51 protein-coding genes, 1 pseudogene and 1 riboswitch (1 of these 53 running past the window's edge) are annotated in these 57,671 nt (G+C 39.5%); of the genes and pseudogenes, 25 read left to right on the top strand and 27 right to left on the bottom strand.

The window, feature by feature from the left end:
• Positions 1-483 carry the 5' portion of a single-stranded-DNA-specific exonuclease RecJ gene (gene recJ / locus ACSLUH_RS17375; protein WP_448569347.1) on the bottom strand. Its footprint begins 1,242 nt before the window's first position, so the window shows 483 of its 1,725 coding nt (coding positions 1-483); its start codon is at positions 481-483; the stop codon falls past the left edge of the window.
• A gap of 5 nt (positions 484-488) precedes the next feature.
• Positions 489-1,277 carry a bifunctional protein-disulfide isomerase/oxidoreductase DsbC gene (gene dsbC, locus ACSLUH_RS17370; RefSeq protein WP_448569345.1) on the bottom strand — a complete coding sequence of 263 codons (789 nt, stop codon included), beginning with the start codon at positions 1,275-1,277 and terminating at the stop codon, positions 489-491.
• Between the two features lie 179 nt (positions 1,278-1,456).
• On the opposite strand from dsbC, the gene fldB reads away from it, so the two are divergent.
• Both fldB and srmB read left to right on the top strand, forming a co-directional pair.
• On the top strand, positions 1,457-1,999 hold the full coding sequence (gene fldB, locus ACSLUH_RS17365) for a flavodoxin FldB (protein ID WP_448569343.1): 543 nt from the start codon (positions 1,457-1,459) through the stop codon (positions 1,997-1,999).
• A gap of 91 nt (positions 2,000-2,090) precedes the next feature.
• Positions 2,091-3,326 carry an ATP-dependent RNA helicase SrmB gene (gene srmB / locus ACSLUH_RS17360; protein ID WP_448569341.1) on the top strand — a complete coding sequence of 412 codons (1,236 nt, stop codon included), beginning with the start codon at positions 2,091-2,093 and terminating at the stop codon, positions 3,324-3,326.
• Between the two features lie 49 nt (positions 3,327-3,375).
• Here the strand turns inward: srmB and yaaA (ACSLUH_RS17355) are convergent.
• The 3 genes and pseudogenes from yaaA (ACSLUH_RS17355) to yaaA (ACSLUH_RS17345) form a co-directional block, all read right to left on the bottom strand.
• A pseudogene (gene yaaA / locus ACSLUH_RS17355) lies at positions 3,376-3,630 on the bottom strand (peroxide stress protein YaaA); the annotation flags it as partial.
• A 162-nt stretch (positions 3,631-3,792) separates the two neighbouring features.
• Entirely contained in the window at positions 3,793-10,020 is a 6,228-nt protein-coding gene (locus ACSLUH_RS17350) for a tandem-95 repeat protein (protein WP_448569339.1), read from the bottom strand.
• 600 nt (positions 10,021-10,620) lie between these two features.
• Positions 10,621-11,397 carry a peroxide stress protein YaaA gene (gene yaaA / locus ACSLUH_RS17345; protein ID WP_448569337.1) on the bottom strand — a complete coding sequence of 259 codons (777 nt, stop codon included), beginning with the start codon at positions 11,395-11,397 and terminating at the stop codon, positions 10,621-10,623.
• Positions 11,398-11,630: 233 nt separating this feature from the next.
• Here yaaA (ACSLUH_RS17345) and tal point away from each other — a divergent pair, with 233 nt between their 5' ends.
• From tal to ACSLUH_RS17330, 3 genes are all read left to right on the top strand, one after another.
• Entirely contained in the window at positions 11,631-12,584 is a 954-nt protein-coding gene (gene tal, locus ACSLUH_RS17340) for a transaldolase (protein ID WP_448569335.1), read from the top strand.
• Positions 12,585-12,788: 204 nt separating this feature from the next.
• Complete coding sequence (locus ACSLUH_RS17335) at positions 12,789-12,959, top strand: DUF3545 family protein (protein ID WP_448569333.1); 171 nt, start codon at positions 12,789-12,791, stop codon at positions 12,957-12,959.
• Positions 12,960-13,073: 114 nt separating this feature from the next.
• Entirely contained in the window at positions 13,074-13,565 is a 492-nt protein-coding gene (locus ACSLUH_RS17330) for a DUF6942 family protein (RefSeq protein ID WP_448569331.1), read from the top strand.
• 102 nt (positions 13,566-13,667) lie between these two features.
• Here the strand turns inward: ACSLUH_RS17330 and ACSLUH_RS17325 are convergent, their stop codons facing one another.
• The 6 genes from ACSLUH_RS17325 to ACSLUH_RS17300 all read right to left on the bottom strand — a co-directional run bounded on the left by ACSLUH_RS17325 (position 13,668) and on the right by ACSLUH_RS17300 (position 21,918).
• Positions 13,668-14,441 (bottom strand): EAL domain-containing protein, encoded by a 774-nt coding sequence (locus tag ACSLUH_RS17325; protein WP_448569329.1) that lies wholly within the window; start codon positions 14,439-14,441, stop codon positions 13,668-13,670.
• 172 nt (positions 14,442-14,613) lie between these two features.
• A complete protein-coding gene (parC, locus tag ACSLUH_RS17320) occupies positions 14,614-16,926 on the bottom strand; it encodes a DNA topoisomerase IV subunit A (RefSeq protein ID WP_448569327.1) in 2,313 nt (770 codons plus the stop codon).
• A 203-nt stretch (positions 16,927-17,129) separates the two neighbouring features.
• A complete protein-coding gene (locus tag ACSLUH_RS17315; protein ID WP_448569325.1) occupies positions 17,130-18,473 on the bottom strand; it encodes a GGDEF domain-containing protein in 1,344 nt (447 codons plus the stop codon).
• Positions 18,464-20,281 carry a GGDEF domain-containing protein gene (locus ACSLUH_RS17310; protein WP_448569323.1) on the bottom strand — a complete coding sequence of 606 codons (1,818 nt, stop codon included), beginning with the start codon at positions 20,279-20,281 and terminating at the stop codon, positions 18,464-18,466. The genes ACSLUH_RS17315 and ACSLUH_RS17310 overlap by 10 nt, the downstream gene beginning before the upstream one ends.
• A gap of 209 nt (positions 20,282-20,490) precedes the next feature.
• On the bottom strand, positions 20,491-20,898 hold the full coding sequence (locus tag ACSLUH_RS17305) for a VOC family protein (protein ID WP_448569321.1): 408 nt from the start codon (positions 20,896-20,898) through the stop codon (positions 20,491-20,493).
• A gap of 15 nt (positions 20,899-20,913) precedes the next feature.
• Complete coding sequence (locus ACSLUH_RS17300) at positions 20,914-21,918, bottom strand: ArsJ-associated glyceraldehyde-3-phosphate dehydrogenase (RefSeq protein WP_448569319.1); 1,005 nt, start codon at positions 21,916-21,918, stop codon at positions 20,914-20,916.
• A gap of 95 nt (positions 21,919-22,013) precedes the next feature.
• Between ACSLUH_RS17300 and ACSLUH_RS17295 the strand changes: the two genes are divergently transcribed.
• Positions 22,014-22,454 (top strand): cupin domain-containing protein, encoded by a 441-nt coding sequence (locus ACSLUH_RS17295; RefSeq protein ID WP_448569317.1) that lies wholly within the window; start codon positions 22,014-22,016, stop codon positions 22,452-22,454.
• Between the two features lie 69 nt (positions 22,455-22,523).
• On the opposite strand, the gene ACSLUH_RS17290 is transcribed toward ACSLUH_RS17295, so the two are convergent.
• The 8 genes from ACSLUH_RS17290 to ACSLUH_RS17255 all read right to left on the bottom strand — a co-directional run bounded on the left by ACSLUH_RS17290 (position 22,524) and on the right by ACSLUH_RS17255 (position 30,659).
• A complete protein-coding gene (locus tag ACSLUH_RS17290; protein WP_448569315.1) occupies positions 22,524-23,105 on the bottom strand; it encodes a PEP-CTERM sorting domain-containing protein in 582 nt (193 codons plus the stop codon).
• Positions 23,106-23,154: 49 nt separating this feature from the next.
• On the bottom strand, positions 23,155-25,557 hold the full coding sequence (locus ACSLUH_RS17285; protein ID WP_448569312.1) for a collagenase: 2,403 nt from the start codon (positions 25,555-25,557) through the stop codon (positions 23,155-23,157).
• Positions 25,558-25,906: 349 nt separating this feature from the next.
• A complete protein-coding gene (locus ACSLUH_RS17280) occupies positions 25,907-26,095 on the bottom strand; it encodes a YgaP family membrane protein (protein WP_448569310.1) in 189 nt (62 codons plus the stop codon).
• A 178-nt stretch (positions 26,096-26,273) separates the two neighbouring features.
• Positions 26,274-28,160, bottom strand: coding sequence for a DNA topoisomerase IV subunit B (gene parE / locus ACSLUH_RS17275; RefSeq protein ID WP_448569309.1), 1,887 nt, complete (start codon positions 28,158-28,160; stop codon positions 26,274-26,276).
• A 34-nt stretch (positions 28,161-28,194) separates the two neighbouring features.
• Positions 28,195-28,764: a YqiA/YcfP family alpha/beta fold hydrolase gene (locus ACSLUH_RS17270; RefSeq protein WP_448569307.1), complete on the bottom strand. Its 570-nt coding sequence runs from the start codon at positions 28,762-28,764 to the stop codon at positions 28,195-28,197.
• Positions 28,765-29,529: a metallophosphoesterase gene (locus ACSLUH_RS17265; RefSeq protein WP_448569305.1), complete on the bottom strand. Its 765-nt coding sequence runs from the start codon at positions 29,527-29,529 to the stop codon at positions 28,765-28,767.
• Positions 29,530-29,554: 25 nt separating this feature from the next.
• Positions 29,555-30,007: a DUF1249 domain-containing protein gene (locus ACSLUH_RS17260; RefSeq protein ID WP_448569303.1), complete on the bottom strand. Its 453-nt coding sequence runs from the start codon at positions 30,005-30,007 to the stop codon at positions 29,555-29,557.
• Between the two features lie 25 nt (positions 30,008-30,032).
• On the bottom strand, positions 30,033-30,659 hold the full coding sequence (locus ACSLUH_RS17255; RefSeq protein ID WP_448569301.1) for an NUDIX domain-containing protein: 627 nt from the start codon (positions 30,657-30,659) through the stop codon (positions 30,033-30,035).
• Between the two features lie 367 nt (positions 30,660-31,026).
• On the opposite strand from ACSLUH_RS17255, the gene tolC reads away from it, so the two are divergent.
• From tolC to ACSLUH_RS17235, 4 genes are all read left to right on the top strand, one after another.
• On the top strand, positions 31,027-32,361 hold the full coding sequence (gene tolC, locus ACSLUH_RS17250) for an outer membrane channel protein TolC (RefSeq protein WP_448569299.1): 1,335 nt from the start codon (positions 31,027-31,029) through the stop codon (positions 32,359-32,361).
• 391 nt (positions 32,362-32,752) lie between these two features.
• Positions 32,753-33,025 (top strand): hypothetical protein, encoded by a 273-nt coding sequence (locus ACSLUH_RS17245; protein WP_448569298.1) that lies wholly within the window; start codon positions 32,753-32,755, stop codon positions 33,023-33,025.
• 128 nt (positions 33,026-33,153) lie between these two features.
• The gene (locus tag ACSLUH_RS17240; protein WP_448569296.1) at positions 33,154-33,708 is read left to right on the top strand and encodes a DUF7010 family protein; all 555 of its coding nucleotides are present in this window, start codon (positions 33,154-33,156) and stop codon (positions 33,706-33,708) included.
• 96 nt (positions 33,709-33,804) lie between these two features.
• The gene (locus ACSLUH_RS17235) at positions 33,805-34,005 is read left to right on the top strand and encodes a tautomerase family protein (protein ID WP_448569294.1); all 201 of its coding nucleotides are present in this window, start codon (positions 33,805-33,807) and stop codon (positions 34,003-34,005) included.
• A 76-nt stretch (positions 34,006-34,081) separates the two neighbouring features.
• On the opposite strand, the gene ACSLUH_RS17230 is transcribed toward ACSLUH_RS17235, so the two are convergent.
• Positions 34,082-35,071: a glycosyltransferase family 4 protein gene (locus ACSLUH_RS17230; protein WP_448569379.1), complete on the bottom strand. Its 990-nt coding sequence runs from the start codon at positions 35,069-35,071 to the stop codon at positions 34,082-34,084.
• Positions 35,072-35,403: 332 nt separating this feature from the next.
• Between ACSLUH_RS17230 and lpxL the strand changes: the two genes are divergently transcribed.
• The 4 genes from lpxL (at position 35,404) to ACSLUH_RS17210 (ending at position 40,546) form a co-directional block, all read left to right on the top strand.
• Positions 35,404-36,342: an LpxL/LpxP family Kdo(2)-lipid IV(A) lauroyl/palmitoleoyl acyltransferase gene (lpxL, locus tag ACSLUH_RS17225; protein WP_448569292.1), complete on the top strand. Its 939-nt coding sequence runs from the start codon at positions 35,404-35,406 to the stop codon at positions 36,340-36,342.
• A 39-nt stretch (positions 36,343-36,381) separates the two neighbouring features.
• Entirely contained in the window at positions 36,382-37,089 is a 708-nt protein-coding gene (locus tag ACSLUH_RS17220; RefSeq protein WP_448569290.1) for a TcpQ domain-containing protein, read from the top strand.
• Between the two features lie 162 nt (positions 37,090-37,251).
• The gene (locus ACSLUH_RS17215; protein ID WP_448569377.1) at positions 37,252-39,378 is read left to right on the top strand and encodes a TonB-dependent receptor; all 2,127 of its coding nucleotides are present in this window, start codon (positions 37,252-37,254) and stop codon (positions 39,376-39,378) included.
• 88 nt (positions 39,379-39,466) lie between these two features.
• Positions 39,467-40,546, top strand: coding sequence for a PepSY-associated TM helix domain-containing protein (locus ACSLUH_RS17210; protein WP_448569288.1), 1,080 nt, complete (start codon positions 39,467-39,469; stop codon positions 40,544-40,546).
• Between the two features lie 7 nt (positions 40,547-40,553).
• Here the strand turns inward: ACSLUH_RS17210 and ACSLUH_RS17205 are convergent, their stop codons facing one another.
• Together ACSLUH_RS17205 and ACSLUH_RS17200 are read right to left on the bottom strand one after the other, a co-directional pair.
• Entirely contained in the window at positions 40,554-41,939 is a 1,386-nt protein-coding gene (locus tag ACSLUH_RS17205) for a cobyrinic acid a,c-diamide synthase CobB (protein WP_448569286.1), read from the bottom strand.
• A gap of 38 nt (positions 41,940-41,977) precedes the next feature.
• Positions 41,978-42,598, bottom strand: a complete 621-nt coding sequence (locus ACSLUH_RS17200) for a hypothetical protein (protein WP_448569284.1) — start codon at positions 42,596-42,598, stop codon at positions 41,978-41,980.
• Positions 42,599-42,758: 160 nt separating this feature from the next.
• Positions 42,759-42,950: riboswitch (cobalamin riboswitch) on the bottom strand.
• Between the two features lie 119 nt (positions 42,951-43,069).
• Here ACSLUH_RS17200 and ACSLUH_RS17195 point away from each other — a divergent pair.
• The 3 genes from ACSLUH_RS17195 to cobD are packed head-to-tail and all read left to right on the top strand — an operon-like array spanning position 43,070 to position 45,744.
• The gene (locus tag ACSLUH_RS17195) at positions 43,070-43,660 is read left to right on the top strand and encodes a histidine phosphatase family protein (RefSeq protein ID WP_448569282.1); all 591 of its coding nucleotides are present in this window, start codon (positions 43,070-43,072) and stop codon (positions 43,658-43,660) included.
• Between the two features lie 32 nt (positions 43,661-43,692).
• Positions 43,693-44,682, top strand: a complete 990-nt coding sequence (gene cbiB / locus ACSLUH_RS17190) for an adenosylcobinamide-phosphate synthase CbiB (RefSeq protein WP_448569280.1) — start codon at positions 43,693-43,695, stop codon at positions 44,680-44,682.
• Between the two features lie 18 nt (positions 44,683-44,700).
• Positions 44,701-45,744 carry a threonine-phosphate decarboxylase CobD gene (gene cobD, locus ACSLUH_RS17185; RefSeq protein ID WP_448569278.1) on the top strand — a complete coding sequence of 348 codons (1,044 nt, stop codon included), beginning with the start codon at positions 44,701-44,703 and terminating at the stop codon, positions 45,742-45,744.
• A gap of 91 nt (positions 45,745-45,835) precedes the next feature.
• Here the strand turns inward: cobD and bluB are convergent, their stop codons facing one another.
• The 5 genes from bluB to glnE are packed head-to-tail and all read right to left on the bottom strand — an operon-like array spanning position 45,836 to position 50,948.
• Positions 45,836-46,483 (bottom strand): 5,6-dimethylbenzimidazole synthase, encoded by a 648-nt coding sequence (gene bluB / locus ACSLUH_RS17180; protein WP_448569276.1) that lies wholly within the window; start codon positions 46,481-46,483, stop codon positions 45,836-45,838.
• 39 nt (positions 46,484-46,522) lie between these two features.
• On the bottom strand, positions 46,523-47,089 hold the full coding sequence (locus tag ACSLUH_RS17175) for a GNAT family N-acetyltransferase (protein WP_448569274.1): 567 nt from the start codon (positions 47,087-47,089) through the stop codon (positions 46,523-46,525).
• A 34-nt stretch (positions 47,090-47,123) separates the two neighbouring features.
• Positions 47,124-47,534 carry a GNAT family N-acetyltransferase gene (locus tag ACSLUH_RS17170; RefSeq protein ID WP_448569272.1) on the bottom strand — a complete coding sequence of 137 codons (411 nt, stop codon included), beginning with the start codon at positions 47,532-47,534 and terminating at the stop codon, positions 47,124-47,126.
• 60 nt (positions 47,535-47,594) lie between these two features.
• Positions 47,595-48,023, bottom strand: a complete 429-nt coding sequence (locus tag ACSLUH_RS17165) for a hypothetical protein (protein ID WP_448569270.1) — start codon at positions 48,021-48,023, stop codon at positions 47,595-47,597.
• Positions 48,024-48,083: 60 nt separating this feature from the next.
• A complete protein-coding gene (gene glnE, locus ACSLUH_RS17160) occupies positions 48,084-50,948 on the bottom strand; it encodes a bifunctional [glutamate--ammonia ligase]-adenylyl-L-tyrosine phosphorylase/[glutamate--ammonia-ligase] adenylyltransferase (protein ID WP_448569268.1) in 2,865 nt (954 codons plus the stop codon).
• A 127-nt stretch (positions 50,949-51,075) separates the two neighbouring features.
• Between glnE and ACSLUH_RS17155 the strand changes: the two genes are divergently transcribed.
• From ACSLUH_RS17155 to ACSLUH_RS17120, 8 genes are all read left to right on the top strand, one after another.
• Positions 51,076-52,065 carry a hypothetical protein gene (locus ACSLUH_RS17155; protein ID WP_448569266.1) on the top strand — a complete coding sequence of 330 codons (990 nt, stop codon included), beginning with the start codon at positions 51,076-51,078 and terminating at the stop codon, positions 52,063-52,065.
• A gap of 23 nt (positions 52,066-52,088) precedes the next feature.
• Entirely contained in the window at positions 52,089-52,991 is a 903-nt protein-coding gene (locus ACSLUH_RS17150; protein ID WP_448569264.1) for a DUF350 domain-containing protein, read from the top strand.
• A gap of 12 nt (positions 52,992-53,003) precedes the next feature.
• Entirely contained in the window at positions 53,004-54,728 is a 1,725-nt protein-coding gene (locus ACSLUH_RS17145) for a polyamine aminopropyltransferase (protein ID WP_448569262.1), read from the top strand.
• A gap of 134 nt (positions 54,729-54,862) precedes the next feature.
• Complete coding sequence (locus tag ACSLUH_RS17140) at positions 54,863-55,276, top strand: YjfI family protein (RefSeq protein WP_448569260.1); 414 nt, start codon at positions 54,863-54,865, stop codon at positions 55,274-55,276.
• 21 nt (positions 55,277-55,297) lie between these two features.
• Positions 55,298-55,987 (top strand): PspA/IM30 family protein, encoded by a 690-nt coding sequence (locus ACSLUH_RS17135; RefSeq protein WP_448569258.1) that lies wholly within the window; start codon positions 55,298-55,300, stop codon positions 55,985-55,987.
• Positions 55,988-56,078: 91 nt separating this feature from the next.
• A complete protein-coding gene (locus tag ACSLUH_RS17130; RefSeq protein WP_448569256.1) occupies positions 56,079-56,717 on the top strand; it encodes a hypothetical protein in 639 nt (212 codons plus the stop codon).
• A gap of 2 nt (positions 56,718-56,719) precedes the next feature.
• Positions 56,720-57,046 carry a hypothetical protein gene (locus ACSLUH_RS17125; protein WP_448569254.1) on the top strand — a complete coding sequence of 109 codons (327 nt, stop codon included), beginning with the start codon at positions 56,720-56,722 and terminating at the stop codon, positions 57,044-57,046.
• Between the two features lie 9 nt (positions 57,047-57,055).
• Positions 57,056-57,523 carry an ion channel gene (locus ACSLUH_RS17120; RefSeq protein WP_448569252.1) on the top strand — a complete coding sequence of 156 codons (468 nt, stop codon included), beginning with the start codon at positions 57,056-57,058 and terminating at the stop codon, positions 57,521-57,523.
• The last annotated feature ends 148 nt before the right edge of the window (positions 57,524-57,671 follow it).

Raw genomic sequence — 57,671 nt, 5'->3', positions numbered from 1 at the left:
CAAATGGTGATCGGTGATAATCACTTTTAGTCCGAGGGATTTTGCTTTTTCAACACCTTTGTGACAGCTGATACCACTATCAACAGTAATTAACAGCTTAGCCCCTTTTTGGTATGCGATTTCAACAATTTCGGGAGTGAGACCATAACCATACTCAAAGCGATTTGGCACCAAAAATTGATGGTTGGATGACCCTAGCATTGATAAGGCCGACATCATTAATGCCGTACTGGTGGCACCATCGGCGTCAAAATCGCCGATGATAAAAATAGACGCTTTTTCTTGTAAGGCAGAAAAGAGCACTTCACAAGCGCTGTTTAGCCCTGTCATCGATTCTACAGGCAAAAGCTGCTTAACGACCAAGTCAAGTTCTTGCCGAGATTTTACGCCTCGACGAGCATAAATTTGTTTGATAACCGGGTGAAGCGTATCAGGCAGAAAGCTATCATCTACCTGATCTAAGCGAACGATTTGTTTATCCACTGCTGTTAGCCCGCGGCGTTAACACTCTCGATAATTTTTAATAGTGATTCAGGATCTTTGTAACCTGGTAACATAAATCCATTTTCAAATATCATTGCTGGCGTACCACTGACACCAATTTGACGACCAAAATTAAACTCTTGCTCAACCGGACTCTCGCAGATTCGTTGTGCAACTGATGATCCTAATTTAGCTTTTGTTAGTGCTTCTTGTGGATCTTCATGACACCAAATAGAACGCAGGTCTTTAAATCCTTTTGAATACTCACCGGTTTGATCTTTAATGCCGTAACGGGGATACGCTAAGTATTGAATAGTAATCCCTCGGTCATTGTAATCCGCCATTTGCTCATGCAATTTTCGACAATAACCACAGGTAATATCGGTAAAAACAGTAACAACGTGTTTTTCATCTTTTGCTTTGAAAACAATCATATCATCTTTAAAGCTTTCAATACCGGCAACGCGAATGTCACTTTTGGTTTTCTCAGTTAGGTTTGCCCTTGCATTTAAATCGTAAAGTGTCCCTTCGATCAAAAAGTTGCCATCAAGACTTGAATAAAAAACGCGATTTTCAGAAATCACCTCAACTAAGCCGACCATCGGTGATAATTCAAGTGAGCTTACCTCACCAACCAACGGAGCTAATTTAGTTTTTAATTGCGCCAACTGAGCAGAGACCTCTGCACTTTGTGTCGTTGCATTACTACCTTGATTAGCATGGGCAACGAAAGCTGATGTCGAAATAAGTAGTGAAAGCGATAGTGTTACACCAGTGATAAATGTCTTTAACATGAAAATTCCAAAAAAATGAGCCTTTGAGACAATGACCGTTTAATTGCCGCTAAAATTACCGTGTTATTGATAAGAAATCAAACCCTAACAAATAACTGTGGATTGCTGGGTGTAGTAAATAGATGAATTTATCTGTTAAAATCACGCCTCTTTTATCGTGACGGAAGTAAATAAAGGTTATGTTATCAATCGGTTTGTTTTATGGCTCAACTACCTGCTACACCGAAATTGCGGCTGAAAAAATTCAGCAGCAATTTGCCAACAACCATAATCAATACTCTGTCACCTTAGCGAATATAAAAGAAACTCCTCTCAGTGATTGTTTGCAATATGATGTGATAATTTTTGGTATCTCAACGTGGGACTACGGTGAGCTACAAGAAGACTGGGAAAGTCATTGGTCGGACATTGCTTTGTTAGATCTGTCTGAAAAAATTGTCGCTTTATATGGTATGGGTGATCAGATTGGCTATACCGATTGGTTTCAAGACGCGCTTGGCATGTTGCACGAGCAAGTCGTTGCTCAAGGGGCATATGTTATTGGTTACTGGCCAAATCAAGGATACGAATTCGCGGCTTCGAAAGCGTTAACTGAAGACAAAGCACATTTTGTTGGCTTGGCGCTTGATGAAGATAATCAATACAATTTATCTGACCAGCGCATTACCACTTGGTGCCAACAACTGGTTAACGAGCTTGAACAATTATTAAATCAGGCCTAACCGTAAGCTCACTCTGTAATTAGGTTAGCTAATCGATACAATTGCCCGTATAATACGCAACAATTTTGTTTTTAAATGATTTAGATTTTATATGTTTGAGCAGTTTGACCTCGATTCTGAGCTTTTAGCGGGAATAAAAAGTGCAGGTTATAAAAAACCAACGTCTATCCAATCGCTTGTTTTACCTGAAGCAATGGCTGCGAAAGATGTCATGGCTTCAGCACCGACAGGTACTGGAAAAACCGCCGCGTTTTTATTACCGGCGTTGCAGCACTTACTTGATTACCCAAGAAGAAAGCCAGGATTTGCTCGCGTATTGATCTTGTCTCCAACTCGTGAACTTGCTTTACAAATTCATGAGCAATGTGAAATTTTGTCTGCACATACCAAGATCACCACAGGTGTCATCACCGGTGGGGTAAACTATGGTAGTCACAAAGAGATTTTAACCGGTGGTGTCGATGTCGTTATTGCCACCCCAGGACGCTTGTTAGAATACATTGACAATGAACAATTTGATCTTCGTGATATCGAAATTTTAGTACTAGATGAAGCAGATCGTATGCTTGATATGGGTTTTGCAGAGACCATTAACCGAATTGTTGGCGAAGCTCGTTGGCGCAAACAAACGCTGCTATTTTCAGCAACTCTTGAAGGAGCTGGCGTACTAAGATTTGCCAAAGACATTCTTAATGAGCCTGTTTATCTAGAAGCCAACCCATCACGAAAAGAAAAGGCAAAAATCCATCAATGGATCCATTTGGCAGACGATAAAACCCATAAGTTTAATTTATTGGTCAATATTCTTAAGCAAGAAGACGTTAAACGAGCTGTAGTCTTTGCCAACAAAAGAGAAACCGTACAGTTTCTATCCGGCAAACTCTATGCTGAAGAAATTCCCTGTGCGTGGCTAGAAGGCAACATGCCACAAGATAAGCGTAACAGCGCTGTCGATCGTCTAAAGAAAGCTGATGTCAATGTGCTTGTTGCAACCGATGTAGCAGCTCGCGGCTTGGATATTGACGATATTACCCACGTCATTAATTTTGATATGCCAAGAAAGGCCGATATTTACCTGCATCGTATTGGCCGTACCGGACGCGCTGGAAACAAAGGCATCGCTATTTCTTTAGTAGAAGCTCATGACATGGCGGTTATCGGTAAAATAGAACGCTACATGGGTGAGAAGCTGGCGCGAAGAGTGATTGAAGGTTTACGTCCGCAGCACAAAGAAGCACGTGTTGCCTTGAAAAAACCCAAGGTCAAGAAAACCGCAGCTCAGAAAAAAGCAAAAGCTAAAAAAGTTGCCAAACGCAAAAAGAAATAATACCTTTACGTTAGCAGGTCATATCTAAATGCATGACCTGTTAACCTTGCTACGCTGATTCTGCCTCTTTTCGGGTGAACACCCACTCATTGCCTTTACTGAGTGCTTCATTGAAGACATACCCTGCACTATCAAACGCTTTAAGCTGCTTAACATCGTTTATTCGGTTTTCAATAATATAACGAGCCATCAAGCCTTGCGCTTTATTGGCAAAAAAGCTGATCATTTTTTATTGACCATTTTTCCAATCTTTAAACGCCGGAGTAATAATGTCGGCGCCAAGCTCTTTCTTCTTGACGGATTTGATGGACGCATTTTAAGCCAAGTTTATATAGTTAAACTACCTTGTCTTCCTTAGCCATCATGCGCCTGTTTAGGACGGGGCAGAGTAATAAAAAAGGAAGCTTGAATTCGCTTCCTTTTTTATTCGTTAAACTAGCTCAAAGTTCTTATTTAAAATAACAAACTAGCGCATTTTACTCGCCTTCGTAAAACGCCTTTTTGCAAACAGATTTAGGAAACCAAGTAATACAAGTAGCTGCACAAAAGCGCCACCACTTGACGTTTTATTGATCTTAGCCATTACATCAATTGAATGCGCATTGTCAGTTTCGTCTTGCTCATCATTGTCTGACGCCACACTGACAGACAATGATTGCCAGTCGCTATCAGCCAATGCTATGACACTAGCTGTTACTGTAATCGATTGATTGATATCTAGACTACCCAATGAGCAGACAGTTTCATTGTTGTCATTGGCACACGTGCCATTACTAATTGAAACTTCAACAAACTCTGGAACCTTCATTGTCAGCATCAGATTTTCTGCCATTAACGGCCCCGCATTACGTATAACAAAGTCAATCGTTTGACTATCCCCCTGAACATCCAGTGTTAAGCGGGACTGCTCTGACGCAATACTTAATTCAGAAGTAGTCGCAAAGCTTCCGTTTTTGGACGGATAGGTACGCACTTCACCAGTGTTTTGATCAAGCGCCATTATTTCAAGGTTACCATCACCATCTAGATCTTGAATATTGATATTTCTGGATGACTCGATAATCGTCTGGTCTTGGCGGATGAAGTCAACTGCATTACCTTCGCCTAAATACGTTTCATATACTCCACTTTCCAAACCGATTAGCAAGTCAACATAGCCATCGCCATTTAAATCTTCAACATAGACACTATGAGCAGCTGAATTACCTATCGTTGTTAGCGTTTCAAATTCTCCAGAGTCGTCATTAATCGCTAAAATGGTGACCGACCTATCAATACTAGTATCGCCAGTAGTGGCTGCTTCTTCTGGAGTTAGACCTTCTTCAGTATCCTGAATCTCTTCACTAGCGAATTCTGGTTCCTCTAGCGTACCGGAGATAACAATAAGCTCTTCAACGCCATCATTGTTTAAATCAGCACTGATTGTATTTATTGCATTATCAACAGGAAGTTCTAATTCTTGCATATCACCTGAAGCAACTAATTCGTCAACGTTCAACTCAAATTCTGGTATCAGATCCTCTGCTTGTGCAGTGGTTAAAGCAACTGGCGGTGTACTAAACAATGCTCTAGAAGAAATACTTTTAGATGCACTAGACGCATTACTTGCATAGTAGTTAAAGTAAGATCTTAATAGAGCACTTCTGTAACTAATGAGTATTCTGTTGCCGTAGACTCCTGAAACCATGAAATAGTAACGATCTCGTCTGCGATGATAAGTAGTACTCACAGTAGCAATGGGCTCTCCTAACATTTTTCCAAAGTTAAATGATAAGGTCGCGATTAATTTATTGTTTTCATGTCTAAATAACACCAGTCGATTTCGGCCAAATATAGAGATGTCAATTTGGCCATCACCGTTGAAATCAAAGCGAGCACTTCCACCAATTGGATACCCTAAGTCCCCCCCCTTTTGAAACCGATTATTCGCTTTATTTAGATAATAAGCAGAAGCTTGACCGCCTCGTTCATTAATGAGCACCGCATCTTTCAGTCCGTCTCCATTAATGTCTGTTGCAAGTATATATTTTGTTTCTCCATTATTATCCAAATTACCAACTAAAAGTCCCTCTTGGTCCGTCACCGACTCTAAATATACCTGATGGGTATATATACCTGCTTTCGTTCCGACAATATAATCATAACCTGAACGTCCTACTCTGCTGTCTAGCATTCGCATTACGGTTGCGTTTTCAATATTGAATGAGCCCCTATGTTTAATCGGCGCTAAGGAAACGTAAATTGAGTCTGTTTGACTCTTGGATTTATTGACTCTCGTATCTACGATTTGAGCGCGGACACTGACATCACCATCAATTATGGGTTGTAACGTTAAAGGGTATTGTTGAGACTCTTCTATCGCTAATGTAAAACGACAGTAAGCGTATTTTACACTATACCTGACGCACCCAGAGTCAACCGCTGTAATTTCTGCATTTTCAACAGTAAAACCAACCCAGCCAGTGAAGCCCTCTGATATGCCCCCGACATTCTCAATGTTAGCACGATATTCGAGTGGCTGATTAGATAACGGAGCTTCCTTATCCCACCCCGCAGTGATGTTTATAATTGGTGAGTCGATATCATCTACATTAATATAATAAGTATTTTCTACTGTATCTTTGCCATCAGTGAGCTCCAGAACAACTGGATAACTGTCTTTTAATACAGAATAAGGGACTTGCTGCGAAAACAGATAATTATCTTGACTTAAACTTAACCACTCTGGCGCCGATTTGATGCTAAGTGACAAGTTGTCACGGTCATCGTCTCTGACATCAATATATTTGCCAAATTTATACCCTTGCTTGGTCCTAAACCTACCTGACGTATAAAAATAAGGTGCCGAATTAATTTGATTAAGGTTTAGCACAACCCTTGCACGATCGGACGTACCATCACGATCAGTAACGATATACTCAAAAGAGTCTCTAAGCACCTTAGTGCCGTTATGTTGATAACTAAAACTTCCATCTGGATTCAAACTAAACGCTTTCGCATAAGCAGGCCGCGTTCGAACTTGAACATTCAGCTGATCGTATTGATCTGGGTCACTGTCATTCGCTAACACACCATTGTCTGCATCGACGTTTAACACAGCGTTTTGATCAAGTGTATATTCATCTCGGAAGGCTACAGGAGCATCATTTACAGGTCTTATGTAAACAATAAAACCCAAATCTAGACTGTACCCGCCACTGTCTTTTAGGCTCAGGGTAAACTCTACATACTCGCGGCTAACATCTTTCTCAGGGGTGTAAATCACTTCCGAGTCAGTAATTTCAAGCGTTCCACCAAAAGTAGGCTCCGACGTTACTTCAAGGTAAGCTGGCCCTGCAACTCCATCTTCTATTGTATAAGGAATCGTTAAAACTTCGTCTTCGAACACCCTCAAACTTCGCGTTATAGTTATTTGCGGGTCTTTAATAATAGCATTGACGGTTACATTGATTTGTTTATCAACCGCTGCACCTTGACTATCAGTAAAAGTAAGCGTAAAGCTGTCTTGACCACTAAAATCTCGATTAGGCATGTAAAGCACATTAGAGATAGATTGTTGCAAAATAGCACTGCCATTCTCAGCCTGTACTTTAACCGACAATGAAACTTCATCATTTTCGTCATCTGTTACCGAGTAATCAAGAAAAAAAGATTTATTTCTATCCGTCTCAATAGATTGTGCGATAGTAACAACCGGCGCATCATTAACTGCAGAAACGTTTACGCTAACCGTTCGTTCAACCTCTAAACTGCCATCGGAAAACACCAACGTAAAACTGTCAGTTCCAAAATAGTTTATATTGGGCGTATAACTCAAAGTAGATAATGTCACCTCTACATTACCATTTGTTGGCGGTGTCTTAAGGTTGACGGATACCGTCTCACCCTCGACGTCATCAACAATTATATTAAGAGCCCCTGTAGTATCTTCTGCGACATTAAGCGTTGATGCCAATGTGATGATAGGTGCATCATTGACCGCATTTACCGAAACCGCGACACTATGATTGTTGGTGTAACCACTGCCATCACTTAAGGTCACCACAAAACTGTCGCTGCCATTATAATTAGGCGCTGGTGTATAAGTGATATTGGTGCCACTGATACTTAGCGAGCCATTGGTGGGTGCTGTCTGCTGTGTCGCTGTAACTGTATCACCGTCAACATCGGTATAGCTAAAACTCAATACAGCTGGCGTATCTTCATTCGTGCTTAAACTATTTGCGATAGTAATAACCGGGTCTTGATTCACCGAGGTCACAGTCACACTCACCGCGTGATTAGTGCTATAGCCATTGCCATCACTTAAGGTTACCACAAAACTGTCACTGCCATTATAGTTGGCATTCGGTGTATAAGTGATATTGGTGCCGCTGATACTTATTGAACCATTTGTAGGTGCCGTCTGCTCTGTCGCCGTCACCGTATCACCATCAGCATCGGTGTAACTAAAACTTAATACTTGGGCTGTGTTCTCCGACGTGGTTAAACTGTTCGCTATGCTAACTGAAGGGTCATCATTAACCGCGTTCACCGTAACTGTAACACTATGATTGTTGGTGTAACCACTACCATCACTTAAGGTCACCACAAAACTGTCGCTGCCATTATAATTAGGCGCGGGTGTATAAGTGATATTGGTGCCACTGATACTTAGCGAGCCATTGGTGGGTGCTGTCTGCTGTGTCGCTGTAACTGTATCACCGTCAACATCGGAGTAGCTAAAGCTCAATACAGCGGGCGTATCTTCATCAGTGCTTAAACTATTTGCGATAGTAATAACCGGGTCTTGATTCACCGAGGTTACAGTCACACTCACCGCATGATTAGTGCCATAGCCATTGCCATCACTTAAGGTTACCACAAAACTGTCACTGCCATTATAGTTGGCATTCGGTGTATAAGTGATATTGGTGCCGCTGATACTTATTGAACCATTTGTAGGTGCCGTCTGCTCTGTCGCCGTCACCGTATCACCATCAGCATCGGTGTAACTAAAACTTAATACTTGGGCTGTGTTCTCCGACGTGGTTAAACTGTTCGCTATGCTAACTGAAGGGTCATCATTGACCGCATTTACCGAAACCGCGACACTATGATTGTTGGTGTAACCACTACCATCACTTAAGGTCACCACAAAACTGTCGCTGCCATTATAATTAGGCGCGGGTGTATAAGTGATATTGGTGCCACTGATACTTAGCGAGCCATTGGTGGGTGCTGTCTGCTGTGTCGCTGTAACTGTATCACCGTCAACATCGGAGTAGCTAAAGCTCAATACAGCGGGCGTATCTTCATCAGTGCTTAAACTATTTGCGATAGTAATAACCGGGTCTTGATTCACCGAGTTCACAGTCACACTCACCGCGTGATTAGTGCTATAACCACTACCATCACTCAAGGTTACGACAAAGCTATCGCTACCATTGTAGTATGAGACTGGTGTGTAAGTGATATTGGTGCCGCTGATGCTTATCGAGCCATTTGTTGGTGCTGTCTGCTCAGTCGCTGTTACCGTGTCACCGTCGACATCGGTGTAACTAAAACTCAGAACTTGTGCCGTATTCTCCGACGTGGTTAAACTGTTCGCTATGGTAATCGATGGTGCATCATTAACCGACGTTGAAGTCACAACGGTCGTACTATCAGTATTGGTAGCGGTACCATCGTTAACCGTAATCGTAAATGTAGTATCTTCTGTTAAGGTTGGCGTTACCCTATTTTCGGTAGGAGCAAAAACTAATTGACGGATAGCTGTTTGAGCATTAACCGGGGCAGTTGACGATAACGTATAACTGCCACCACCTGCATCAGTAAAACCGGATGCGGTTAATGACGCTGAAGAAAATGCGCCTTTCGCCGCGGTATCCAAGCTCACTGATACAGTTACATTGTCATTATCTAAATCTGTGATAGTAACGGAGCTAAAAGGGGTAGCTGTTGCATTGTCATTGATTGTTGTCGAAGCCGTTACACCAGCTATCACAGGGGCGCTATTGCTAGCACTTAGATCATTATATAACTCAGTAACATCGGTGCTCGTTAATACCCGTGAATAGATTTTTATGTGATCCAGACTACCGTTTAAAAAATTACTTGGTGTTAAATTCATCGCCCCAATTTGAATGGTCGCTTTATCGTCTAAAATCGCTGTAGTTCCAGTCTGAGTGGCTTCTAAAACATTATCTACATAGACATTCATTTCGCCTGAACTTTGAGAGCGCGTGACAACAATATGGTGCCAGCTATTATCATTGATTGACGTTAAGGATGTTGCAGTGACGTACCCGCCGGTATCGCCAACTCCAAAACCTAACTTACCATTAGAGACAATGGAGACCGCATAATCATCTACATAGCCAGCTTCATCGGCGGTAACAATGCCTATGCCAGCCCAAGCACTGGGATCTGCACCTGTGCTCGTAGTTTTTATCCAAAACCCGATAGAAAAGTCATTCTGCACCATACGAGTCACTTCTGTATAACTCGATGAACCGTTAAACACTGCAGCACTGCCAACTTGCCCACTGGCATAGGTTATTGCACTACTGGCGAGGCTATTATTACTGCCTTGACTATCGTCAAGATTATTTTCAAATGCATAGTGGGCAACAAGGCCAGTGGTGATATCTGCGAGGGTTTGTCCCGAAAAGAATATCAAAATCAACAACGCAAACTGCGAACTACGTGACATACAATGTTCTCTATATTTTAATTTGTAGATAAATGCATCAATATTACCAAAAGTGCACGCTAAAATACATGAAAATAAGCAAAAACTGTAGATTCAATAAAAAAAGGTTAAGGGGATGTTAAGGAGAATTTAACCCAATAATTTGAAAAATACTCATGAGCTATAAATTGAATATCGCTAAAGCATTTCCCACCTTAAATTAACAATACATTAGAAGCATCATCGCATTCATTATTTGGCAGATGGCGATTATCAAAAGAACAGCTTTAAGCTGCTTTCATCGTGCTTTGCATTTCAGACGGGTTTGTTTGAGCTTTAATAAAGCCATGACAACTGTTTCAAGTATTAGATATTTTTCATACCGGAGAATTGACCACTCTTCCTGATAGTTTTTTCCATCAATCTTTATTTTTCACATGCTTCTTGATTAATAATCACAGAACCACAGTCAAATGTTGTTATCAGATAAATGGGGTATAAAACGTATAACGAGAGAAAAGTTTAGATTGTACATACGCTAATCTCTCATTGAAGCTATACAGAAATACCAAAAAGAACTTTTTAAGCAATAAAGTAAGGAGTAAGTGCGGCTAAAACTCATTAATCACTTTCTTTTCGGGTGAATACCCACTCATTGCCTTTACTTAACTCTTCATTGAAACTATAACCAGCACTATCAAACGCTTTAAGCTGTTTAACATCGTCTATTCGGTTTTCAATAATATAACGAGCCATCAAGCCTCGCGCTTTCTTGGCAAAAAAGCTGATCATTTTGTATTGACCATTTTTCCAATCTTTAAAAGCCGGAGTAATAATGTCAGCACCAAGTTCTTTCTTCTTGACGGATTTAAAGTATTCATTAGAAGCTAAGTTTATTAACACATTGTCGCCTTGTGCTTCGAGCGCATGTTTTAACTTCTCTGTAATAATAGTGCCCCAAAATTGATAAAGATTATCACCACGAGGATTATCCAATTTAGTGCCCATTTCTAAGCGATATGCTTGCATTAAATCAAGCGGCTTTAGCAAACCATACAAACCTGACAAAATTCTCATGTGCTGTTGAGCAAAATCAAAATCATCATCAGTTAAGGTTTTAGCATCTAAACCTGTATAAACATCACCGTTAAATGCTAAAACTGCAGGGCGCGCATTATCGATGGTAAAAGGCTGTGACCACTCACCAAATCGAGCGGCATTTAGTCCAGCAATTTTATCACTTACACCCATTAAAGAACTGATATCAGCGGGCGACAATTTAGCGCAACGTTCGATTAATATTTCACTATGAGAAAGCAATTCAGGCTGGCTGTACTTTTTCGTAACCAAAGGTGATTCGTAATCAAGATTTTTCGCTGGAGAAACAACAAATAACATATGAGCATCCGAGAATAAATAGTGAAAAAAACGTACTATATCACAAGCGATATATAAAAAAATGAAACAAACTAAGCAAAAATGATGGTTGTACTTGCCAAATACGTTAGATTTGATACAACTATTGGTCTGTATCGCAATAACATTGAATATAGGCATTCATTTACCTTGTCATATTTCTAGCATAATAAAGCAATACACTTTTTCATGGACCTCAACTACAAGGCAAACTTATGGCTAACCAATTAGAACAATTAAAGCAAATGACCACTGTTGTCGCTGACACTGGCGACATAGAAGCTATCGCGAAGTTTCATCCTCAAGATGCAACCACTAACCCTTCGTTACTTTTAAAAGCCGCATCGCTTGCCAGCTACCAGCATTTATTAACCGAGGCTGTTGAATGGGCCAAATCCCAATCCTCTGGTGCTAAACAACAAGTCATTGATGCAGCCGACAAACTTTCAGTACTCATTGGCTTAGAAATACTTAAAATTATTCCGGGTCGTATTTCAACAGAAGTTGATGCAAGGCTGTCATTTGATAGCCAAGCATCAATCGACAAAGCCCGTAAGTTAATCGCAATGTACAATGAAGCGGGTATCAATAATGACCGTATTTTAATTAAATTGGCCTCAACATGGGAAGGTATCAAAGCCGCAGAACAATTAGAGCAAGAAGGCATTAATTGTAATTTAACCTTACTGTTTAGTTTTGCACAAGCGCAGGCGTGTGCTGAAGCTGGCGTATATTTAATTTCACCTTTTGTCGGTCGAATTTTAGATTGGTATAAAAATAAGTCCGGTAAAGATAGCTACCCTGCTCTCGAAGATCCCGGCGTGATTTCTGTTACCAAGATCTATAACTATTATAAAGCGATGGATTACAAAACCGTTGTTATGGGGGCAAGTTTTAGAAACAAAGATGAAATTTTAGCGCTTGCCGGCTGTGATCGCTTAACCATTAGTCCTCAGCTACTCGATGAACTCTCTGAAAGCAATGAAGACATCACTCGTATGTTAAACGAAACACAAGATGCTTTAGCTCGACCAGATATTATGACCGAAAGTGAATTTAGATGGGAGATGAATCAGGATGAAATGGCAACAGAGAAACTAGCGGAGGGCATTCGAAATTTTGCCATTGATCAAAACAAATTAGAAACCCAACTCGCTGAACTGTTATAGCCACTAGCGCGTGTTGCTCAATATACTGAAAACGTTTTTTAAACAAATAACTTATAGAACAACACGCCTCAAAACAAAACATATGTACAATTAAAAACTCCTAAAAGTAAATTCATCTTTTTGTCAAAAAATGATCATAAATTAGTTCTAATCTTTCAAATAATATGATATTAAAAAGATGCAGTTGTAAAAAAGGAGCATACCATGGATAAAATAGAAGAAATATTGAACTCTTTGGGTCAGCAATCTAAATCTAGTTCAACTAATAAAAAACGTAAATGGCGTGAGATAGAACAACTGAAGGAGAAGTTCCAACTAGAGAAGGAACTTAAAGCGTATGACGATTCTCTAGACTACATGCTGGATGAGTTTTAGCTAATTAAACGAATCTACCTAACTAAAAACCCAGTTTAAAACTGGGTTTTTTATTGTATTACTAAGCATTAGATTATCGAAAACTTATTATTAATATAAAAATTAAAAAACTGAATGATTGGCTTAGGGAACCCGCACGCTAGAATAAGCGTTTTTACTCAAAATAGACCACCTATCGCTCCATATAAAGACATGGAAGATTGTCGTTACTTTACCCAAAATGAGGTCTTCTATATTGGGCAAGCAACAGGCAATCACTGGCGTAAGGTATTTAATGTCTATGCTAAACTATTGTTTGAAATAGACTCAAATGGATACCAAACATGGCAAGAGCTTCGTGATCAGCGATTATTGCAGCCAGAGTGTGACCATAGCCTGTGCTTTTCTAAGCCAAGTGCTATTCCTGGTAATGATCATGTCCAAATTATCATGGGAAAAGGTTATGCCCAAGAGCTCTCTTTAGCGGAACAGTGTCAATGGCTTTCCCCTTACATTGCCATTAATGAAGCTTCTCGCACGTTGATAAGCCCCTATTTTGATTATCGCCAGCTTACTAATGAGCGTATTCGCCAGTTAGCAAAATTAGTTAACCGATTACTCAAGTGAAACTCTCGCACTTAGTGCAGGCCCAGTAAGTTTAACTTTCCCCTTAGAAAATAAGCGAGCTCAAATCGATAAAACTATGGCAGTCAACAATGACCATTTTTACTAACTCGCTTCTATTCTGAGCAAATTATTTTGTTCAAGCCACCGAGGATAGAAACGAATAGGGTTTGCAACCGGTTTTGCTAAATAATATCCTTGGGCGTACTGCATACCCAGTTGCCTTAATAGCTCATATTCTTCATAGCACTCTATTCCTTCGACAATTACCTGTGCTTGTGCAGATTGCGCAAGTTCAAAGATAGCTCGAAGAAATTTCCGTTTAAAGCTATCGGTATGGCACGATTCAACGAAATAACGATCTACTTTGACAATATTGGGCCTTAACTCACTCCACATTTTTAAACCTGAATAGCCAGCGCCTAAATCATCGATAGCAACATCAAATCCAAACTGACGATATTTAGCTAAGGCGACACTTAACATATCGGTATCAGGTAAAGGGTACTTTTCGCTTAGCTCTATGACGATGCGTTGACATGGTAAATTCGCACTTTCTACAAGCTTTTTGGTTTCACCTTGAGGATGTTTTTTATCAAGCAACACTAATGGGCTAATATTTAAAAATAGTTTTCCAGGCAGGCCGAGATAAGCAAAACGTTTGATTGCGGTATCACGACAAAGTATTTCTAACTCGGAAAGCAAGCCATACTCTGTAGCTTTTTGAAAAAGAAAATCCGGATGGAAAAATACACTATTCTCAGGACCACGAGTCAACGCCTCATAGCCTAGTATAGATTTATTGTGAATATCGAAAATAGGCTGAAAAACGGTTGTCACGGCCTTATTTTTCAGCAATAAATGTAATTGTCTAATCACTTGGGTCTCCTTATCTTCCAGAAGTGTAGAAGGCTAAGATGACAAACTTATGACAATTAGTGCGCTAAATTGGCTTTAATATCGCAATAACATATACCAAATACATTTAGCGCATTATTTACACAGTATACCAAGTGATGAATCTACTTCACTATATGTATAAATGGGTGATTTATTGATCTTCAGAGGTTTCAACGATATCACTTTCTTCTGCAGCTTGGCTGTCGTTTTGAGCAGCTTCAATTTCAATGCGATCGACACGTTGTAACCCCCGCGGTAACTTATTACCACGACGTCCGCGTTCACCTCGATAATGCTCAATATCAGAAGATTTTAAAGTAAGCTTTCGTTTACCTGCATGCAAGGTGACAGAGTCCTCAGGATAGAGCACTTCCAGTAAGGTAACAAACTCTTCGCGAGCTTTTGCTCTTGCCGACGAAATATTAATAATTTTATTACCCTTACCCTTACTTAACACAGGTAAATCCTTAACCGGAAAGACCAACATACGCCCTTCAGTGGTAATGGATAAGACCAGTGCTTTATCGATATCTTTGACGACTTTAGGTGTTTTTACTTTGGCATTGGCAGGCAAAGACAGTAAGGCTTTACCGTTTTTATTACGACTAACCATTTCAGCAAATGTACCGACAAAGCCATAACCGGCATCACTGCTAAGTAAAAACTTAGCATCATCCTCAGCCATAACACTGTGCTCAAAATTTGCACCAGAGGCTAAGCTAAATCTTCCAGTAAGCGGCTCACCTTGGCTTCGAGCCGTTGGCAATGTATGTGCATCCGTTGCAAAAGAGCGTCCAGTAGAATCAATAAAGACGACTGGACGGTTACTGCGCCCTTTCGCTGAGCACAAATAACTATCACCTGCTTTATAACTCAACGCTTGCGCTTCAATATCATGTCCTTTAGCGCATCGTGCCCAGCCTTTTTGCGAAACAACGACCGTTACCGGCTCACTAGGTACAAGATCTTTTTCTGATAACGCTTTAGCCTCATTTCGTTCTACCAATTTAGAACGGCGTTCATCACCATATTGCTCAGCGGCAGCGAGTAATTCCTTTTTAATCAGTGTGTTCATGCGCGCTTTTGAATTAAGGGTTTTTTCGAGCTGCTCTCGCTCCTTATTCAATTCATCTTGCTCGCCTCTGATCTTAATTTCTTCAAGTTTGGCTAATTGACGTAATTTAATTTCCAATATAGCGTTAGCTTGTATCTCGGATAAACTAAAGCGAGACATTAACTCTGCTTTGGCATCATCATAAGTGCGGATGATTTCTATGACTTCATCAATATTTAGATAAGCTATCAATAAACCTTCTAGAATATGAAGGCGAGCCAATACTTTATCTAAACGATACTGCAAACGTCGTCTGACGGTTTCGCGACGAAATACCAGCCATTCATTCAATATAGTTTTTAAATCTTTTACCGCTGGTTTGTTATCAAGCCCTATCATATTGAGATTAACTCGATAGTTTTTCTCTAAATCAGTCGTGGCAAAAAGATGTTGCATTAATTGCTCAATATCGACACGATTTGAGCGAGGCACTATCACTAAGCGAATCGGATTTTCATGGTCAGATTCATCTCGTAAATCTACCACCATCGGTAGTTTCTTTGCGGTCATTTGTGCGGCAATTTGTTCTAAAATTTTACCTCCTGACGCTTGATGAGGTAATGCGGTGATAACAACTTCACCATGCTCAATTTCATAGACCGCACGCATTTTGATACTACCGCGACCAGATTCATATAACTTAACGATATCTTCTTTAGAGGTAATTATTTCAGCATCAGTTGGATAATCAGGGCCTTGCACAAATTCAAAAAGTTCAGCTAATTCCGCTTTAGGGTTATCAACCAGATGCACACAAGCATTAGCGATCTCTCTCACATTATGTGGCGGAATATCGGTTGCCATACCAACAGCAATACCGGTAATACCGTTTAATAGAATATGCGGTAAACGTGACGGTAGATTCTTGGGCTCCTTCATGGTGCCATCAAAATTAGGAACCCAATCTACCGTTCCTTGACCAAGCTCAGCTAAGAGCACCTCACTGAATCGAGATAATCGCGCTTCGGTGTAACGCATTGCTGCAAATGATTTGGGGTCATCCGGTGCCCCCCAGTTGCCTTGACCATCAACCAAAGGGTAACGATAAGAAAAAGGTTGCGCCATCAAAACCATCGCTTCATAACAAGCAGAATCACCATGAGGATGGAACTTACCCAATACATCACCGACCGTTCGAGCTGACTTTTTATATTTTGCCAACGCCGATAGTCCAAGCTCTGACATTGCATAAACAATGCGACGTTGCACAGGTTTAAGTCCATCACCGATATGAGGCAAAGCCCTATCCATGATGACGTACATTGAGTAATTTAAATAAGCTTCTTCAGTAAATTGACGTAATGGTCGCTGTTCAACGCCATCTAAGCTGTATTCAAGTATATCTGACATGGAGATTTCCTACTCTAAAGCGCACTGCAGCTGTATGAGGGTTTAATTATTATTACGTTAGCTTATCTGATTCTCGAATAGGAGAAAACAGCTTTTAAATAAAAATATGTCTAAATGGCAATGTAGAGGTGATCTTTAAGAAGTTATCCTAATATAGAGACATTTTCAAAGAGCGCTGACCCTAATGATAACCAAGTGTTAAGTTACTCAGGGTTAACTTCGTGGTAACAGCACACTCGGTTTCTGCCTTGTTCTTTTGCGTGGTACATCGCTTCGTCTGCAGCATTAAGCAGTGCATCAAAATGTTTATCTACTTGGCTTAAGTTAGCAACGCCAATACTTACTGTAACTTGACGGGCTATATCCAATGCAGATAAATCATACTGCTCTACTTTCTCTCGAAAACGCTCGGCAAAAGCTTTAGCCTCTTCTAGGGTTGTACCTGGCAAAATAGCGGCATACTCTTCTCCCCCTATGCGTGCAAAATAATCACGTGAGCGGATCGTTTCTTGTCCTATTTGCGCGATTAATTTAATAACTTTATCTCCGGCATCATGTCCAAAGGTATCGTTAATTGATTTAAACATATCGATATCAAGTAAGATGGCACTTAATGAGGTTTTGTTCTTCAATGCATATTCAACTAGGTAATTCCCTTGCTCAAATAAACTTCGACGATTATACAAGCCAGTTAAAGCATCGGTTTTTGCCAAATTATGTAGCTTGCGGCGCACCTTGATTTGTCTCATGACTAAAACGACAAAAATCAAAAATAAGCATACCAATAAAATAATATTTCTAATTTCTGCCGTTTTTTTATTTTCCGCTTCTTTGATTTTAAGCTGTTTTAGCTCATTTTGACTTTCTAGCAATTGATTTTCTTTTTGCTTGATACTGGTTTCATACTTTTCGTTTAGCGCGATCATACGCTTTTCTTTTTCACTTGCGCGCCAAAATTGGTAGCGGTCCATATACGTTGCTTTGCTATCATAAGCCAATTGAAATTTTTCAAGTAGCGCGTAGTGATCACTCAATTTCAAATAAATATCAAAAAACCTTGGTGTATTTAATTGTTTATCCGCCATTTGATTTTCATAGCTGATAGCCTCATTCAACAACGTAATGACTTGCTCAGATTTTTGTTCTTTTTCTGCTAAGTAAGCCAATAAACGGTTCAAAATAAGGTGCTCAGCAGCGTTAAGGGATGGGGTATTCTCTATAAGTTGTTCAATATAAAACCGATCGAATACTTGGTCATTCTCCATCAACTTAACAAAACTTAACACTTTTGGCCGAATAGGTAATTCTTGAGTAATTTCTTTTTTTGGCGTTGCATCATCACTAAGCTTGTTTTCACCTTTATTGCTTTCATCGCTACCGCTAACCTCACCTTGAGTGATCTTCCAATAAGGTGAAAAACTTTTTAAATCTTGCGAACTGGCCATTGCACTATTAGATACAATCAACGCAAAGAAGATATAAACCAACGGCATTAGCTTCAGTCGGCTTTTTTGACCAATAGTATAGTGATAAGCATTTAAAAACATACTTGATTTTTCCCTAAACTTTTGGCTTTATAAAGCAATAAATCCGCCTCTTTTATAATATCATCGATATCTTTGTGCTTATCATTATCATAGCTAGCAACACCAATACTCACTGTCACTTTTTCTTGCACCAAAGCACTCCAATCGTGGCCACTAATTTCTCGACATAAACGGTTAGCAACTTCTACCGCTTGTTCTAAATTGGCATCAGGTAATAATGCAATAAACTCTTCGCCGCCAAAACGTCCAAATTCATCACTGCCACGCATCAGGGTATTAGAAAGCTCAGCAATACTTTTCAACACTCTATCGCCAGCTTTATGCCCATAATTATCATTAATTGCTTTAAAGTCATCAACATCGAGCATTAAAACACTGAGAGAGTCGGTACTTTCTCCAGCTTGACTATACATAAACTTACCTAGTTCCATTAGGCGACGACGATTAACGACACCCGTTAGGACATCAGTATGACTTAACTTTAATAACTGGCGTTGACCTCGAATGATCTTTATTAAAAACCAAGCAAGCAGCAGTATAACGACGACACTAAACGCAATGATAATATGTCGACTAGTTTGTTGATAACGAGCATCTTCTAATTTTATTGATTGTACTTTTTCCTGCTCGGCAAGAATTTGTTTTTGTAAATCAGCTTGCTCACTTTCATAACGCATACGCAAATCTTCCACCTCTTTATAATTTGAGCGATCGCGAATTTCAAAAGCAAACTCTAGGAATTGTTTTTGCGCATTATAAGCTTGTTGATAGCTTTCTTTTTTGTAATAAACTTCTGATTTTAAATACAACAAATCATATTTAGACCAGGTATTCACTAATTTTTCGTCTTCATTAATTAATTTTTCTAAATCTGACGCGGTATCTAGTGCTTCATCATATTTTTTTAATTCAAACAAAAAAAACGCTTTATTAAGGCCAAAGGTAAGTGGTGCTTCGTGACGCTCAGATTGCTGGGCATATTGCTCAGCAATTTGCATATAATGGTAAGCTGCCTCAGGATTACTATCTTCCTTTAAAATATAACTCCATGCTAAGCCACTGTATGCACTTGCAACTAATTCCAAATTACCAATTTCACTGGCGTGCTCAACAATTTCTTTGTTAATCGCTATCGCCTGCTCATAATTTTTATTCAACGCATGAAATTGTCCGATCATAAACAAGCTATTGTATGCGTAATAAATCTTGCCAGCTTTTAAGTAGTGCTCATAAGATTTTTGAAAAAAGTTTTTCGATTTTTCTTCTTCATATAAATAGCTATAAAGAATTCCAAGCTCGCTGTAAACATAACCTAGTAACTCGGCATCCTCTGTTTTACTGGCGATATTAAGTGCATCGTTAAAGACGATTAAAGCGCGATCAAACTTTTCTACTTGGTAATACATCGCGCCTAAATTGATAAGCCCAGTTGCAATATTTTTTTTATCTCCGACCGATTCAGCGATTTCCAGCCCCCGTTCATAATTTTGAATCGCTTTATCATAGTCACCCAAATTTTCAATAGCATAACCTTTGGCATAATAAAGTTCAGCGACGACTACATTTGGATGAGATAGTTTTTTAGCCTCATTCAACGCTTTGGTTGCAAGCTCTTTACTTTGTTGAAATTGCGACTGATCTGAATAAATTTCAGCCATCAATTTATAAAAAATCAAACGATTCTCTAACGGCAGGTTTTCCGCTTGTTCAGTAAACTTTTGAATAAAGAAGTAGGCTTCACGAGGATTAGTACTGCGCAATTTTTCAAGTTGCTCTGTAAACTGCGTAAACTCCCCCTTAGTTAACATTTCGTACGAATAAACTTTACATGAAATTAACATTAATATGCATAATAACAACGCGGTCAGTGAACGGGTCATTGTTATACGATAATAAGGCAATGGACTTTCCTACTCTAAAACAACTTGAAATTTAATACTTTTTATTAATATGATGCGATAGCATGGCTAATTTATCACATTTTTTGCCAGCAATATAATGAATAATTATGAGAAAATTACTGTTTATTTATTTTCCAATAACTGGCTTCAATTTTATGGCCTTGCGGGCTAATGACAAAGCAACCGTAATAGGGCTCACCGTATTCAGGCCTTGGGCCAGGTTTTCCGTTGCATTTAGCCCCAAGTGATAACGCTTTTTGATAGAAATCATCAACTTGAAGCATGTTGCTAGCCACAAAGCCAATGTGGGTACCATTACCCTGCGAAGCCTGTTGTCCGTCGTAGGGAATTTGCACCCAAAATTCTGGGTAATTTTTACCAAAAGCAAGTGCATGTTCGTACTCACTGACGAGTGAAATATCAAGTAACGCCAGAAGCGGTTGGTAAAATGCTTTTGCTTGCGCAATATTGTTAACGCCAAGGGAAATATGGCAAACGCTTCGCAAGAGTCGATGTTCTATCATTAAAAGTTTTCCTATTTATTTAGCGAGCCCCACGTATTTAACCAACTCTGCTGTCCGGTTAGCGTAGCCCCACTCATTGTCATACCAAAGGTACATTTTCACTTGCGTGTCATTAACAACCATGGTTGATAACGCATCTACGATAACTGAGCGAGGGTCGGTTTTATAATCAATTGAAACGAGTGGCTTTTCTTCATAACCAAGAATCCCTTTAAGCTCTCCTTGAGCTGCGGTCGCCATTAATTGGTTTACTTCTTCAGCACTTGTAGCACGATTAAGTTCAAACACGCAGTCAGTGATTGAGGCATTTGCTAAAGGTACCCTGACAGCATGGCCATTGAGGCGACCTTTTAATTCTGGAAAAATGTGAGTGATGGCGGTAGCAGAGCCAGTCGTAGTTGGGATCAAACTCATTCCACAGGCTCGCGCTCTGCGTAAGTCTTTATGCGGCGCGTCCAAAATTGTTTGCGTATTGGTAATGTCATGGATGGTTGTCATACTACCATGCTTAATACCAATGCTCTCCTGAAGCACTTTAACCACTGGTGCTAAACAATTTGTAGTACATGATGCAGCAGTCACAATAGAATGCCTAGCCGGCTCAAATAAGTGCTGGTTTACCCCCATTACTATGTTTAGTACACCATCTTCTTTTACAGGTGCAGTGACGACAACTCTTTTGACGCCTTGCGCTAAATAATCATTCAATTTAGCGGTTGATTTCATCACGCCTGACGCTTCAACAACGAGATCACAATCTTGCCAATTAGTCGCTGAAATTTCTCGATTATTAGTGACTCGTATTGCTTGTTCATCAATCATTATGGCGTCATTTTCCGAGGTCACCTTATGAGGCCAAATACCGTGTACGGAATCATACTTTAATAAGTGGGCAAGCGTTGCGGCATCACCATTGGGATCATTGATTTGCACAAATTCTAATTCTGGCCATAACCACGAAGCTCTAAGCACCAAGCGCCCCATACGACCAAAACCATTTATTCCAACTTTAATTTTCATTTAGCGCCCCTTAATTTATGTGCCACATTACAAAAAAAATAAAGTATATTAATTACCTAGTTAAAATGAAACGAAAAAGAACAAGAGATGACAAGATGATGAATAACTCTGCATGTAAAAGAAAACAATACACGTTCACTAAAACGCTATTAGCGCTATTACTTTTCACCCAAACATCCACAGTCGTTGCTTTTTCGGCAACAAACTTAAAAAATATCGAACCCAAAAAGAACTTTGAAAATGTGTCAGTGACGCCACTGTCTAGCTCCGCGCATAGCTCTGAGTTTATAATTTTTATTAAAGATGAAGTTAAAGCTCATTATCACCAAAACCATACTGAAGTGGTTTATATTCTATCGGGGGAAGCAGCGATGACCATGAATGAGCAATCATTTAATGTTTCTGCAGGCGATATGGTTAAAATTTTACCTGGTAGTATCCATGCAGTTAAGGTTTTGTCAAAAGAGCCGCTAAAAGTATTATCTATTCAATCACCTGAATTTTTAGGTAAAGATAGAATTTATGTTACCCCTTAATTCTACACCACGATAGAAAAAGAAGGCTTTAACCCTAAAGTTAAAGCCTTTTCGTTTAAAAAAGTAAATCTATACTTTTAATTTATTGCGACGTGTAGCCAAGCCCAATAGGCCTAAACCAAATAGCGCTAACGTGGCAGGAACTGGTACTTCAGTAACGCTAGGTGTAACATCAAAGCTCACTGGGCTAAATGAAGCTTGTAGTGAATTTTCATCGATATCGAATATGCCGGTATCGAAAATTCCAAAATCAATCGACTGAATACCTGCAGCTAATGCTTGAAATTGAATTGTCGCAAAGATAAAACTATCATTTTGTAACGATTCAAGAACAGAGAAGTCAGCTGAAATATCCGCATAGTCTTCTAAATATAACGTACCAGCGCTGCTATCATCAGCATATTGGTATGAGCCCAATCCATCATCAAATGCACCGCCAAAGCTGAAATCAATTAGGCTTAGGCTTGAGCTATCGAATAGTAACTCTGCAAATGCTGCACTGAGTGGTTGACCAAAATCACTAATAACAATGTTTGCTGTGACTGTGTCATTAACCTGATAGGTTGTATTATCAAGTTCTAGTTCAATTAATCCAGCAACTGATTGTTGACTTGCAAATAAAAGTGCTGCACAAAGTAATTTCTTAAACATTATATATTTCTCTCTTCTAAAGTTATAGTTGTTGGTTGTTGCATATTGGTTATTGCGCGATGGCGCAACGAGTTATGTCACATAACGCTGTCATTGCTCTAACATCACGACGGTTAACTTGATTATCACCATTAAAGTCATATTCAAGCCCTAAGTTTTCATTGTTACGTAACATGCCTTGGAACAAGTTAACATCACGTTTATCTACCGCTCCGTTTTGATCGATATCTTCAACTCGGAATGTTTGTTGCTGACAAGTACCATTTCCAGCGACAATACAGTCTAACCATTGGTCAAACTCATCATCCATACTAGTTCCCCAGTTCGCTAATATGTCGTCATAAGGCGTGAATTCAGGGATTTCAGGCGTTTCTGGCTCTGGCTCTGGCTGGCTGCCATCGTTAGGTTGTCCGCAAGTCCACACCCAATAGCCGCTACCGCTGTAACCATAATCTGGGCCATCGTCATACAACCATAACCAGTTGTTTTCTTCCGCCTCTGGTTTTGCTTTCCAACCCCAGTCAAATTCACAACCTTCATTACTCACTTGCGAACCGCCGCTATTATCTGCAACTTTCCGCGCTCGCAATGTTGGAAGTAATTCGTTATCAATTAAATTACGATGATTTTCCATCATAAAACGTGCGGCTAAGTAGCCCCAGTAATAAGTACGAGCGTTATTAGAGTTAGCGTATGTTGTTTGAAATAACTCACTTAACTTATAAGTTTTTTGAGGTGCAACTGCTAAAGCATTAGAATTATCATCAGGTTTTGACAAGTATTCTGCCAAACCTTCACCCCACCAAACCAAGTTTAACGGTGACTGATTAAAATCGCCCCACTGGTTATAACGACCGTCAAGATAGTGAATCAGCTCATGCTCTAAGTTCCAAATATCAAACTCTTCAGCCCAAGTATTTTGATGAGCAATAAAGCGTGCTTGATTTCCTTCAACACTCGGGTCACCTTCTAAATACATACCGCCATTGTCTGTTGACATCGGAAAGAAATCTGAACCGTATTTTTTGTATTCATTGCTATCCGCGAAAATAACTAACTCTAATGTCTCATTATAATCATCAGCTACAGGCTCACTTGGCGAAGTGCCAAATACGTTATGAAACTTATTTTCCACTTCGTCTAAAATAGTACAAGTAGTAGCTAAATCATTGGCTGCAATTTCACCTTGATACCTAATAGAGTAACTTGCATGACATTGATGAACGTTTGATAAAATTATTGCTTCCAAGTCGAAACTACATGCTTCACCATACAATTCGCAATTTGCGCTATCATATTCTTTGACCATGTTGCTCGCTCTAACCCAGCCATTACTGCCCGTTCCTTCAAATTCGTAAGTAGATAAAATAGTTTGGATCGTTGGACGAACCGACTCAGCAATAATGCCACCATGCATTAGCATGCGTCCCAACTCACCGACAGTATCTGTCCATTGATACTCTCGAGTGTGGCCAATCAACCATACCCCATCAGTTGTCACAAATTTAATCAAGTTGTTAATTATTTCAGGCTCTGCGAGCAAGGCCTCTTTAGTCGCCTGTTGTTCATAGGCATTTCCATTAAACAACTGAGTTAATAGGCCCGATACCGACTGCTCCTCGTAATTTTCACCCCATCCATTGACTCTAGAAACGCTATTTGCGTATCCAAGTAAAGCCTCGGAGAAACGTTTTAGGTAAGGTTGTCTTTCAGTACTTGAGCTATTAACTAAAATTAACATCTCGTACTTGATCATAAAGTTACGCGAAGTTGCCCCCGTAAACTCTACAAAGTGCTCACCCGCAAAATAACTGTCAAATGCTTGTTTTAAGCCATTCATATAAGCAGTCGAAAATGTACGACCATCTTCTACCCAATGCATGGCACGAAGATACATGATCAGTTTCTCTAGCTCTTGCGTTTGTTGCATGTCTTGAGCATCATAATTTACTAATGCATCATTAATGGCTTCTACAACCGTTATTAAATTTGAATCAGAAAAAATCGGTTGACCTTTTAATGCATTGTCAAAAAAACCATAGATACATTGAGACAAATTGCCAGCTTTAATGCCTTCAACAAGCTCTTGTCCCGTTAAAGAAATAAGCTCAGACGTAGCAGTACAACCTTGAGCCGCATCTTGAACGGAAGACACTGCAACACTTTTAGCTCGGTTAAATTTTGAGGTATTTAACGTTGGACTATGAACGTTATGCTTTTCTAAATTATGATGCTGCAAGCTTAGCTTTTGCATCTCAACATATTGTTTGGGCGACATTATTTTTGGTGGGCTAATGTGCTTATGATAGTCAGGCTTTACATGTGTCAAACTTTTAAATTGTTCAAAAGATTTGACGTTATCTGGTCTAATTGACTCACCAGCGCCCGCACCACCGGCGTAAACTACAGTTAACAAGGTGCTAAGAGTCAGTAACTTTTTATTTATTTTCATTATATTCTCTCTAGTTCTCTGGTGCTTAATAAAAAAATCACAAAAAAATCATGATAAGTTAACACTAAAGCAACATTACAATAACCCAAAACGATTATAATGTATACAATATATATTATCTTTTTTGGATAATTGTTTAAGTTATTGATATTAATTTGATATTTAATGCGAGGTATATAAACTAAGCATCAGAAGCTGGAGTTCAATTAAATCTTCTGTTTGTTAATCAACTTTATGACCAGTCGTACGTTAACTTTCTATAATTTCTATCTTTCTATGTGCAAGTTTAAATAATTTTTTGGCGGGCGGAGGGCGCTTCCTTGCGATAACGTTAGAACAAAATATAGGGTTATTCTTTGATGCCAATTTTTCTTAAAATCGACATCATTAAACACCATTTGGTAAACGCACTCTGTAATAAGTTAACGCCGATAAATGCAGTAAACCAAAGCCAGTTGGTAGAATAAGTACTGGCAAGATATAATGAAATTAATATCATCGTGCCTGCTATCATTCGCAGCGCTTCGTTAACATTCATAATAACCTCAACAATTAAGTAGAATTAATGCTCATTATATTAGAAGTAACTAATCAAGTAAAACCTAATTTAGCATATATCAATATATAGTATTAAAAGTGACTCTGTTATCACCTTAAGGGTTAAAAAAAGAGAGCAGCTGCTCTCTTTTTTCAAGGGTAATCGAATTTCACTCAGATTATAGCTCTACTTTATCGCCTTTTTCTTGCAACCATTCTTTGCGATCACCACTGCGCTTTTTCGATAACAACATGTCCATTAGTTCCATTGTTTCGCTATGCTCATCGACAGTAAGTTGCACCAATCTTCGGGTATTAGGATCCATGGTAGTCTCGCGTAATTGCAACGGATTCATTTCACCCAGACCTTTAAAACGCTGAACATTCACTTTACCTTTTTTCTTTTCAGCTTCGATTCGATCTAAGATCCCATCTTTTTCTGCTTCATCTAACGCGTAAAAAACCTCTTTGCCGACATCAATACGATAGAGCGGCGGCATAGCGACATACACGTGACCCGCTTGTACAAGCGGTAAAAAGTGTTGAGTGAATAATGCACATAGTAAGGTCGCGATATGCAACCCGTCAGAGTCAGCATCGGCTAGAATACAAATTTTACCATAACGTAACCCTGATAAATCTTCATTGTCAGGGTCTATGCCTAAGGCTACCGAAATATCATGAACCTCTTGAGAAGCCAGTATCTGTCCTGAATCAACTTCCCATGTGTTTAGGATCTTGCCTCGAAGCGGCATAATCGCTTGAAATTCACGATCACGTGCCTGCTTGGCACTACCTCCCGCTGAATCTCCCTCAACTAAAAATAATTCGGTACGGGTAATATCTTGACTACCACAATCAGTTAATTTACCCGGTAAGGCAGGTCCTTGCGTGACTTTCTTACGAATAATTTTTTTGCTGGCCCGCAAACGACGTTGAGCATTTGAAATACAAAACTCTGCCAGTGTTTCTGCTATCTCGGTGTGCTCATTTAGCCAAAGACTAAAAGCGTCTTTAACGACACCAGTCACAAATGCCGCGCATTGACGTGAAGATAATCGCTCTTTCGTTTGACCAGCAAACTGTGGGTCTTCCATTTTTACTGACAAGATATAAGAGCATTTATCCCAAATATCATCAGGTGTTAACTTAACGCCTCTTGGAATAAGGTTTCTAAATTCACAAAACTCTCGCATTGATTCGAGTAAACCTTGACGAAGGCCATTAACATGTGTGCCTCCCTGTATCGTTGGGATCAGGTTAACATAACTCTCCCCTACAGATTCCCCTCCCTCAGGCAACCAAGTTACCGCCCAATCAACAGCTTCATTATGCGAGCTAAATGCACCAATAAATGGCTGCTCAGGCAAGGTCACATATTCTTTTAATGATTCTTTTAAATAGTCGCACAGGCCATCTTCGTAATACCAATGATATTTAGTATTATCATTTTTATCATGAAACTTTATCGATAGGCCTGGGCAAAGTACCGCTTTTGCTTTTAACAAATGAATTAGGCGTTTGACTGAAAATTTTGCTGAGTCAAAATACTTAGCGTCAGGCCAAAACTTAACGCGTGAACCGGTGTTACGTCGTCCAACCGTCCCCGTTTCTCTGAGCTCTTCTACTTTTTCGCCATGTTCAAATGCCATTTCATAAACTTTACCATCGCGTTTAACCGTGACATCTACTCGCGTTGATAGTGCGTTAACCACAGAAATACCAACACCGTGAAGACCACCAGAAAATTGGTAATTTTTATTCGAAAATTTACCGCCAGCATGCAGCTTACAAAAGATCAGTTCAACGCCTGAAACACCTTCTTCGGGATGAATATCAATTGGCATCCCTCGACCATCATCAATAACTTCCAAAGATTGGTCTTTGTCGAGAATAACGGTAATATTTTGAGCATGGCCCGCTAATGCCTCATCAACAGAGTTATCAATAACCTCTTGACCTAAATGGTTGGGTCGGTTGGTATCGGTATACATGCCTGGCCTGTGGCGAACAGGATCTAAACCACTGAGGACTTCAATAGACTCGGAATTGTAATTTTCACTCATAAAGTTTTCTGATAGTTATTATTAGGACGACGTGTTACAGCTTAAAAAAATCTGCAATGCGAGGCAACATTTCTTCAAAGTTAATAAAGCTATGGTCACCACCTTGTTGGACAATTAACTCACAATCTTGGTATTTTGTCACGGCTTGTTGATAATCTAACACTTCATCACCTGTTTGCACCATCACTAAATAGTGTTGCTGAGTAATTTGTTGTTGCTCAATACGTTTTAATTGCCCAATAAAATCATCAGTGACTTGATACACTTCCTGTGTGTAAGGGTTTACTTGTTCACCTAGGTAGTCTGCAAGCAGTTCAAAAGGTTTGACCGCAGGGTTAATGATAACCGCTGGTAGCTGATACTTTTCACTTAAATACGTCGCAAAGTATCCACCTAATGAGGAGCCAACAACCCCCCAACGCCCTGCAGATGAATTGATTATTTTATCAAATTGCCTAATCGCAGTATCGGGAGTCGTTTCAATTTGTGGGCAGGACACATTAATCTTAGGATAATTTTCTCGCAAAAACTGAAGAGTAAGTTGTGCTTTAAAAGATAACGGGGACGAATTAAAGCCATGCAAATATAAAATATTATCGATCAATTAATCTCTCGCTAAAAAGTGGGTTGTTGAGGCTACCTGCCCATTTGAAAACAATTCATAAACATTAAAAGCGGGTCCAAGGCCACTGTTTTTCACTGTATCCGCTGCTTTGTCAAACTGTATAGATGTAGCAGGACAAGAAACCACAGGTATTTGGCCACATCCAGACGCAACCATCGTGGTGATCGCATTGTGTACATGGCCACAGACAATTTGTTTAATTGATGGGAATTGCTCTACCCATTGCCAAAATTCATCTTTATTGGTTAACCCATGACGGTCGATAAAATAATTGACATCAACAGGATGATGATGCATCACCAATAACTGATGCTTGTTGGGTGCAAAGCTTTTACCAAGTAACTCAAGTTGTTTTTGCTCAACTGTCCCACTAGGTGTCCCACTTTTGGAACTCAATAAGGCAATTTGCCAATGTGCTAACTCTATTAGTGAAGAGGATACAAACGGGATTGATGATAAATAACGGGTTAACAGTTCAGGCTCATCATGGTTACCAGTAACATAATAAATAGGCACCTTGATTTGATGTTTTTTAATAATATCGACAAAATGTTGATATGCTAATTCACTATGATCTTGACTCAAGTCACCGGTAAATACGATTAAATCGACCGTTGATAGTTGACTAATTTTTTCAATGACCATTGACAGATTTTGATAAACATTAGCCCCATGGTGCAATGTGCTTGGGTCGGCAAATAGATGAGTATCTGAAAATTGTACGACAGTAACGGCAGTGTTCATTGGTAGGTTATAACGATTAAATGGGTTAATAATTCATGGCTAATTTAGTTTGACCGTGCTCTAAACTCAACTGCAGCCATTCTTTTAGAAATTCATTGATTTGCTGCTTTTCATCAGGCAAATGCATATTCGCATTAGGGTAATCATAACGAGGCTGAATTCTGTTAATGTCTTGGTTACTAATCACTTCAGCCATTCTGGCATCATGATATAAGCGCACAACCATTTTCGGGCTAATACAACGAGAATGATGGTTACTTTTGAATAATGGTTCACAGCGTTGGCTTAAGGTAACTAAAGAGGTATAGCGCGTCACCTCATTCACTTCTACTTCATAAGATAAAAAATCGGAAATGAAAAATTCACGACACTCCCCGACCTGCTCTTTGTCAGCAAGTAAGCGAATCAGCATCATGTAATTTACTTCGCATAATGTCATTAAGCTCGGTAAATGTGGGCGATAATCCCGTCGATTCATTTCTGATAATACTCATTATTTCTGATCATGCTAGGTAGCGATGATAATTTAATTGTAGCCATTGTAACCCAATAACGGTGGCAGCATTAGTAATTTTTCCTTCAACCAATAGCTGATAAGCTCGTTCGCGTTTTAATTGATGCACCAATATATCTTCATGCTCCTCATCTAAACCGTAAACCCCGCCAGCGTGCTGACTGTCAACCAGTCCCAAATACAAGTGAATTTGCTCCGACATTCCGCCAGGACTAGAAAAGTAGTTCATTATCGGAACAAGATTTTCGCTAACCAAGGTTAAATTTGCTTCTTCTTTCGCCTCTCGTATTGCAACGTCAACAGGGCTCTCATCTTCAGAAAACATTCCTGCGACAAATTCTAATAACCAAGGTGTGCGATCTGTCCGGATGGCGCCCGGACGAAACTGTTCGACCATGACCAAAGTGTCCGTTTTTGGGTCATAAGGAACAACAACAACTGCATCACCACGCTCAAATATTTCACGAGTAATCAACTCACTCATGCCGCCTCGATATAATCGATGCTGAAACTGATACTGCTCAAGTTTAAAAAAACCCTGATACTTTACTTGCTTGTTCTTTAGCTCAAAATCATGGTGATTAAACCGTAAGAGCTGTTGCGTTTTTTCATCCATTTTTAGTCAATCATCTTAATTAGCGGTGAAAATCACCGAGATAAAGGGTTAGCATAAAATATTTTGTTACACTAGAATAGCTTAGTTTATAGATTATGTATTTAGCTAGCTGAGTAAAACGATTAGGATATAGGGCTATTATAAAAGCCGCTTGAGCGTTATTACTCATAAAAAACTTGTCGGCAAGACAACATTCAGTGGACAGCTAATTACCGCTATACCGGTTAAGTTAAAATAATGGCAGGGTAATTGCTTACTCTGGCAGAACAACGTTAGAAATCATACGTTTTAATTGACCTATGTTTTTCAAACTAATAACGCAAAAAAAATATAATACCGACAATGACACTAAAGGATTTGTTCTAACATGAAAAAAACTGTTACTTCTTTATTTATTGGTATTGTTTGTGCCGCAAACAGTACATTCACTTTCGCAGAGGACCTACTCTCGGTTTACCAACAAGCGAAACAAAACGATCCCGTTGTCTTGAAGGCTCATGCTCAGTATCTCGCAGCAAAAGAGGATATTGATCAAGCAAGAGCTCGCCTACTTCCACAGTTAAGTGCTTCCGGTTCGTATCAAGAAACCGAAGCTGATAACGACTTTTTTATCCAAAATGATAGAGAAGAAGAGAACATGACATTGTCTGCGACCCTTTCAATGCAACTCTATCATCATGATACTTGGTTGAACCTCGATAATGCTAAAAAATCAGCCCATCGCAGTGATATTTTTTATCAAGTGGCTAAACAAGATTTGATCGTTCGCGTGACTCAAGCATATTTTAATGTCTTGAGTGCCAAAGACGATTTAGACTTTGCTAAAGCAGAAAAGAAAGCGATTGAGCGCCAGCTTGAACAAACGAAGCAACGTTATTCAGTTGGTCTAACCGCGGTAACCGATGTACATGAAGCACAAGCACAATTTGATAACGCAGTTACTGCAGAGATACGAGCTGAAAATGCCGTATTTAATGCCGAAGAAGCGTTGCGCGTTATTACCAATGTTTATCCTCGCGACTTAAATATCTTAAATACAGAAACTTTCAGTGCATCGCGTCCTGTGCCTGACAGCGCTAATGAATGGCAACAAACCGCTGAAACCAAAAACCTTGATTTAATTGCACAAAAAATCTCTGTTGATATTGCGAAAGAAAATATTAACATCGCCCGTGCTGGCCATTACCCGAAATTAAGCTTAGAAGGACGTTACAGTACTTCTGATACGGATTACCTACTTAATGATCCCGTGGTCAGCAATACTGTCGATAGCCAGTCAATTGGTATTAGTTTATCGGTGCCAATTTATAGTGGTGGAGCAGTTTCAAGCGCGGTACGTCAACAACAAAATAATTACGTTGCCGCTAGCCAAGATTTAGCTAGAACACATCGCGACGTTGTTCGCAATGCACGTAACTCATACAACACAGTTATTGCAGCTGTCTCTGGTATCAAAGCTTTAGAGCAAGCAGTGATCAGTGCTGAAAGTGCATTAGAAGCAACCGAAGCAGGATTTGAAGTGGGTACACGTACCATTGTTGATGTACTTAATAGTACACGCAACCTTTATAATGCAAAACGTAACTTATCATCAACCCGCTATGATTATGTTCAATCGATATTGGCGCTAAAACGTGCAGCCGGTACGATTAGCGAGCAGGACTTAATGGACATAAATAAAGGTTTACAAGCAAGCGAGTAACGATTTACGCGGTATCTACACTTTCTTAATTAAGGGATCCAATTTAGGTCCCTTTTTTATCGCCCTCATCTCACAAGGCCTTTTTATTAAACTACTATCTCTCGTGAATAAGATATGTGGTAAGTGTCATGATTCGATATCGTAACACCATTTAATCGTAATAGGGCGATAGATAACTGCTCATAAAATGTTTTAAATTGCACGATAAAAAAATAGTGATAAAAAACAAGTTGCTATCTATCGTATGTTATTGATTAGGGTTTAAGTAACTGGTAATGTTTTGTTTGATTACATAAGGAAATGAATCGCTATTATCACTAGCCATCGAATTGCTTCCTTAAATAAATTTATCAACACAAGGATAGGCTACGTTTTTATGGGAAGAATACTCTTGTTAAACTCTAAAATTAAAGTATGTTTTGTCTTCACTTTATTATTTACATTGTCAAGTTGTACACAAGTCAAATCAAGCTCACCTGAAAGTGAGAATATAGCCACTGAGCTAAACGGTTTAGCACATGATCAAGTCATTCAAAAAGTAATTGATTATTGCCAGCGTTATCAAAAATCCAATAATTTAGAACAGACTATCGTATTTACTGGTCAAGAATCTTTTGCAAAAGTCACTTGCAAAAAAAAATTAAATAGCAATGACAACGACTAAACCAACGAGACATCATGAATACAGTGCTTTGTTTGTAGTTTACCAAAATAAACAAGTTTCGCCCTATTTTTAGGGTTCAATAAATTTCGATAATTGACTTAAATTAACCCAAAGAAAGGAGATATATTTTGACGTTAGATGATTACAGAGCCGAGTTTGAAAAATCAGCCAATCGATCGGTTTCTATGCCGCTCGCAGGCACCATTGTTTGGGCTATCGTTGCTATATTAAGTACACTATTGGATGGACGCACATCAATTTACATTTTGCTTTTTGCAACAGGCGCCATATTTCCTATGGCAATTCTCATCTCAAAAATTAGGAAAGAGAATTTATCTTCTTCAACCAACCCCCTGTCAAAACTAATGGGGCTTTGTATTTTAATGGTTAACCTATTATGGGCTGTACATATACCATTACTGTTAAAAGCACCTGAATTTGTACCGATGAGTTTAGGTATTGGCTTGGGACTTCACTGGATAGTGTATTCTTGGATAGTTAATCACCCAGTAGGCTTAATTCATGCTCTACTCAGAACCATTTTAATTGTGGCGGCGTGGTATCTGTTTCCTGAGCATGCATTGTTATCTATCTCTTGCGCGATTGTTTTAGTTTACTTGATATCAATTTATCAAATGTTAACTCGAGATATTGAAAACATCGAGCCAAAATCGATAGTTTAAATGTTTGCTCGCACTAATTTAAAACTGGCTCTTTGTTCGTTTTTTTAGTTCTAATCATGTAATACGTTTTATAAAAATCATTAATAAGAGGTTTAGATGCCATACGTCAATGTTCAAATTACCCGGGGTGCCACGAGAGCGCAAAAAGCAGAGATTGTGAAAGATATCACCAATTCTTTGCAACGTGTACTTGATAAAAAACCAGAATATACCCATGTTGTTATTCAAGAAGTTGAAGAGCAAGATTGGGGATATGCTGGCATGCTTACCGATGAATGGAAAAAGACGCAACCATAGCATTGCGACGCGAATCAAAGTGCGGAGACGCCAATAGTTAACAGTTATTATTGACGTCATCCTTTTTCAATGTGTATTACTGTGTTTGTAGCTTTCGGTAAAAATTAACCAGTTCTTGCGCTTCTCGCTCGACATTATAAAGCGCTTTAACTCTCGCACTGCCTTCCTCACCCATTTGTGCCAACTTCTCGCCGTCTTTTAATAACATTTCTAGCTTTTCAGTAACTTGCTGCTGATCGTTTACGGGTACGACATAACCGTCTACGCCTTGTCGTATCACTTCAGGCCATGCCCCTGCTTCAGTCGCTAATACAGCAGCCTTCGCACTCATAGCTTCGAGGATCGTTAACCCAAAACCTTCATTTTCACTGAGTGCAGCAACGACTGATAGCGAACTAAAGATCTCGGGGATTTTCTCAAAAGGCTGTTCCCCAGTAAAAATAATGCGCTCGGAAAGGTTTGCCTTGGCTACTTCAGATTTTAACTGTTCAACAAACTCTTGGTTGCTAGAAGAAATAGAACCGACAACAACAGCTGTATACCCAGGGTACCTATCAAGTAACTCAATACAGGCTCGAACAAAAAGGTGAACCCCTTTTTGTTTTCTCACTCGACCTAGAATCGCTATCCCTTTATCTCCTGGAAACCCCAGCTGATTAAATTTATCTTTTTTATTGTCAGCGCTTTGATATTGATCGACTTTAATACCATGGTAAATGATGGCATCTGGCGCCCGATGCAAATAACTCGCCGACGCTTTACACATGGCTAATACTGCGTCCATACGGTCGGTCAACCATTTGGTAAATCCTGCACGATAACGTTGCGCAGCGGAGCTAAAAATTAGCTTTATTTTGGCTCTAAAAATATGCTTTAGCATTAAGCCTTGGATCATTTCATCTACGCGTCTCGCATGAAATATTCGATATTGACCATTTGACAAAGGTTTTCTGCACAATCGCACCGTTTGCCAAAAAGTAATAGCGATATTCTGATCAGGTAAGTGGTGTTTACCCATGACTCGCAAGCCGATAAGCTTTTGTTGATACGGCATGACCTGTAACATTGTTGATGTTACCCCAGAGAAATTAGAATTAGAGTTGCCGATAATCAACTCAACTTCGGAAAAATCACTCACTTAGCTAACCTATATTGAAATACCTTAATAAACCTGAAGCATTATACACGTTCATTTAGTGCCTGTTGAACTTTCGAGGCTATTTTTACAGCATTTGAAGATGCTTTTAAACAAGGTAATGCAGTTTAGTGTCGTCATTTCAGATGAGGCAGCGCTAATAATGTAATCGGGAACTCAACCGAGCTACTTGTCATTTCAATTGGTAAGAAGTCTATTTGTCGCTATAATGCCGCATCTTCAATTAATATCAGCATGTTATTGTGGCCAGAAACGTCGTACTTCAACCCGATTTTAAACTTTCCTTTTTATTGCCTAAATATTGGTTAACTTGGTTAGGTGTTTTAATTCTCTATACCATTTCTTGGTTACCTTATCGATTACAATTGCTAATGGGTAAAGCTCTCGGTCGATTATTGTTGAAAATAGGATCGAGTCGAAAACGCATTGCTGAAAAAAATTTAGCGCTTTGTTTTCCCGAAATGTCTCAGCAAGAACGCGATAAATTGCTGGTTAAAAACTTTGAAAATACTGGCATCGCATTATTTGAAACTGGCATGGGCTGGTGGTGGCCAGATTGGCGTATCAAACGAAAATGCCAAGTTAAAGGTGTCGAACATATCGAAAAGGCACAAAAAGAAGGCAAAGGAATATTACTATTAGCTATGCACAACTTAAGTGCCGAAGTTAGTTGTAGAAGTATTGGTACGGCTCATCCGATGGTGGTTTTCTATCGACCGCACAATAATGAGTTAATGGAGTTTTTCCAATATCGCGGCAGAGGAAGATCAAACAAATATATGTTAGGGAAGCGTGACGTTAAAGGCTTGATCCGCGCATTGCATGACGGAGAATGTTGTGTGTATTTACCCGATCAAGACTATGGCCGAAATCGCAGTTTATTTGTACCATTTTTTGCGGTTAAAGAAACCGCCACTACCACAGGTACACTCATTTTTGCCCGTCAGAAAAACACCGTCTCTCATATGCTTATACCGACACGTAATGAAGATGGTAGTGGCTATACGTTAGAAATCACCCCTGCTCTTGAAAACTTCCCTACACAAGACGATCGCGCCGATGTGACTAAAGTAAACCAAGAGTTAGAAAAAGCCATTTTAAAGCATCCCGCGCAGTATATGTGGCTACATCGTCGATTTAAAACGCGCCCCAATGAGAATGATCCTTCATTGTACAACTAAACTCTTTTTCAGTATGGTATATACTTAAGCTTATCTAACATGTTGAAAGAAGACACTAAACGTATGTTGTTTTGGATTAGAAATATTGGTTTTGCTTTAATTTTGATTGTCCTTGGGTATTACCTCATTACCAATCAAGACACACTGTTTTCTGAGCCAGCAAAAGAGACCTTAACCACAGAAGAAAAGCTCGCAGATAAAGCACAAGCTGATGAAGAGCTGCACATGCAACGTGAAGAGGCATCGGTTACCGAAAAAAGTAAAAATGCTGCAGCAGAAGGGCTTTCAAGGTTTTATGCTAACCTACGTGGTACTGACGATGAAACAGGCCCACGAGTAAAAAACAACATTGTCTATTTACCAGAGCCGCGTGGTGACCTTGTTGAAATGCTAAAAGCAAAACAGATGGTGACAAGACCACTACGAAGTAATTGGCGCAGCAGTACCAAAAATGCTCCTTTCAGACCCGGTTTTACTTTAAATCAAAAGCTTTCTGAATACGCGGAAGAAAGTGGTCTTGAAGTTATTTGGTGGTTAGATAAAGACTTCCTTATTAAAGACCCATTCAGAATTAACAAAGACATTGTTCAAATGGCTTATCAAATTGGTAAAGGTATAGAAGGTCATTTCCCAAATGGTTTAAGAAGCTATTTTTGTTACAAGCATAGAAGTATCGTACTAACAGAAAAAACCTATGATTACCTTGATGAGGAATGCACATACTTAGATGGCAATAAGCGTCGTTAAACTAATTTTTACAATCCAACTATCATATAAACGCTAATTTCCAGCCTAATTTTCATTAGCTATCCATCTTTCAAATTAATCTCTCAAAACCGATTGCAAATAAGAATTATTTTCATTAAGATCTAAATACAAATAATTCTCATTACTATTTCCATGAAGTATATCTTGAAAACATCTGTACCACTACTGGCAATTTTTGTTAGTCATAACCTTACTGCGACTGAGCAAAATAATGAAACCTTAAATACATCAATAGAACGAATTGTCGTTTCAGGAAGTCGCTTTATTGAAAGCATTGACGAGGTGCCTGCAACAATAACCGTTATTAGTCGCGCCCAAATTGAAGAACACTTAAAAGTTTCTTCTGAATTGCAATCATTGCTAGCCACTTTAGTGCCAGGCCTTGCACCTAATACTGGCTCTTCGAGTAACTCGACACAAACATTAAGAGGTCGCTCCCCTTTGGTTATGATTGATGGTGTGCCCCAGTCAACGCCACTAAGAAATGGATCGTTGGGGATTAAAACCTTAGATGCGAGTGTGATTGAACGTATCGAAGTCATCAAGGGTGCCACCTCTATTTATGGCAATGGAGCCGCTGGAGGTATTATCAATTACATAACCAGAGAAGCGGCGAAAAACAAAGCCTTCACAGGTAAAGCAAGCGCATCAACACGGTTTAGTGCGGTAAAATCTGATCAAAGCATAGGTAAGCGCTTCGAACTATCTTTTGATGGCCGTCTCGAAAAGTTAAGTTATGTTCTCAATATAAGTAATGAGTCATATGGGCTACAGCGAGATGCCGAAGGAGATGTCCTTGGTTTAATCTATGGCTTATCTGATGCTAAAGCAGATAATTATTTTGCTAAATTTACTTATGATATTGATGAGAACAAATTCTGGCAACTGACTTACAACCACTATCAATCAGAGCAACAAAGCGATCTTGTAGATGTGACAGGCAGTGTAAACTCGGGCCAAAAAACCTATGCAGTAAAGGCCGATGAAAACCACAGCCAACAGGGCATTGCCCAAGGCCCTAACAATGACAATTTAATGTTTAAATATGTCGATTATGACATTTTTGCTAATACACAACTTGTGATAGATGCATATTCACAAGAGATTAATAATGTCTTCTTCTTTTCTCGCTCTTTAGCTAATCCCGACGAAGGATACTCAGGCGGTCAATCAATTATAAAATCTGATAAGCAAGGTATACGAGTGACGTTCAATACACAGGTTGAGTTAGAGAATATTGAAGGAACTTTAATTTACGGAGTCGATGCGCTAAACGACATCACTTCACAGCCATTAGTCGATGGTCGTATTTGGGTACCAGAAATGGACATGACCAATTACGCCAGCTTTTTACAAACCAAATGGCTTATCGACGACAGTTTGATTATTAAAGCGGGTATAAGACACGAAAAAATTGATTTAGGAGTAAATGACTATAGCACATTAAAACTCTGTGCATCCGAAGAGGTGTGCTCTATTCCCGTTAACGTGCAAGGAGATACATTATCTTATCGAGCAACAACCTATAACCTTGGCTTTCGCTACAACATTTCTGAATTTTTTCAGCCTTTTATTAACTACTCCCAAGGAGCAGATATTTCAGATATTGGTAGATTGCTGCGCACAGCGACGGTTACGGATATAGGCCAAATACAAACTCAAGCATCCATCATTGACAATTACGAATTAGGATTTGTCTCCACCATCGATGATTTGCATTTCGAGTTTTCAGCCTATCGTTCAACATCAGAACTTGGAACAACCAATAAGTATGATCCACAAACAGGGGTCTACTTACCCGTTCGAGCACCACAAGAAATATACGGCTACGAAGCTTTGGCGCATTATCGCTTTACTAAAAACCTAAATATCAGCGCTAGTTACGCCTGGGTAGAAGGTAAAGATAGTGCAAATGATGTTTATTTAGGCGCTAAACAGATCAGTGCCCCTAAAGCGACATTGAATCTAAATTGGTTACCTAATCAGCAGTCATCCTTAACTTTAGCTTACACTTATGTAGGCGACCGAAAACGATTTACGCCTGTTGAAGGTAATTACGTTGGCGACCAAGGCCCTATAAATAACTACCATGTTATCAATGCAAGTGGTCACTATCGCTTTAATAATGACTGGTCGCTATTTATAGGTATCGAAAACTTGCTAAACGAAGATTATTTCCCCGCAAAATCTCAAGCCTATACCTACAGCGGTTATAACGTAAAAGGCTTGGGCACTACGATAAATCTCGGCATTGACTATCAATTTTAATCAGGCTTCATCTTGCCGGGCTAAGCTAACATCGCGTCTCCCCCACTCGAAATAACTTAGCCTGGCAGATGACCCGAGACAGACGACCATGATAAAAACTTGGCTGAGACGCATACACTTATCTATCGCAATTTTTGGCGGCATATTTCTGCTTAATATAAGCCTATCCGGCGCACTATTACTCTATGGTAAAAGCCTGCAATCTTTTTTTAATCCACAGCATTGGTTAATCCATATTCATCAAGCCAAACAACCTATTCCGCTTTCATTAACAACTCTCGTCAATAAAGTCGCTGCTCAAACAAATGAAAGAATTAAGTTCATTCAATATGAGCGTCAAGCTAATAAAGCATGGCTGGTAGCGCTATCAAACAACCAATACCTTAATATCAACCCTTATACTGGTGAAGTTTTATTAACTCATAACTACTTCGACAGCTTTTATGGTTTTATTATGGCATGGCATCGTTGGCTAGTATTTGAAACATCTTCAGGCGAGCGCCCTTTTAAACTTTGGGTTTCAATTGCCTCGTTATTGTTTATCATTGAAGTCATATTGGGCTGTTACTTATGGTGTAGACATAAAAATCGCTTCAAACGTTTAAAAGTCAAGTGGCGCAGTAAACCCAAGATTTTTTTTAATCAACTTCATACAAGTGTCGGTGTTATTTGTTGTATTCCATTGTTTCTTATTGCTTTTTCAGGAATAGCCTTTCACTGGCAAGCACCGACACAAAAAATAATCGAATGGCTAACTTTTAGCCAAATAGAGACCGCCAATATACCGGATAAAATAACAAGTAATCATGCAATTAAAGATCTTAATGAAGGACTTAGCGTTGCCAAAAAGGCATTAAAAAATGCAACCGTATATCGTGTTTATTTACCAACAAAGTTGCAGGAGCCTCTTAAAGTTAGGTTACAAATGCCATCAGAAAGTCATGCTTATAGCTGGGCATGGGTTGATACGAGCAATAACCAACTAATCGGTGTATTTGATGCTAGCCAAGCCAATCTAGCGACTAAAATTTGGCATTTTAAATATAAATTTCATATTGGGGAGTTTATCGGCTGGCCAATAAAAATTATCTGGCTTTTCTTAAGTTTACTACCTAGCTTTTTTGTTATCTCAGGCTTCTACTTGTTATACAAACGAAAGATGTCTTGACTATTGGCTACTGAAACATCGCTATTGCCACCGCAGGATTACTTGGAAAATACCAGTGAATATATGATGCAATCACATTGTGATGAAAGTAGACAGATTCCCCTGTTCTGTTACTTGGGTAATGGGTAGATAGCGCTATTGGTGTAAGTGCAATATCTGCTTTTGAGTAATGATAGCTATGTCCTTTTATCATCGTAGCACTTCGCGTTTCTTTACCTATAAATGAAGCTAAATCAACCCATTGTGAACCAATTGCCGCCAAATTTTTCTGCATCTGGGCTTGCCCTGGAATCACCTTGCAAAATTCGTATCTGTCACCATCAAGAGCGACTAGCTCATCGAGCAAATAAAGCATGCCACCACACTCTGCAACGATTCGTTTGCCTGCTAGCGTGAAAGCCTGAATATCACTAATAAACGAAGTATTTTCCGCCAATTGTTTAGCAAACAACTCAGGGTATCCACCAGGAATATAAAGCACATCACCATCAGGCAAGTGCTTATCAGCAATTGCTGAACAAAAAACTAATTCTGCGCCGGCAGATTTTAATAATTCGATGTTAGCGGCATAGATAAAACCAAACGCTTCATCATTAACCACAATGATACGCAGACCTGACAGCGGTAATAGCGTTGTTAAATCAACATCTGAAGGTGAACGTTTAACGTTGGTAAAGGTTACAGGCTTCGGTAATGTAGCCAACTTAGTTTGGCCAATATACAAAGCGGCGCCTTCTAGCTGTTCATCAATACTTGATAGCTCACGAGCCTGCACTAATCCTAGATGTCTTTCGGGTAAGGTTATCAATGGATCAGAGGGTAAACGGCCAAGATAAGTGATGTCAGGCGTTAACTGTTCTTGTAATAATTCTTCATGCCTTTCACTGTTAACTCGATTTGCAAAGACTCCAGCAAAAGGAAGTGACTGTCTACATTTTGCTAAGCCAAACGAAACAGCTGCAAAAGTTTGCGCCATTGCTTTAGCATCGATGACCCCAAGCACTGGAATATTAAAGTAGCAAGCCAAATCAGCGCTGCTTGGTGTACCATCAAAAAGCCCCATCACTCCTTCGATAAGAATCAGATCAGATTGCTGAGCAGCTTGAAACAACAATTGCTGGCACCCCTGTTCACCTACCAACCATAAGTCTAGTTGATAAACCGCTTCGTCACTTGCTTGATGCAAAATCATTGGATCGATAAAGTCAGGCCCAACTTTAAATACCGTCACTTTTTTACCTTGATTTCGATGGTAACGCGCAATAGCCGCGGTTATTGTCGTTTTACCTGTACCTGAATGTGGAGCAGCGATAAGTAACGCCGGACAGGAGGCACTATCTCCACTACCTGATTCAGCTTTACCAACAAATAGTGGTTGCGCAATATTGTTCATGTATTCCCCGAATGAAACTAACCTAAATGAAGTTAAAGCTAATGAGTCGCTTCTGCCTGCTCGCTTGTCAACAAACGAGTTAGATAGTGAAAACTCAAGTGCATTGCACACGCGCTGCCAAGATAAGCAATTGGAGTCGTCAGATAACCAAGGTAATATTTCTCTACCCGAGTTAAGTACTCAGTTAGGGATAAAGGAAAGAAATTCCCCGAAAAAACGTAGTAGCTGCCATTTGATATAAAGAAAGCCAAGCTATATACCACGATAAAAACAAGGCACATTACTATTAAGCGATTAAACCAGTCTTGAGAGTGTTTAGGTTGGCTAAATCTTGCTCGGCTAAGCCACGCTCCACCCGAAAAAATAATGCCATAACTTAATACTAACATCGGATAAGAGCTTGTAATACAGTCTCCGAATTGCCCTCGGTAATAGGATGTGCTCAAATCTATAATGACGGTTAGCAAATAAAAAAACCAAAACGCTTTTATACTGCGTAAGTAAAAACCAGCAATAAAAAATATCGCGGTTGAGGCACTTGGTAAGGCAGAAAAAGAAGCAATGTGATTACCTCTTGTCACCACCATAAGTAGGGTTAGCATAAAGCCAATAGTCAAGAAGTAATGATAGTGGTGTGATTTTGAAGTTTTTGATTTCATAACATATCCGTTGTTTGGTAAACATTCAACGGCTGTGGAAATCAAAGTAAAAAAGATCAGTTGCAACAGACTACAGCTCAAATTACCGTAGTACTATTTTCCAAACAAAATCACTAAATAGACTTCGATTTACCGCCCACCGCAGTTGTCGATTAGAGTTTATAAAAACTTAACTCTGGCCGGTCTCCGGACTCCTGTTCATCGCAAATGCAACGCCTTCCCATATCGAAATACAGTGGCTTTGTTGCTGCTCGCAGTTACCGTTGCGGGGGCAGTACTGGCTTTTCACCAGTTTCTCGTTTCATCTTCCTCATTAAACACAAGGACAGACACCAGAATTGCCGATGATAATATGTTAACTTTTGGATAAGTTCAAGTAGTCTTTGTTCAGTTACTATTGCCCAATCGTAAGCTTTTCGATATCCTGCCGCGTTCAACACTTAGCTTAACTCATGGCTTGTTCAAAACACGATGAAAACGCACTTTTACTTGGCACGTCATGGAGAAACTTTTTGGAATAAGACGCAGCGCTTTCAAGGTCAACTTGATAGCCCGTTAACCGTAGCAGGAAAATCACAAGCATTAGCGCTAGCTGATCTAATCAGCACAAAAAGTATCAATAAAATCATTTCGTCTGGACTTGGACGTGCTCGTGAAACCGCCAAACTATGTCAAAAAGTTCTCAACGTACCTATTGAGCATAATAGTGAACTTAATGAGCGACATTTAGGCGTATGGCAAGGAAGGTTTAAGAGCGAGCTTGAAAAAAATGAACAGTTTTTTGATATTTTTTGTCGCTTTTCTCAACAACGAATACCAGATGGAGAGAGCGCTATCGGCTGTGCCGAGCGACTTTTAACAGCATTAAAAAGTATTGCTCTAACTCATCCGCATCAAGCGTTGCTTATTATTGGTCATGGGGAATCTTTTCGCTGTCTACTGGCAGGACTTGGACGCCATTTTGATAAAAGTGCCTATAGCCTTTTTAAAAATGGTACCTTTATAGGGCTCAATTATCATCATATGAATAGTCATTTCGAATTCTCTACAGCGCCTTGTTAGCGCCTTATTTTCAACTTTAGGATATTGGCGATATGGATATCATCACAACGTTAACAGCAACATTAATCGCTTTTAAACTTTCCTTTGTTTTAACAGTTGCCTTATTGTTGGACAAGTGGCTAGGGGAAGCTAAGCGCTACCACTATCTAGTAGGGTTTGGCTGGCTTGCCAAATTACTAGAACGCCACTTAAACAACCTTAATAAAAGTTCGACAACAATGGCCTCTGCTAGCGTAGCGAAACTAAAGGGATTAATAGCTTGGATGATATTAACTTTACCCTTACCATTGTTTTACGCTCTAGTTGTTTTTGAACTACCGAGCTTGCTACAGCTTTTTTTCGACATAATTATCGTTTATTTGGCAATATCACTCACCAGTTTACATCAACATGCCTTGCAGATTTACCACCCTCTTAAAACGGGTAATATCAACCTAGCGCGTACATTTACTGGCTATATTGTTAGCCGAGATACTCAACAGCTTGACACTGATGAAGTCACCAGAGCCACAGTGGAATCTGTATTAGAAAATGGCCATGACGGAGTGATTGCCTCGCTGCTGTACTATCTTGTTGGTGGAGCGCCATTAGTAATATTGCATCGTTTCGCCAATACGTTAGACGCAATGTGGGGTTACAAAAACAAACGCTACCTTAATTTTGGTTTTTTTCCTGCTAAATTGGACGATTTACTGGGGTTTATTTCTGCTAAATATTGTACCGCTTTATATGCGTTGCAAGGTCAATGTATTCGGGCGTTCGCCAATGCATATCACCAAGGAAGCCATTACAAAAGTTATAATGGCGGCTGGGTCATGGCCAGTGGTGCAACCGTTTTAGATCGTAAACTCGGTGGTGATGCCACTTACGAAAACAATCATTACCAAAGTGTTTCCTTGGGTACCGATAAAGCGCTATCCATAGAAGATATTCCCAGAAGTCTCACCGTTGTTAGAAAGGCTTGTTTGTATGCAGTGTCTTCAACTTTTATCATTGAACTCATGTTGAACTTAATTCACTAATATCGAAGGGCTCTAAAAATGACATTACCTCATGGAGGAGAACTAAATCCATTAATCAACAAGTACCAAATTGATGAATCTGATTGGCTTGATTTGTCAACTGGAATTGCGCCAATTAGCTATCCAATACCACAACTTGATATATCTGTTTGGCAAAAACTTCCTCAAATAAACCCGTCGACACTAGAAAGTGCTCGTAACTATTACGGTTACAAACCACTGGTCATGACCAGTGGCAGCCAAGAAGTTATCGCTCGTTTACCTTATCTATACCAACCGCCAAGCAAGCAAGACGTTATTGTTCACTTACCAGAAAGAGGCTATAAAGAGCATGCCTATGCGTGGCAGCAAGCTGGCTTTCAATTGAAATACTATCAAAGAGGATTACCATCGCTTGATACGTTAACACCATCAAGTGTATTAGTCGTCATAAATCCCAACAATCCAACAGGAGAGTTTTTTACACCCGATGAGCTTTCTCAATATCAACAAAAGCTGGCGCAATTAAACGGTTTATTAGTAGTAGATGAGGCTTTTATTGACACCTTCGATACATCGCAATCCTTATGTTCAAAACCGCTGTTCCAAAACACCCTCATTCTTCGATCTTTTGGCAAATTCTTCGGTTTAGCAGGGATCCGTATTGGCTTTCTCATTGCCTCTCAACAGTGGTGTGAACGCTTTTTATCAAGACAATCGCCATGGCAAGTAAATGGCCCTGCGCAAGCGATAGCTGCTAAAGCTCTAACCGATGTTAACTGGCACCAGAGCCAACGCAGAAGGTTAGCCCTATTGAAAAAGATGCTACTTACGACATTAGCTAAAGCTTTACCTTCATCGTGTATCAAATCCATTGGAGGCACCTCATTGTTTCAATCCATTCAATTTCATCAAGGAGTTATCGCGACAAAACTTCACCACTTATTGTGCTTACAAGGTATATACTGCCGATTATGTGACGAACAGGACGCACTAAGGTTTGGGCTCCCGATGGAGCACCAATTACAGCGATTAGACATAGCGCTACATAATGCAGTGAAACAATTGGGGTTAAGTGACTAACAACGGTTAAGTGCTCAAATAGTAAACGGCAATTTTATAAGTGGCGTTTTTACAGATTTATTGTTGTACTAGACAACACTAGGGCGTTAATTTACTTGTCTTGCCATCGCTCAACGTGGATCAGCTCTTCAATATCTTGTCTAGGTAACCAACCTAATGCTTCCAGTTCGGGTTTATCATAAAATTCTGATACATATCCTAGACATAAGTAGGCAATAATATCGATATTAGAAGGGATTTTTAATGCCTCTCTAAGCGTACTATCGTGAATTATACTCACCCAGCCTAAACCAATGTTTTCAGCCCTAGCCGCTAACCACATGTTTTGAATAGCGCAAACCGTGCTGTATAAATCCATTTCAGGTTTAATGGTTTTACCAATGACTACAGGGCCATTTCGAGAACGATCGCAGGTAACACAAATACCTAACGGCGCTTCAAGAATCCCCTCTAACTTAAAACTTTTATAGGTTTCTTGCTTGTCATCGCTAAACTGTTTGCTAGATTCTTCTCTAGCAATTTCATAGCCTTGCTTGATCGTTTGCTTCGTTTCAGCGTCTTGCACTAGGATAAAATCCCAAGGCTGCATAAAACCAACGCTTGGCGCATGATGACCTGCATTTAAAATTCGTTTAATAATAGCGTCAGGAATCGGTTTATCGATGAAATTTTTTCTGACATCGCGCCGAGAATAGATCACCTTATATAGTGCCGCTTTTTCTTGTTCTGTAATGTTCATAAGTCGCCAGATAATATGTTAACAAATTGATGATAGTTTTTATTTTAAAGAAGTTGCCGGTAACTGCGATGCTAGCAACGCAAAACATTTGAGATCGTGATACGCATTTTTCCAAAAACCTGCTTGTCTTCTTATACCTTCTTCACGAAAACCTAGCTTTGTTAACACAGCCTCAGAAGCAATATTTCCAGGTACGGTATCCGCTTGTATACGATGAAGCTTTCCACAAGGTAAATCACCATTAAATCCCACTTTGATAATAGCTTGTAAGGCTTCTGTCATTATCCCTTTCCCCCAAAAATTCGGGTGCAAGTCATAACCAATAACCGCATTTCTCATGGCTGCACTCCATGAGTTATATCCACAAGTGCCAATCAAGGTATTTGTCTCCTTTAGCTTTATGCCCCAGCGAATACCTACCCCTTCGCTATAACGCTTGCTAAAAAATGCGATCAACTGCTTAGCCTGAGCTTCATCGGTAAACTGTTCCAAATCATAGTATTTGACAACGGAAGATTGACTAAATAATGTCAATACATCAGCAGCGTCGCCGCGAGTTAATTGCGTCAATTGTAATCTTGACGTCTCTAATTGAGGAAATTGCAAAGCTCTTCTATCCCTAAAGTAATTAATTAAATCTCTAAAGCACGTTGTTTTTGCGCATTAAATTAACCCCACCCACTTCACTGGAAAAACCATAGTTTTTATAAAAGTTCTCCACCTCAGGCAGGCAATAAAGCTCGATATGTTTCACTTGGCTAAGTCTCGGATGCACTTGTATCGCATCCATTAGGTTTTTACCTAAACCAGCACCGCGATGTTTTGAGCAAACAATAACATCAAATAAAATCGCTTTATAAATAAAGTCGGTTAGCACTCGAGTAAAAGCCACTAATTGATGGTTTTCATCGACAATGCCGATACATAGTTGAGAGCCTTCAACCCCCGCTTTTGTCTCTGCTAATGTTCTTTCATTTGCCCACCATACTTGTTGATAAAGTTGATGTAATTGCTCTATATGTTGATGGTTAAAACTATCGATAACTTTCATACTATTGAGATTAATCCCCTGTCTATAATTAATTTTATTGGTATAAACGACTCAATAAAATCACTTCAGTTGTGACCAAACTTGCTTGGTACCAATGCCATATAACATCCCAATCATTAAACAGATTGCCGAACTTATCAGCCAAAAGGTCATACTGTTTTCCGGAAACAAAGGCATCAATAGGAAAAACAAACTGCCCCTGAGTAGAAAAATAGTCATAATTAGGCAAAGAGCGGTTCGTAATAAGGGCAATCGAATTATCACACCCGCAGCAGAAAGCGCAACCAATGACCACACAATAAGAATAATGCTTATAACAAGAGTTATAGCTGTTGGATACCAGTGCCCTTGCTCTGCAAGCAAAGCGAGTTGCTCTCCAGCCCCCAGTGTGCGATACCATTGTGCTCCAAATACGATACAACCTAGATGAGCAAATGCTGCTAGCATCGTTGCTAAAGCGCCGCTCAACAAAAAAATATTTCGATTCATGATATTAACTACCTATCCTATGGCTAAAATTCATCAAGCTAAAACTCTAATAACATCCACCTACTTTAAATAATGCTGATAAAGCTCAGCGACATTGTTATATGACTTTTCAAAAGCGAGCTTTTCCATCATATTTGACCGCTCGGCAAGCACGTTATGGTGTCCGTAATCTCGAAGCTGGCAATAGCAATCAATTAATGTCTGACAATCTTCTGTCGTTATGACTTGCCACTGCTTAAGTAATTTAAACAAATGAACATTATCTGAGGGGATATGTTCGCTAGGATGTAAGTTAGCGTTTGCTAACACCAAATACTGAGCAATAAATTCAATATCAACAAGACCACCACTACCTTGTTTGACATCGCTTTCTTGATCCGTTGATTTATCCAAATGCTGACGCATTTTATTTCGCATTTCATCTACTGCTTTTTTAAGTTCGGCATTGTCTCTTGGCAGTGCTAAAACTTCTGCGCGAATTCGCTCAAATTGTTCAACAATTGTTTGTTGGCCAAAAATGGCTCTAGCCCTAACTAATGCTTGATGCTCCCATGTCCAAGCTTCATCTAATTGGTATGCTCTAAACGTTTCAATGTTCACCACTAAAACGCCAGAATTTCCGGATGGCCGCAAGCGCATGTCTAAATCGTATAAAATGCCGCTGTTAGTGCGAGTATTAAAAAAATGCATGATCCGTTGGGCAAGCTTGGCATAAAATTGACCTGCCCTCACTTGCTTTTCACCTGTGGTCATATCGTTAAAGTCACAGTTATGAATAAAAACAAGATCAAGGTCAGAACCATAGCCTAATTCTATCCCTCCCATTTTACCGTACCCGATAACAGCAAAGCCTTTATTATCTTGTCCTTCAATTGACGATGGAATGCCATATTTATCGGTCACTTGCTGCCACGCTAAATACACCACTTCATTAACAATAGCTTGCGCTAATGCCGTCAAGTGTTCACTAACATTTTTAACAGAAAGTACATTAACAATATCAGCGACTGCGATTCTTAATGTTTGCGCTTGTTTAAACTGACGCAAGTGCTCCATTTGAGCTTCAAGATCATCTTCAGGTATGCGTAGTAAGCTTTCCCTTAGCACTTCAGCGTAACTGCTCAGTGCAGGAGGCTTATTTAATAACGTCGGGTCAATCAGTTCATCAAGTAAGATTGGATACTTAGCAATATGCTCTGCAATCCATTGACTGATTTGACACAATTTAACCAAATGCTTTAACGCGCCATCGTTTTCATAAAGTAACTCCAAGTAAGCGGTTCGCGTTGCAACTTTGCCAACAATGAGTAAGATCCGTTCAAGAGCGAGCTCGCCCGCTTTTAAGTGAACCAAATAGGACATCAATAAGGGTATCAAACGTTCAAGTATCTTGCGTCCTCGATTCCCGATACTGCGGCGCTGGCAATCTTGTCGAAACGTTTTTAGCTGCTGCCATACTTTTTCACTATCCCAGTGTTCACTTGCTTGCGCAATCCAATCAACACTCTCTTGATCTTCCCAAAGACTATCCCAAAGTGTCGCCCAATGCTGGTCAAGCGTTTGCTGATGATTAGGTTCTTCACCAATGAGATTAATAAACTCTTGATGAACCCCCGTCATGAGCTCTTGCAGATACGCTCTGAACATCGGCCAATCATCAAAACCATAATGTTCAAGCACGGATAATATTCGTTCTTGGTTGAGTTCATCGTTTGGCAAGGTTTGCGTTTGCTTATCGCCAATCGCTTGAATAATATTTTCTACACGCCTCAAAAATTGATATGCCTTTTTAAGGACGATTTCACTTTCTGATGATATTTCTCCATGTTCGACTAGTAAGGGTAACACCGTTAGTAAATTTCGTTGTTGAAACGCTTTTATTCGCCCGCCACGTATTAATTGAAATACTTGGACGATAAATTCAATTTCGCGTATCCCTCCTGCGCCTAACTTAATGTTATCACTCAACTGCTTGCGCCGAACTTCCTGCGCAATCATCGCTTTCATGCGTCTTAAACTATCAATTACACTAAAGTCAATATAGCGTCGGTAAACAAACGGCCTGAGCATACTCGATAACTGTTGATGATACTTACCTTCCCCTATCAATCTTGCTTTAAGCATGGCGTAACGCTCCCAATCTCGCCCTTGCTCTTGATAGTAATCTTCCATAGCGCTAAAGGTAAGCACCAGAGGACCGCTATCACCAAAAGGCCTAAGGCGCATATCAACCCGATAAACAAAACCGTCAGCCGTTTGTTGATGCAAAGCGGTGATCAACTTTTGTCCTAAACGAATAAAGAACTGCTGATTATCTAGCTCGCGCCTTGCTCCTACCGTTGTCCCTGTTTCAGGATAAGCAAAGATCAAATCAATGTCTGAGGAAAAATTTAACTCCTTTCCCCCCAACTTACCCATTCCATAAACAAGCAAAGGCAGGGTGTCGCCGTGTTTGTTTTTCGGTACTCCCCACTTTTGATGACAATATGTCGTTAACCAATTTAGTGCGGCAATGATTAACGCATCCGCAAGATCTGAGAGCCTTTCCAGAGAGCTTATTAATGGGTGGTCATCTAAAAAATCAGCGGCAGCAATACGTACCATTTGCTCGGTTCTAAACTGCCTAAGCACCTGATGCAATTGTGTTTCATCTTCACACGTCTTGACCTGGGTTTCGAGCAGTTCCAAGTAATTTAGTGGCTGACCCATGTTATCAGCGTCAAACACCTTTAATACTATCTTGGGCGCTTTTATTGCACTTTCATAAACAAAGTCACTCAAGGCAAACATGTGAAACATGCGCTCCATTTTTTCTTGAGGCAAATAACAAGAATACTCTGGGTATTGCTCGCAAAATTTTAGTTGATAGTATGCTTTTTGCTGTTTTAACGTTGGAGAAAGTGGTTTCAAGCCGGTTAGATTCATTTAACTCTCGACATAAGCGATTATTACGCTAAAGTAGGTAAATTATTTGTTAAAGCATTGGACATATTATGTCTTCAATGTTATTTATTAGCATTCACCATAGCATTTTTAGGGAACGAAGGCACAAATGCAATATGTAAAAATTACCTTTTTCAGCTTCTTGCTGTTCGTTCTTTCAGCTTGTTCCGATCCTGTGGTCGAACAAATTGAAAAACAATTGCCGGTCACCGAACAAAGAGTGAAGCAGCTTGCTGAGGCGATTAATTCCGGACAGATTAGAAACGCCAATCTCATTAAACAATACGCAGATAAAATTATTGAGATTAAGCCTGAGCTAGCACAATTAGTTAACGAGTTTAGAAAAGAAGCAACGGATCAAAGTCCGATTTACCAGTCTATTGTCAATCGGCTTAATACCGTTAAAAACAACCCTGAACTATTTGTAGATAATAATGCCCGCTTCGATGAAATATTAAATATCTATCAAGCTGCAGATCCAGTGCTTTATTCAGATGCTCTCAGCGACCCGCTAAATGTGCTCGCTGATATGTCAGATGGCACGCTACCTAGAGTCAATTCATTGTCAAAATCAAAAAGCTTGGCGGCAAATAATGCTCAAGATTTTGGTGTTGGTCAGCAACTCATTGGCAACCCTGCCTACGGAAGCTGGCAAACCGGCAGTGATGGTCTTTCATTTTGGGAATGGTACGGCATGTACGCGCTGATGGATAACTTATTCGATTCCAGACGCCGTGTTTATTACAATCAGTGGGGCCGATATCGAAATTACAGTTACTACCATGATTATGGTCGGACTCGTTATAGCTCACCAAGCCAGTTGCGCAAACAAACGCAAATTGAAAATAGAACTCGTAAGACATTTGAGAGTAAAGGTCAAAAATTTAACAGTGCTTACAGCAAAAATCGCACAGGGTCATCAAGCTTGTCAGGACAAAGCAAACAAGCGCAAACGAGTGCAAAACGCTTTAGCTCATCGACAAACTCGACCAGTCGCTACGCCAAAAGCGGCAGCAGTAAAAAATCATCGTACGCTCAAAATAGTAGCTTTAGAAATAGTAAAAGTACCACTTCTCGTAGCTTTAGACGTGGCAAATAACGAGAGGATGTCAAGGAATCATTATGAACACATTGTTTGAAATTACCGGATTAAATCAAGACTTACTTATCTACCTTGCCATTGATGTTGCCATTGCTATTGTCTTACTTGGCACAATGCGCGTTATTTCTGGGGTCACTGCCAAAGTAAACTCTAAAGATGAACTTGCTAAAGAAGACAACTTTGCTTTTGGTATTAGTGTTGCAGGTAGTGTTGCCGCATTAGGTATCGTACTAACAGGTGCAATAACTGGTGAGAATGCTGAGAGTTACTTGATGGAAGCTGTAGGCATGCTTTCCTACGGACTTTTAGGTTTAATCCTAATTAAAATCGGTCGAGTGATACATGACCGTGTCGCATTAAATAAACTTGATAAAGTCGCTCAAATCAAAGCAAAAAACGTTGCCATTGGCCTTGTTGATGCAGCAAGTACCATTGCCACAGCAATTATTATCAAGGCGGTGTTGTTATGGGTTCACGGTATTGATATCAATACCTTTATCGCGATCATCAGTGGCTTTTTAGTCTCCCAGTTAATGCTGGTATTGGTAACGCGAATGAAAGAAGCGCAGTATGCCAAAAATAATCAAAATGATAGCCTGCAAGAAGCGCTAGAAAATGGGCAGTTAGCATTAGCAATTCGTTATTCTGGGCAAGTGATCAGTACCGCACTCGCAGTGACAGCCGCTAGCTACTTCTTTACTTATAGCCCAGAAACATTATGGACAAATATTTTAGCCTGGTTTGGTTTTAGTATCGTAATGACCGTGTTGGTATCCCTCTTAACCACAATCGCTAAAAAGTTAATTTTATGGGGTATTAACTTAGTAGAAGAAGTTGATCATCAAAGTAATATTGGTGTTGCGAGTGTTGAAATGGCAGTCAGTATTTCTATTGCATTGATATTAACCGGGTTAATGGCATAGTGGAGTACTGCAGTGCAAACCACTGTGGATGAAATAAGTCCAAAACGAACACTCAAGCACGATATCTTACTAATTCTAACCATGGCCATTCTTGCTGGCTGTGGTTTGATATACGAATATCTATTATCTCATTACGCAGGTCGCGTATTGGGGATCATGGAAAGTGCAATCTATTCGATGATTGGCTTGATGATTGTTGCCATGGGTTTGGGCGCTTTCGCCGCCAGAAAAATTAAATGTGCATTTAACGGTTTTGTATGGCTAGAGCTTATTATCGCCTTTCTAGGTACCAGTGCGATATTAATTATTGGTGCATTGATTGCCGTTAGTCAGACCTTCCCACAAATATTGGCTGATACTTTCGCATTACCACCGGATGCGATTCCGCGTGGTGGATACTTAAAGCAAGTCAGCTTTCTCGCCTTTAACAGTCCCTATTTTTTTGGCTTAATGCTGGGTTTTTTCATTGGTATGGAGATCCCTCTGATTGCAAAAATTCGTGAAGAGATCCACCAAAAACATCTGCAAAATAACTTAGGTACGATTTACGGAGCTGATTATATCGGCGCTGGGGTTGGCGCCGCTATCTGGGTAACCTTTCTACTTTCTATTGATATCAGTAAAGCGTCAGCATTAACTGCAACATTAAACTTGATCGCTGGAATGGTATTTATCAGCTTTTATTGGCAAAAACTCAACTGGCGATTAACTTTAGTTACCTTACATGGTGTTTTATTGCTGTTGATCGTATTTGTTTATCAACACGGCAATCAATGGTTGAACCAAATGAGTAATTTGCTCTACCTCGATAAAGTCGTCTATACCGATAAAACCCGCTATCAACAGCTTACTTTTACCGAACGAAATATTGGCAGCGAAAAAGATACCATCATTAATTTTTATATTAATGGTCGTTTACAATTTTCTTCTGCAGATGAGCATATTTATCATAGCTATTTGGTCACTCCAGCACTTGCCGCTTCTGCCAGACAGGAAAACATTCTCATTGTTGGTGGGGGTGATGGATTAGCATTGCGCGACGTACTGGCATGGTCGCCAAATTCTGTCACGCTAATCGACCTTGATGCTGAATTAGTCGAATTATTTAAATCACCTTTTGGTAAAGTACCTGAAAGGCTTGCTCATCAAATAACACAGCTTAATCATGAAAGTTTTAACGACAAACGCGTCACGGTAATGACTCAAGATGCCTTTATCGCTATTGATGATTTAATTGGCGAGAATAAAAATTATGACGCTATTATTGTCGACTTACCGGATCCGAGCCATCCCGATCTTAATAAGTTATATTCCGTTAATTTTTATGCACGCTTGAAACAATTGCTAGCTGGAGACGGTATTATCACTATTCAATCAACAAGTCCTTATCACGCCAAAGACGCCTTCATTTCAATTGGAAAAACACTGTCTGCCGCTGGTTTTCCAGCAGTAGAACAATATCATGACAACGTTCCAAGCTTTGGTGAATGGGGATGGACAATTGCCAGTAAAGTCGGAAAAAGTCCCTTGGAGCGACTAAAATCTCTGGAAGCCTTTAAAATTAAACAGCCTTGGTTAACGTTACCTATGCTCTATGGGGCATTTGAATTTTCAGCAGACTTTTATAAAAATCGAGATCAAGTACCAATAAACTATTTAGGAAGTCACGCCATTTACCAATTACACCAATCGGCATGGCGAGATCAACAAGGAATAAATGAAGCTCATTTACAATAACGAAAAAAAAGCAAACTTTTATCTTGACATATTATGTCTTGATGCTAAATTAACCCTATCGACATATTATGTCGAATACAAAAGATGAACTCAACAGCAAGTTTACTTTTGTCAAATGTACTAAGAGGACGAGTATGAACATTCACAAAATAGCAAATCACTTAAATGCCCTAGCTGATAATTCTGAAACAGGCATGGTATTTGATTGCCAACCCATCTCTGGTGAAGTCGATGTGTTACAGATATCAGTGATTGGTCGAGAAGAATTACCTATTTTTGTTTCGGTCACTGATGACCAAATTCTTTGTATTACTTACCTGTGGGGTAAAGACGAAGTTAAGCCAGAGAGTCTTAATGAACTGCATGAGAGTATGTTGGAAATGAATATTCCTATGCCATTATCATCGTTTTCAAAAATTGGTGATAAATATGTAATATTTGGCGCGCTTTCAATTAACTCATCATTTGACGATATCGAACATGAGCTAGCTGTACTGAATAACAATGCCATCGAAATCATCGATGACATGAGCGAATACTTAATTTAGTAAACACCTTAGGAGAATATTATGAGCATTTTTAAAAAAATTATGACCGCAATCCGAGGTGGCGCTTCGGAGGTAGGCGAGGCGATAGTTGATGCAAACTCAACCCGAATTTTTGAACAGGAAATTCGCGATGCAGAGAACCATTTAACTAAAGCCAAGCGTGATTTAACCGGTGTGATGGCGCAGCAAATGGCAGCTAGCCGCGAAGTAGATCGTTTAAAGCGTGAAATTACTGAGCATGAAGGTTACGCCGTGCAAGCATTAGAAAAAGGTGATGAGTCATTAGCAATGCAAGTAGCTGAAAAAATATCTTCACTTGAAATTGAATTGACCACTCAACAACAAGCGCTTGATAGCTTTGAAAGTAATGCGAATAGATTAAAAGAACTTGTTAAGAAAAGCGAACGTCAAGTACAAGAGTATAAACGCCAACTATCAATGGTTAAGACTACTGAAAGTGTACAAAAAGCGACATCAGCAATTACTGATAACTTCTCATCGAGTAATTCTAAGTTGTTAAGTGCGAAAGACTCACTTGAGCGTATTAAAGCAAAACAACAAAAATTTGATGACCAAATGAAGGCGGCAGAGTTACTTGAATCTGAAAACTCAGACGCGTCACTAGCTGCAAAACTGAAAGAAGCAGGAATTGGTGGCGCCGATAATAACGCTTCTTCGGTATTAGAGCGTTTGAAAGCCAAACAAAAATAGTTGCTGTATCAGGGTGTCTCCCAACCACATCCTACTTTTGTCGCTTACTTCTCTGTCGAAGTAAGCGATTTTTTGCTACATGGGGTATGTTATGAGTTTTCTAAAAAATATCTTTAAAAAAGAAGTTCAACAACGCCAAATCACCGACGTTAATCAACTAAAAAAAGATGACATCATCGTGCTAACCGACAGTTTCGCTTTACCAGAAATGCTACGCGGTCAACAATTTCAAATTACAGCGGTTAATAGTTATGAATTTGAACACGCAAACGAAATCGAATGGGTATTGAAAGGAAATAATAACGCTGAAATATATCTGGGCTTAGATATCGATGACGAAGTCTATTTAAAATTTTCCCTCAAGCTTGCTCATGCTGATGTTGAAACACTGTTTGATCTTGATGAGTTTTCCACCATTTTTGAACAGCCTGGCCAAGCTGAATTAACAAGACAAAATGATAGTGACCTAACCACAGGTTGGTCTGACGAACATTACCGCCAAACCAAGTTCTGCCAAGTAGGGTACTTTCATCGTAAAGACCATCGCTGTGAAAACTTATCTCCTTACGATGGTAAAGACGCTGGTGAACAATTTGAGTTATATCAATTACTCAATATGGATGAAAGTCATGGCGTTGAACTAGAAGTTTGGCAAGATGGTGACACCGATGTATTCTTAACCATTTATCGACCAACTACCGATATTGTTGATATGTTTCCAGGAAGTTAGTGATGAGCAGAAAAGTTCCAGATAAATGGCAGTCATCTGTCAAAGCGGCAAAGGCAACGCAAATTGCCTTTGATATGGATGAAAAAGTGCAAATGGAAATTCGAAGGGAAGCGCTAGAAGACGGCTTAAGCCCTTCGGACAAAATTCGTCAAATATTAGGGCTACCAACAAACAAACGTCCAAAAAGACCAAGGTTAACGGTTAGTTTATCAGTAGAAGATTATCAAACGCTGGCCGAGAAATATCAACTTAGTGCCGATCAGCAACTAGAAATTAAGCGAAAACTTATGGATGATTTAATTCATCATGTTTCAGATAAAAAAAATTAAAGACCTGTTATGAATGAAAAACTTAAAACCTACTCTATCGATGAGTTTGGTGTTAAAAACTACAATTCTTTTTATTTATTTATTATTACCGTTTTTGTCTTATACGGTATCATCGCCCTACTTTCGTATCCTTTAGTTCATTTTGAGCTACAAGCAGAAAATGCCAATATCTTAACTTATCGCGATGCTTTTTGGACACTGCAGATGAGTGCCAGTACCATTGGCTTTGGTGACCACTTTCCAGTGACCTATGAGGGAAGATTAATCGTCGCAGCAATGTTCTATATTGGGGTGGGTTTAGTAGGCTTCATTGGCGCACAATTTGTGAATAAATTCGTTGGTTTTTCAGATACTAATGTCAAGAACCGTGAATTGAGAAAGCAAAATAGCGACTTGCTTGCCCACAATAAACAATTAGAGCAAAAAATTGATATGCTCGTCGCCAAAGTCGAAAACTTAATCGACAAACAACAGTGATCTATAAAAAAGCGAGCACTATCGCTTAATGCCGATCAGTTAAGAAATATTTAATGATCCATTGACCGATCAACTGGTTAGTTTATAAAGGCTTCTGAATTTATTCAGGAGCCTTTTCTTTTGCAATTAACAACAGCACTTTCTCTTG

The sequence above is a fragment of the Thalassotalea ganghwensis genome (assembly GCF_053485795.1).
Note: the sequence above shows the minus strand (reverse complement) of the source record. Positions and strands in the feature narration are given on the sequence as shown.

Coding starts and splice junctions, on each gene's coding strand:
- dsbC (WP_448569345.1), bottom strand. CDS start 1,277: ATGTTAAAGACATTTATCACTGGTGTAACACTATCGCTTTCACTACTT.
- fldB (WP_448569343.1), top strand. CDS start 1,457: ATGTTATCAATCGGTTTGTTTTATGGCTCAACTACCTGCTACACCGAA.
- srmB (WP_448569341.1), top strand. CDS start 2,091: ATGTTTGAGCAGTTTGACCTCGATTCTGAGCTTTTAGCGGGAATAAAA.
- ACSLUH_RS17350 (WP_448569339.1), bottom strand. CDS start 10,020: ATGTCACGTAGTTCGCAGTTTGCGTTGTTGATTTTGATATTCTTTTCG.
- yaaA (WP_448569337.1), bottom strand. CDS start 11,397: ATGTTATTTGTTGTTTCTCCAGCGAAAAATCTTGATTACGAATCACCT.
- tal (WP_448569335.1), top strand. CDS start 11,631: ATGGCTAACCAATTAGAACAATTAAAGCAAATGACCACTGTTGTCGCT.
- ACSLUH_RS17335 (WP_448569333.1), top strand. CDS start 12,789: ATGGATAAAATAGAAGAAATATTGAACTCTTTGGGTCAGCAATCTAAA.
- ACSLUH_RS17330 (WP_448569331.1), top strand. CDS start 13,074: ATGATTGGCTTAGGGAACCCGCACGCTAGAATAAGCGTTTTTACTCAA.
- parC (WP_448569327.1), bottom strand. CDS start 16,926: ATGTCAGATATACTTGAATACAGCTTAGATGGCGTTGAACAGCGACCA.
- ACSLUH_RS17315 (WP_448569325.1), bottom strand. CDS start 18,473: ATGTTTTTAAATGCTTATCACTATACTATTGGTCAAAAAAGCCGACTG.
- ACSLUH_RS17310 (WP_448569323.1), bottom strand. CDS start 20,281: ATGTTAACTAAGGGGGAGTTTACGCAGTTTACAGAGCAACTTGAAAAA.
- ACSLUH_RS17305 (WP_448569321.1), bottom strand. CDS start 20,898: ATGATAGAACATCGACTCTTGCGAAGCGTTTGCCATATTTCCCTTGGC.
- ACSLUH_RS17300 (WP_448569319.1), bottom strand. CDS start 21,918: ATGAAAATTAAAGTTGGAATAAATGGTTTTGGTCGTATGGGGCGCTTG.
- ACSLUH_RS17295 (WP_448569317.1), top strand. CDS start 22,014: ATGATGAATAACTCTGCATGTAAAAGAAAACAATACACGTTCACTAAA.
- ACSLUH_RS17290 (WP_448569315.1), bottom strand. CDS start 23,105: ATGTTTAAGAAATTACTTTGTGCAGCACTTTTATTTGCAAGTCAACAA.
- ACSLUH_RS17285 (WP_448569312.1), bottom strand. CDS start 25,557: ATGAAAATAAATAAAAAGTTACTGACTCTTAGCACCTTGTTAACTGTA.
- ACSLUH_RS17280 (WP_448569310.1), bottom strand. CDS start 26,095: ATGAATGTTAACGAAGCGCTGCGAATGATAGCAGGCACGATGATATTA.
- parE (WP_448569309.1), bottom strand. CDS start 28,160: ATGAGTGAAAATTACAATTCCGAGTCTATTGAAGTCCTCAGTGGTTTA.
- ACSLUH_RS17265 (WP_448569305.1), bottom strand. CDS start 29,529: ATGAACACTGCCGTTACTGTCGTACAATTTTCAGATACTCATCTATTT.
- ACSLUH_RS17260 (WP_448569303.1), bottom strand. CDS start 30,007: ATGAATCGACGGGATTATCGCCCACATTTACCGAGCTTAATGACATTA.
- ACSLUH_RS17255 (WP_448569301.1), bottom strand. CDS start 30,659: ATGGATGAAAAAACGCAACAGCTCTTACGGTTTAATCACCATGATTTT.
- tolC (WP_448569299.1), top strand. CDS start 31,027: ATGAAAAAAACTGTTACTTCTTTATTTATTGGTATTGTTTGTGCCGCA.
- ACSLUH_RS17235 (WP_448569294.1), top strand. CDS start 33,805: ATGCCATACGTCAATGTTCAAATTACCCGGGGTGCCACGAGAGCGCAA.
- ACSLUH_RS17230 (WP_448569379.1), bottom strand. CDS start 35,071: ATGTTACAGGTCATGCCGTATCAACAAAAGCTTATCGGCTTGCGAGTC.
- ACSLUH_RS17220 (WP_448569290.1), top strand. CDS start 36,382: ATGTTGAAAGAAGACACTAAACGTATGTTGTTTTGGATTAGAAATATT.
- ACSLUH_RS17210 (WP_448569288.1), top strand. CDS start 39,467: ATGATAAAAACTTGGCTGAGACGCATACACTTATCTATCGCAATTTTT.
- ACSLUH_RS17205 (WP_448569286.1), bottom strand. CDS start 41,939: ATGAACAATATTGCGCAACCACTATTTGTTGGTAAAGCTGAATCAGGT.
- ACSLUH_RS17200 (WP_448569284.1), bottom strand. CDS start 42,598: ATGAAATCAAAAACTTCAAAATCACACCACTATCATTACTTCTTGACT.
- ACSLUH_RS17195 (WP_448569282.1), top strand. CDS start 43,070: ATGAAAACGCACTTTTACTTGGCACGTCATGGAGAAACTTTTTGGAAT.
- cbiB (WP_448569280.1), top strand. CDS start 43,693: ATGGATATCATCACAACGTTAACAGCAACATTAATCGCTTTTAAACTT.
- cobD (WP_448569278.1), top strand. CDS start 44,701: ATGACATTACCTCATGGAGGAGAACTAAATCCATTAATCAACAAGTAC.
- bluB (WP_448569276.1), bottom strand. CDS start 46,483: ATGAACATTACAGAACAAGAAAAAGCGGCACTATATAAGGTGATCTAT.
- ACSLUH_RS17170 (WP_448569272.1), bottom strand. CDS start 47,534: ATGAAAGTTATCGATAGTTTTAACCATCAACATATAGAGCAATTACAT.
- ACSLUH_RS17165 (WP_448569270.1), bottom strand. CDS start 48,023: ATGAATCGAAATATTTTTTTGTTGAGCGGCGCTTTAGCAACGATGCTA.
- glnE (WP_448569268.1), bottom strand. CDS start 50,948: ATGAATCTAACCGGCTTGAAACCACTTTCTCCAACGTTAAAACAGCAA.
- ACSLUH_RS17155 (WP_448569266.1), top strand. CDS start 51,076: ATGCAATATGTAAAAATTACCTTTTTCAGCTTCTTGCTGTTCGTTCTT.
- ACSLUH_RS17150 (WP_448569264.1), top strand. CDS start 52,089: ATGAACACATTGTTTGAAATTACCGGATTAAATCAAGACTTACTTATC.
- ACSLUH_RS17140 (WP_448569260.1), top strand. CDS start 54,863: ATGAACATTCACAAAATAGCAAATCACTTAAATGCCCTAGCTGATAAT.
- ACSLUH_RS17135 (WP_448569258.1), top strand. CDS start 55,298: ATGAGCATTTTTAAAAAAATTATGACCGCAATCCGAGGTGGCGCTTCG.
- ACSLUH_RS17130 (WP_448569256.1), top strand. CDS start 56,079: ATGAGTTTTCTAAAAAATATCTTTAAAAAAGAAGTTCAACAACGCCAA.
- ACSLUH_RS17125 (WP_448569254.1), top strand. CDS start 56,720: ATGAGCAGAAAAGTTCCAGATAAATGGCAGTCATCTGTCAAAGCGGCA.
- ACSLUH_RS17120 (WP_448569252.1), top strand. CDS start 57,056: ATGAATGAAAAACTTAAAACCTACTCTATCGATGAGTTTGGTGTTAAA.